Genomic DNA, 56,227 nt, shown 5'->3' on the forward strand with positions numbered 1-56,227 from the left:
GAAATGACACCGTTGGCGGAAAAAAAGTCCAGCACGATTTTGGCAAGCAGCGCATAGCCGAGTGCCAGGGCGGCCAGCCAGGGCACATCGGACCAGCGGTAAATCAGTAATCGGGTCAAGGTGGTGTTACCTGAAAGCAGGTTGTCGACAGCGGCAAGTCGGGCAAATGCCGCGCTAAACTATCAGTGGCAAGCCGGCGAACGGTCAGCATGGGGCGTTTTCCGTGGTGTGGTCACTAATGAGCAGAGCTTCAAACTCATCGGCCGGCACGGGCCTTGAGAACAGATAGCCCTGGCCGTAATCGCAGCCGACGGTGGTCAGCAGGTCGCGCTGCTGCGGCGTTTCCACGCCTTCCGCGATGACTTTGATGCCGAGCTTGTGCGCCATGACGATGATCGCCTCGCACAGCGCCATGTCGTCGGAGCCATAGGCCAGGTTGCTGACAAAGGTCCGGTCGATCTTGAGGTAGTCGATGTCGAATTTTTTCAGGTAGGACAATGACGAGTAACCGGTGCCGAAATCATCGAGGGCGACTTGTATGCCCTCGTCGCGAAACTCGAGCAGCTGGTCGGTGATGGCTATGCCGGCATCGAGCAATAGCCCTTCGGTGATCTCGACGACGATGCTTTGCCCGGGCAGTCCCTGCTGCTGCAGATGCTCGAACCAGGCGGCATGGCTGTTGCCTTCATTATGGAACTGGATGGGCGATTTGTTGATGCTGATCTGGAAATCCGCATGATGCCGTTCTCGCCAGTGTTTGACCTGGCAGGCCGCTTCGCGGAACACCCAGTCGCCGATGTCGATAATCAGGCCGGTTTCCTCGGCGATGGTGATGAACTCGGTCGGACTGACCATGCCGCGGGTCGGGTGCCGCCAGCGGATCAGCGCCTCGGCCTTATGAATCACGCCGGTCGCCATCTCCACGATCGGCTGATAGACCACGCTGAACTGGTCGGCTTCGAGCGCGCCGCGCAAGTCGTTGGCCAGCCGCATGCGGGTCTGGGCAGCTTCCTGCATGGACGGCGTGAAATAGTTGTAGCGGTTGCGGCCCTGGTTTTTGGAGGCGTACATGGCCTGGTCGGCATTCTTGAGCAGCGTGTCGATGCCTTCGCCGTCATCGGGATAAAAGGTGATGCCGATGCTCGCCGAGACATAAGCCACTTCGTGCTTCAAATGGAACGGTTCGGCCAGCTTTTTCAGGATGTCCTGGGCAATCCGTTCGACATTGCCGGGGTTGTCCAGTTCGCTCAGGATAATGGTGAACTCGTCGCCGCCCAGGCGCGCGACGGTGTCGGTTTCGCGCACGCAGCTGATCAGGCGCCGGGCGCCTTCCGTGAGCAGGATGTCGCCCATGTCATGGCCCAGGGTATCATTGACTTCCTTGAAGCGGTCGAGGTCCAGCAGCATCAAGGCCATCGGCAGGCCGGTGCGGTGATTTTTCTTGATGCCCTGTTCCAGCCGGTCCTGGAACAGGCGGCGGTTCGGCAGGCCGGTCAGCGGATCGAAATTGGCCTGCTTCCAGATCGTCTGTTCGGCCAATTTCTGATCAGTGATGTCCGAGAAGATGGCGATGCGTTGCTGGACATTGCCGGTGCTGTCGTAAATCGTGTTGATCATCAGCCATTCGAAATATTCCTCGCCGTTTTTGCGCCGGTTCCAGACTTCCCCCTGCCAGCGCCCGGTTTTTTCCAGCGTATGCCACATGTCCCGATAGAAGGCGATGTCATGGCGGCCGGATTTAAGCAGTTTGGTCGATCGACCGACCGCCTCCTGCTCGGTATAGCCGGTCAGCTGCGTGAATGCCGGATTGATGGCGACGATGCGGTTATTGGTATCGGCTATCATGATCGCTTCACCGATGGCCCGGTAGACGGTGGCCGAAAGCTGTAGTTTCTGCTCGAATTGTTTGCGTTCGGTGATATCGATGACGCAGGCGATGACGGTCATGCGATTATCGAGCTCGACCGGACTCAGGCTGATTTCGACGGGAAATTCGGAGCCATCCTTGCGGACCGCGGCCAACCGGTTATTGTGCCCTATAGGCCGTGGGTGCAGGGTCCGCATGTATTCGGCGCGCTGTCGGCCATGATCAGCCCGGGAGAGCTTCGGCACCAGCGCGTCAACATCAAGGCCGATCAGTTCGGTGATCGGATAGGCGAAGATTCGCGCGGCAACCTGATTGGCGAACAGAATGATGCCGTCATGATCGACCAGCAGCATGCATTCAGGCGATGCTTCCAGGATGGTATGCACCTGTCGCCACTGCAGCTGCTTGCGTTTGCTGATGTCTCTATGCGTGCCGATCATGCGCAACGGCCTGCCGTCTTCGCCGCGGCTGACTACTACGCCGCGCGTGGCCAGCCATTTCCAGTTGTTATTGGGGCAGAGAATGCGGTGCTCATTGATAAAAGCGGCGGTCTGGCCGTCGAGATGGGCTTGCAGATCGGCCATCATGCGCTCATAGTCGGCCGGGTATATGATTGACTGCCAGTCCTTGTCGCTGTTTTTCCCCTCATTCCGGGACAAGCCGAGTATGTCCTTGCAGTATGCGGAAAAGAAGGTTTCATGCGTCTGCAGATTCCAGTCCCATACGCCGTCTCCGGCGCCTTCCAGGGCGCACTTCCAGCGTTCCTCGTTGACGCGCAATTCGTCCTCGGCCTGGGCGCGTGCGGTAATGACCAGCGCTAGCGCCATGCCTACGATCGTCAGTTCGAGGGTGTAGAACCAAAAATTGATCAGGCCGGTTTGCGCGATGTCGTCGGCAAAATAGCCGATGCCGTTTAATGCGCCCAGCAGCGCTTGCAGCGCCGTCATGCCGATGATCAGCAAGACCCCGTGCCGGCCGAAACGCACGGCGCTCCAGACCACAAAGGCGAACATGATGAAGCCGTTGGCAAAATCGCCCAGGTCATCGACAAACCAATCCAGAAAGACAAACTGGCCGGCCAAAAAGGCCAGGCCGAAACAGGCCAGTGCCTCAAGCGCGCGTTGGTGTTTAAACCAGTCGCCGGGCGCTTGCCGCCATACCAGGATCGGCGGCGCCGCCAGGATAATGCCCAGCGTGTTGCCCATCCACCAGTGCAGCAAGCTGTCCGGCAGCATTTGCAGCGTCAGCAGGCCGGCCTGCCAGAATGCCGTGACGCCGATCAGCGCCGCCGCGGCGGCGGCCGTCGCGCCGGCCAGCGCTAGTCGGTAATAGTCGCACGGGTGCATCAATGAAGGGTCGAATCGATGCGGACTTCCGCATTTTCGGGCGAATCCCTGCCTGAGCAGCCAGACGGCGAGCAAGGGTTCGATGGTATTGCTCAAGGCGACGAATAAGGATGGCGGCAGCGCATGCCCGAGCGCAAGGCGGCCGAGCAGGGAGCCGGTCAACAGGGCCGGCCAGTATCGCCGGCCGCCGGACAGTAAGGCGGCCAATCCCACCCCGCTGGGGATCCAGGTGATGGAGATGGTGGTTGAATCGATAGTCAAATAACGCAGTATGATGTAGACCGATAGCGCATATGTCAGCATCAATCCGGCTAATTTGGGCAAATCGGGCCAGCGATAAACCCGCAATAGGTTCGGAATGTTTTTGCCTGTAAATAAGGGCGAAGTAAGAGAGAATTTCACGGATTGCTATCGGGCATAAATGACGGTTACAAAACTTCCAATAGGGTTAGCCCGCCACACGCTTGCCGCGGTGGTCGGCATGCCGATGGTGTGCGCCTTGTTGATTGTGCCTCGCTCCTGACATTGCCCAGGCGGCGTCGAATGTGGAATGAGAGCAAGGAATGATGGATACGGAACGGCAAGAAACCGCTTGTATGGCGTTTCTGATCTGACGGAAGGGTATAACGCGGAGCATGAAATTCAAAGCGGTTTTGATTTGATATACGGTAAAAACTCCGGCGCCGGCCGTTACCCATGGCCTGTTTGCCGCCCGTATTCTCACTGGCAATCTGTGACAACGCAGTTACAAGTTGATATTTAAGCATTATGGCCAAAATGCTGGGCTCCTGAATTGTAAGCTTTCGCGGACGCAGTTTACCAAATATTACCGGTACTTTCTAAATAAAGTGCGTACCCGGAATACCGCCTTGTTACCGCTATCGGCTTTCAGTCGGCGTTTGAAAGATTGGAAAGTTGGAATCGGGCGAGTAATATAGGCAGGCTTTGCAATCGCATTCGGTGAAAGGGATTGTGAGCGGCTGTTCTGTCACTATATTTTACTTATCAGGTACATATAAATGCGCAAATATCTTTTAAACCTCGGTTTTTTAGTCCTGGCTATGCCCGCATTCGCCGTCGGTGCCGCCGTTGTGGCAAAAGAAGCCATTCCCGAAAAAATCATGGCCCGGATTCATGAACAACACCCCAATGCCGCGGACATCGAGGCCGAACGAAAGACACATTTTGGCCAGGCGGTGTATGAAATTCATTTTAAGGACGGCGAGAGCGATCTGATTGAGCTTTATAGGGAAAACGGGCATTTTTATGTCAGCGGCGAAAAAATCGATGCCATGAATCTGATGCCGGAAGCTGTCGATGCCAATTTGAAAGCCGAGTTTACAACGTTTGAAATCAAAGAAGCGATATTAATCGTCAATCCCAACGGCCCGGGGGAAGAGTACGACTTGACGGTCGTCTCGAACAATCAGGAGTGGAGCCTTACCATCGATGGCAAAGGCAATATCATCAAAAAAGAACGCAATTAACGGCTAACTGCAAGACGCCTGACGTTATGCGTTTACTTATTATTGAAGACAACCAGGATCTATGCAGCGAACTGGCCGATTTTCTTGAGCTTCAGGGCGATACGATAGATACCGCGGCCGATGGGGTTACCGGTCTGCATCTGGCCGTGGTCAATGAGTATGATGCGGTTATTCTGGATTTGACGCTGCCGGGCATGGACGGGTTGGAGCTATGCCGGCGCTTGCGCCATGATGCCGGCAACTGGGTGCCGGTGTTGATGCTGACCGCGCGCGATACCTTGGAAGACCGGCTTAGCGGTTTTGAGCACGGTACGGATGATTATCTGGTTAAACCTTTTTCATTGCAGGAATTAAAGTGCCGGCTTGATGCATTGGCGCGCCGCACTGCCGGCCTGCACCAACCGACGTCATTGAGTGTCGGCGATTTGCAGCTGATGCCCGAAACGCGCGAGGTCAGAAGGGCCGGGACGTTGATCGAGCTGACCGCGATTGAATTCCAGATCCTGGAATTGCTGATGAGGCAATCGCCCAAGGTTGTCTCAAGGCCGCATCTTGAATACAGCATCTGGGGCGATAGCCCGCCCGACGGGGAAGCGTTACGCGTACACATTCATCATCTGCGCCAAGCTATCGACAAGCCATTTTCCACTCCATTGCTGCATACCATTCGAGGCGTGGGCTATCAATTGAAGCAAAGTCATGCCGTATCGGCATAAGCTAAGATTCCGGATATTCCTATCCTATCCCTTGCTGGGGCTGTTGTTGAGCGCGTTGATGGTGGCGTTCGTGATTGTGGCCTTTGATTCGCTGGAAAGGCAAATGATAGGCTCTTATCTAATCGGGGAGTTGGATCATTTCATCCAGCAGGCGGAGCGTAATCCGGCGCTGTCGATGCAGGCGTCGAAAAACTGGATTATATATAAAGAGGCAGGCGGCAAGTTGCCGGATGAAATCGGCTTTCTGTCGGGCTATCCGGAAGGCATTCATGACGTCGATCACAATCGGCACAGTTATGATGTCGTGATCAAGGCGTATAACTCGGCCCGATATTATATAGTCCACGACGATACCGGTCTGGAAAGGCTGGAATACAAGCTTATAACGTATCTGTTTGCCGCCGTCGTCATTATTCTGTGGATGTCCGCCTGGTCCGGACTTTGGCTTTCCAAAAAAGTCATTGAGCCGATATCGACGCTGGCTTCGCGTATCCGGACATTGAATCTGGAAAATTCCTCCGATTACATATCAGTGGATTACACCAACGACGAGGTCGGCATGCTGGCTTTGGAATTCGATGTCTATAAGGAACGCCTGCAGGCGTTAATCCAGCGTGAAAGAGAGTTCACCGGCAATGCCAGCCACGAATTAAGGACCCCGCTGGCCATTATCATGGCCGCCGCCGAGGGATTGTTGCTGCGCCCCGATCTGCCCGATGATATCAGACTGCGCGTAGAGCGGATGCAACGTTCGGCCACTGAAATGAAAGCACGCCTGGCGACTTTGCTAAGCCTGGCCCGCGGCCCCGTGTCCATGAATGAAGCAACCGATAAAACCGAACTGGTTGCGATCATTGACCGTTTGACAGAGGAACACAGGAATTTGTTAAGCCCGCAGGTACAAGTCATCAAGAAATTTAACGGATCGCCCCGCATTAACGCTTCGCCGCCGGTTATTTCGATGTTGATGGGTAATCTGATCAGAAACGCGTTTACTTATACCCGCCAGGGCAGCGTGACGATTTCCCTCTACGAAGATGCGTTTGTGGTCGCCGATACGGGGCAGGGTATCGATACGGATGAATTGAACCGGATATTCGAACGGGGCTATCGGGGGCAGGCCAGTCAGGGCAGTGGCCTGGGGTTAGCTATTTCCAGGCGTATTTGTGAATATTACGGTTGGCAGCTGAAAATCGACAGTGTTAAAGACGAAGGCACGCAAGTGCAATGGTTGTTCAGCTCGGATTAAACGGTTTGATGGCTTCGGTTCCCAAACCGAAGGTTTGGGAACCGGTGAAAAGCTTTGTCGCTTTATCGATAGTTGTTCACAGGCCTATCGAAAAATCGAACCTCCTCGGATTATTATAATGCGCTTTCAGCTTTTTTATTGACGTCGTGGCCAACAGCATAAGCAGAGTTATTGGCATCTTCCGCTATTAATCTTTTCGCAGTTTCATATTTTCCACTCTCGGAGCCTTTGACAAAGAATATGACGGCAGCAAAAACAACAACACCAACGCCAATCATCAGCCAGAAATTATCTTTCTCTTGATTTTCAATCATTTTATGTACCTTCAGAATATATGAATATTTAAAAATGCTGTTAAGAAAACCAGCGGGCTAACTATAACATAATAACCATAAAAAAAAAGTGGTTTTTTGTGCGTGCTTACAATTAACGCAAAATTAACACTGCGTTAACTTTTGTTTAACCCTGTCTTTCTTAAACTGTTGCCTTTATTACCGAAGGAAACAGGATTTGCTGGAACCGACCAAGCTAAATTTTGATAAGTTTGTCCTTGTCCATTTCATCATTCCGTTGTTGCTGTTTGTGCTTGTGCTTGCGGTCCTGGAGTATTTCCATGTGGATTTATGGGTCGCCGGGCATTTTTATAATGCCGGCTTGCACCAATGGCCGCATAAGGAAAGCTGGCTGACCGAAAACGTCCTGCATGTCGGCGGCCGCTATTTCACGTACTTGCTGGCAGTCGCGGTTGCGCTCTGTTGGCTGATTTCATTGCGGGCGGATTCAGCCTTTTTTCGTTATCGCCGGCATCTGCTTTTTTTACTGATTTCGGGTATAAGCGGGCCACTGATTATCGTGTTGCTGAAAAATCATACCCATATTTATTGTCCCTGGAGCCTTGAGTTGTTCGGTGGCGATAAACCCTATGTGCGGCTATTCGATTATGCGGGCGGCAATCTGGAAGTGGGACATTGTTTTCCCGCCGCGCATGCCGGCGCGGGATTCACTTTCCTCAATCTGTATTTTTTCCTGTTGCTGGTGAAACCGGACTACAAATTTTACGGGTTATGTTTTGGCCTGGTCCTAGGCATGGTCTATGGCATCGCCCAGCAGATGCGTGGCGCGCATTTTTTAACGCATGACTTGTTCGCGCTGGCCGTGTGCTGGTTTTCTTCATTTGTATTATTCATGCTGTTTTTCAGGAAGCAATTGCAATGGCTGTAGTAGCAAGATTATTTGAGCAATCGCGGTTTTCCGGTATTTTGCTGTTTTTATTGATTAACCTGGGCGGTTCCGCCCTGCTCAGGACCGCGTTGCTGATCAGGCAACTGGCGGACCTGGATGTTTCGTTTTATTCGATAGCCCTGGTTTTTCTGCTGGGCATCGTTAACGACCTGGCTTTTTTCAGTTATCTGATGATTCCTTTCGCGTTGTATTTGCTGGTGCTGCCGAACGCGGCCTATCAGAGCAAACTCAACAGGGTCCTGGTTTTTGCCGGTTTTTTCGTCAGCTTATACGGCCTTTTTTTTGTCGAGATGGCGGAGTGGACGTTCTGGGATGAATTCGGCGTCAGATTTAACTTTATTGCCGTCGACTATCTGATTTACACCCATGAAGTGGTGCGCAATATCATTGAGTCGTATCCGCTGGGCAAGATTCTGTCAGGGATTTTTATCGTGACGGCCGCCTGTTTTCTGGCAATGCGAAAACTGCTGGCGAAGAGTTTCAAAGCCAGCGAACCGTTTCTTTCACGGCTGAAAATCACGGCTGCTTTACTGAGCCTGCCGCTGATCAGCTATGTGGGGGTCGGGCAGTCGGCGCATCAGTTTTCCGCCAATACTTATCTGAATGAACTGGCCGCCAATGGCCCTTACCAGTTTTTCGCGGCTTTTCGGAATAATGAACTGGATTACCGGCATTTTTATAAATTGGGCGATGACCGGCAGTTGTCCGGCGTCATCAGGGCAAAACTGGCCGCGAATGCCCACTCATCCGACAAAGAGCTGTATAACATCAGGCGAACGATCAAACACGCCGGAGAAGAGAAACACCTGAATGTGATTCTGATTACGGTCGAGAGCTTGAGCGCCGAGTTTTTAACGCAGTTTGGCAATACCGAGCACATTACGCCGTTCATGGACGAATGGTTTGAGCAAGGCCTGTTGTTCACCAACTTTTACGCGACCGGCACGCGCACGGTCCGCGGGCTGGAAGCCTTGACGCTGTCGATTCCACCGACGCCGGGGCAATCCATCGTCAAGCGGCCTGACAACGGCAACTTATTCAATCTGGGCCATGTGTTCCAGCAGCGCGGTTACGATACGGCGTTTTTATACGGCGGTCGGGGCTATTTCGACAATATGAACGCGTTTTTTGCCGGCAACGGCTATCGCATCATCGACCAGACTGATTTTACCGACGAGGAAGTGACCTTTTCCAATGCCTGGGGGGTATCGGACGACATTATTCTCAAGCGCACGCTCAAGGAAGCCGACAGGGATTATCAAAACCGCCGGCCGTTTTTCTTTCAGATCATGACCACGAGCAATCATCGGCCTTATACCTATCCCGAGGGCAAAATCGATATCCCGCCGGGCACCGGCCGTACCGGCGGGGTCAAATATACTGATTACGCGCTGCGGGAATTCATCGGTCTGGCCAAAACCAGGCCCTGGTTCGACGATACCCTCTTCGTCGTGGTGGCCGATCATTGCGCGGGCAGCGCGCGCAAGGTGGATCTGCCCGTGGACAGATACCATATCCCGCTGTTCATTTATGCGCCCAAGCAAGTGCCGGCCAAGCGCAACGATATCCTGTCCAGCCAGATTGACGTCGCGCCGACGATTTTGGGGCTTTTGAACTTCAGCTATGAAAGCCAGTTTTACGGCCGCGATCTTATGCGCCTGCCCAAAGACGAGGGCCGGGCGCTGATCAGCAATTACCAGAAACTCGGTCTGGTGAAAAACAATAAGCTGGTGTATTTGTCCCCGCAGCAGAGGATTGATGTGATAGAGGACCCCTTGGGCGCGCATCGGCCCGTCGAGATCGACTCAGCGGTCCGGTTGATCGAGGAAGAAATGGCTTATTATCAATCGGCCGATTATATCTGGTCGCACCGATTAAACCGCTATCAATAGATGAGGCTGTGAAAGTAGGGGATCAGCGTGTCAGAACGATTCTTTACAGAATGCTTTCACAGCCTCTTTTCCGGTCTAGCCTGAATATTTCACCACGAAGGACACGAACGCTATCCAAGGATGGAGGCGGTAGAATTGCGTCTGGAACAGCAATCGAGCACACGAAGGCTTAGCAATTCAATTACTTGCAAATATTTCATAATGAGTTCATGAAGTTATCGGTGAGAATTGGTAATGCCATGATTTTCTTCGTGTTCTTCGTGTTCTCTGTGGTTTTATGAAATATCCGGGCTAGCGAGCGTATTTCAATGAACGAAAGTGGTCCTGAATCTGAGTGTGGTCCGAAGGCAGCAGGCGATCAAACTCCTGCTTGACCACCTTGTAGCATTCGCAGACCCGCTGTTCCAGTCCCGGCCTGTCCTGGATGGTGATATGCCCGCGGCTATACTGGATCAGGCCGGCTTGCTGCAGTTTTCCCGCCGCTTCCGTGACGCCCTCGCGGCGTACGCCGAGCATATTGGCGATCAATTCCTGGGTCATGGTCAGTTCATTCGAGGGCAGCCGGTCCATACTCAGCAATAACCAGCGGCACAGTTGCTGGTCCACCGAATGATGCCGGTTGCAGACCGCCGTTTGCGAGGTCTGCGTCATCAGCGCCTGGGTGTAATGCAGCAGCAATTGGTGCAGCATGCCGTAACGGCGCCCGCCGGAGCGGTTGAATTCCTGTTTGAGTACGCTGCCCTTCATGCGATAGGCGTGTCCGGCGCTTTGCACGACCGCCCGGTTGGGCATGGTTCCGCCGCCCATGAACAAGGCCACTCCAACCATGCCCTCATGGCCGACCACGGCAATTTCGGCCGATGCGCCGTTTTCCAGCACATAAAGCAGGGATACGATGCAAGTTGTCGGGAAGTAAACGTGATACAAAGGATCCCCGGACTCGTACAGTGCTTCGCCGAGCGGCATGGGAACCAGTTCCAGGTGCGGCGACAAGCGTTCGAAGATGAACGGCGGCAGCGCATTAATCAGATAATTTTGTCGTGGGTTATGTAAAGACATAATGTAATTCGGTCTCTGTTAAAATTGCGGGGCATTGTCCGTTAGCTATCAGTTGAGAACAATAAGCAAGAATACTTAATGCTATGATTTATTAAGGATTTTTTAAGGTAACTGCAAAAAATCCAAGCGTAATTCCGGGTGCTCGGACTCAAGTAAAAACCCATTTCAACCTGTAGAGCCTGTTAGAAAACCAAGGTTCAATGAACGATTATCTGTTCGACACCGTACAGACCTCCTTTCAAACTTCAGATATCTTTTTCCGGCTAAAAATTCATTAAAGTTAACAGTCAGGACTTACGCAAACCCGTGGGGGCGACTTCGCCTAAAGCGCCTACTGTTGGCAGTCGCCTCTTGGGTCTGAAATGGGCGACTACCCTAAAGGGCATAAATAAAGTCGCCCCAACAGGTTTTAGAACCGCTTGTCTCGACGGTTGAACAGGCAAGCTGCGTAAGTCCTGACAGTGATTTTTCAAATAGCAGGATGACCATGTTTAAGCCCGGAAAGTTTTTTTATCACGGCTTACAGGCCGTGCTGATCTGCAGTCTGGTATTGTCCGGGTGCGCCAGGGAAGAGACGGACGGCCAAGGCAAAAAAAATCAGGACGCGCCCCGGTCGACCTACCAGGAAGTTGGCGAGGCCTCCTGGTATGGCCCCGGGTTTCATGGCCGGGAGACCGCCAGCGGCGAGATTTTCGATCAGGGAAAAATGACCGCCGCCCACCCCAGCCTGCCGCTGGGGACCGAGGTTGAAGTGACCAATCTCGAGAACAGGAAAAAGGTCGAGGTCGAAATTACCGATCGCGGACCTTATGCGAAGGATCGGGTGATCGATCTGTCCAGGGAGGCGGCGAAAAAGCTCGATATCAAGGAAGACGGCGTCGGCAAGGTCAGGATTGAGGCGACTGAACCGATCAGGCAGAGCCCGTCAAGCAAGGCCGGCAAAGAAACAGGCGAGTAAAGCAGGCAAACAATCCCGCCCGTCAAAATGCTTCTTCCTGGCCCCCACTCCCGCCAGACGAAATAATGAGCGAAAAGTCACTTATGTTCGACACCGTACGGACGTCGGCTGATTTTAAACCTAGATTTATTCTAGGTCATGCATTACAGCCAGTCTTTGCGACAGAGCCTGATTGTCTGCCGAAATAACTGATCTTTTCTGGTATGGCTTTTTTGTCAAGGAACAGGCATGAAATAACCTGAGCATTGTCTGCCTCTACCGCGGCTCCCGGTCACTGTTCCACTGCCTGCGTTCATGCAGGCCCACGGCGGTAAGGGGAACAGAAGGATGAGGTTATTTTGTGATTGTTCCTGGCTGGATGGCATGGGTTAACCGTGTCAGTAACAGCGAGGTCAGCCTGACGCATTGCCGTTTCGCTGCGAGGGTGTGTGCCATCTAATATCCGGGTATCAATCATGATCGAATTGCCCGTCATCACTTTATTATTCATCTGGAGAATTAGCTATGAAACAACTTACCAAATACTGCTCAGCATTTTTTCTAGCGCTGTTGTTGACCTGGGTAACCGGTTGTGCGTCCACGGATGAAGTCTCGGATACCCGGGCCGAATCAAGCCAAACCCCCGGCGCCTACATTGACGACAGTATGATTACCACCAAGGTAAAGGCGGCCATTTTTAACGAGCCCGGCCTGAGTGCTGCTGAAATCAATGTGGAAACCTATCAGGGCGACGTGCAATTAAGCGGTTTTGTGGCATCCGAGGAAGATGTCACCCGGGCGGTTGAGGTGGCTCAACGGGTCGAAGGCGTCAGGTCGGTGCAAAATAATATGCAGGTAAAACAAAGCCGCTATAGATAGGCTTGTCAGACTGCGGGCCACTGCTAAAGCGGTGGCCGCGGATTTTCAACCAACAGACGATTTTGCCTCTCAGGGAGGGCGATATGTCAAAAAAAACTCATTTGACCGATGTCCAAACCTTGCGCGCGCAGGCACGCCAGCATATTGACAACGGTGCCGTAACAGCCGGCTATGCGGCGGATGCCAAGACGGTCATCAAGCTGCTGAATGACGCACTGGCCACGGAACTGGTCTGCGTATTGCGTTACCGCCGCCACTATTTCATGGCCCAGGGCATTCAGTCCAAGGGCATCGCCGACGAGTTCCTGGTGCATGCCAATGAGGAACAGGGCCATGCCGACCAGATTGCGCGGCGTATTGTCCAGTTGGGCGGCGAACCCGACTTTTCGCCGGACAGCCTGTCCGGGCGCAGCCATGCGGAGTACGTGGAGGGCAACTCCCTGGTCGATATGATCAAGGAAGACCTGGTGGCCGAACGCATTGCCATCGACAGTTATCGCGAGATGACTCAATACCTGGGCGACCGCGATCCGACCACGCGCAACATGCTGGAGGACATCCTGGCCGTGGAAGAAGAGCATGCCGACGAACTGGCCGATTTGCTGCAGGGACGCCTGGCGGAAGTCAGTTCATGAAACTGGCGCGCCCGGCAACGCTGTTTGCGCTGTCAGCCGCGTCAGCGCAAGTTGCCGGTTGCGGGTATGTCGAGCTGGTCCGGCTGTATTTCCAGGAGCAGGAATATCAAAAAGATCAGGAACTGATCGCCAGGGTCAAAGGCGCCTTGCTGGCCGATCAGGCAATCGGTGATGCGCCGGTTCAGGTCGAGGCCTATCTCGGCGCGATCCGGCTCAGCGGCGCGGTGCCGTCAGCGGCCGGTAAACGGCAGGCGGAAGCGATCGCCGAACAGGCCTGCGGCGTGGAGTCCGTGGACAACGACCTTATGGTGCAGGCGCCATGATGCGGCATCATGGCGTATACAACAGACGGTCATGGCCTGCCAGGAAGATGGCTTACGCTTGCATGGCCATGGTGCTGGCGTTAATGAATGCCTGCTCCCTGATGCCCGGCACGAAACTGGAGCGCATAGCGCTGCCGGCCGGCTTCTCCATTACCCTCTATGAGGACGACGTGCCCGGCGCGCGGACACTGGCGTTCGGAGACAACGGCACACTTTTTATCGGCACTTACAAGCAGGGGAAGGTCTATGCCATCCCGGTTCGCAGCGGCCGGAAAGGCGAAGTGCGGGTCATTGCCAGGGATCTGCAGGACCCGCATGGCGTCGCCTTCAGGGATGGCTCCCTGTATGTGGCCGAGCGCAGCCGCATATTGCGCTTCGATGATATCGAGAAGCACCTCGACCAGCCGATGCCGCCCGTCGTGATCTATGATCTCGGCCTCAAATATGCGCATCACGGCCTGCGCGTCATGCACTTCGGCCCCGACGGCAAGTTATACGTGTCGATTGGCGTGCCGTGCAATATCTGCATGCCGGAAGCCGACCGGTACGGCGTCATCATCCGCATGGACCGCAACGGCGGAGGCGCCGAAGTGTTCGCGCGCGGCATACGCAACTCGGTCGGTTACGATTGGCATCCGGAAACGCACGAACTGTGGTTTACCGACAACGGCCGCGATCTGTTGGGTAACGATACGCCACCCGACGAGCTCAATCATGCGCCCGTGATGGGGCTGCATTTCGGATATCCCCATTGCCATGCCGGCGAGTTGTCCGACCCGGTTTTCGGCCTTCGCAATCCCTGTTCCGATTTTACTGCGCCGGCGCAAAAGCTCGGGCCTCATGTCGCGGCATTGGGCATGCGCTTTTATACGGGACGCCAGTTTCCCAGTCCGTACCGGAACCGTATTTTTATCGCCGAACACGGTTCCTGGAACCGCAGTCCAAAGCTGGGCTACCGGGTCAGCATGGTCACGCTCGGCGACAATGACGCGGTGACTTACGAACCCTTCGCCGAAGGTTGGCTGCAGGGCAATTCCGCCTGGGGACGGCCGGTTGATGTCATCGTCGCGCCGGACGGCGCCCTGCTGGTTTCAGACGATAAGCGGGGGGCGATTTACCGAATCAGCTACACCGGTCCCTGAGCCGCTGTATTCAGCGCAGGGATTCAGCGGCAGCCGCGCGGTAATGAAGAGGCGCGCTTCATGCTCTTATGTGCGTTATCGTACTGACGGTAGGGCATTTTATTCTTAATATGTTAGTTAACATGCATCACAGAGAAATGACGCAGGAAGCAACGGAAAAAATAGCCTTGATGACAGCTTTTCGTTATGACGTTTTTGTTGATGAGTCGCTGATGGATGCAGTGGACGAAATGCCGGCATTAAGGAGCAACAGTTTAGAGGAGACAGATCATGGGCAAATATGTGCTTGGATGGTTACTCGGTGTACCAGTGTTTGTGCTGGTCATCATTTATTTGATTTTTAATTGAGATGATTACGCCAGAAGGTTTTGAACGCTGAACTTCGGCGATCGGAATCGGGCCAATAGCATGTGTCGCATAGAGGGCACTTTTTCGAGATCGTTGATGATCTTATAACTTTAATCGATATAGGAAACCATTATGGAAACGACAAAATCAGGCGGTACAGGTGAAACGGTTGAACGCGTCAGAGCCGGCGCGCATGAAGCGGTGGAAAGAGCCGCTGAGGTAAGCCACAAGGCCGCGGAAACCATCAGCGAGAAAAGCGAGCAAATGAAAGATGCTCAGGAACGGTTGATGGAGCATGCGCGTGAGTATGTCCGCGAAAACCCGGTAACATCGTTAGGCATAGCCTTGGGCAGCGGCTTCATCTTGAGCCGTCTGATGGGCCATCGCTAGAAAGCCATGCCCGCATGTTTCGAGAAAGAGCGGTAATCCGTAAAACAAAAAGGAAGCGATGAAACCGGGCGATTATGCACCTGATGCTGTCGCTGAGCCATAAGGCCGATTAAGTGGTTCGCGTCCTTTTTGACCAGGGTATCAATTAACAATCATGCCGACAACGCGTCAGGTTATGTTAATGGTGGTGGCGCTGCGCAAACACGCAGTGTCATCACAGGTAATGCCGGTAATGGATCAATGTACGTTGATTCGATTAAGACATCGCCAATGCTTTTTCTCCTGACATCGTACCCGGACCCTTTATTTCAGAGCCGGGAACAGCACGCGGCTCAGCTGATGTGTTAGCGTCAAATGCTATGTTCAGGTGATTGGGTATTGTTCAGTAAAGGGATAAGGTTGGCAAGGAGCGCAGGGTAAGCCTTGAAAATAATTACAATTTTTCTTTAAGGAGAATCACTATGTCAAAACGACTACCATTACTGACCCTGGCGGCGGGCTTAATGCTGATGACCGGTCTAGCCAGCGCCGAAGGAACGACCGAACGCGAAAGAATCGGCAGCCCAGCTGAAAACACCGAACGCAATGTGCGTGATGAGGGCGGTGCGACTTTAACGCCTGAGGACCAGCTCGAAAATGAGAGCGATCTCCAGATCACGGCCAATATCCGCAAAACCATTACCGACGATGAATCGCTGTCCGTCAACGCGCACAATGCCAAGGTGATTACGAGAAACGGCAGGGTATCCTTGCGTGGCCCGGTCGATAGCGCAGCGGAAAAAACCAGGCTGCAAGCCATCGCTCAGCAAACGCCGGGCGTGAGTCAGGTTGATAATCAACTTGAAGTCAAAGCCAAGTAATCGCGGGTTAAGGAGAATGTTATGAACAAATCAGTCTTTTGTATCGCGCAAACGAATGACCAGGTGGAACATATCATCAGCCAGCTGAAAGCGGCTGGTTTTGATAATGACGATATTTCCGTGCTATTGCCGGACAAAACCAGCGAGCATGAATTCGGTCATGAAAAACACACCAAATCGCCGGAAGGCACGGCTATCGGCGGCACAGTCGGCATCGGCACCGGCGCCATCATAGGCTGGCTGGTCGGTATCGGCACGCTGGCAATTCCTGGCCTTGGCCCGTTGATTGCCGCCGGGCCTATCATGGGCGCTTTGAGCGGCGCGGCCGTGGGCGCCGCCACCGGCGGTCTGGCCGGCGCCTTGATCGGCCTGGGGATTCCTGAATATGAGGCCAAACGCTATGAAGGCCGGATTCAGGGCGGCAATGCATTGATTTCCGTCCACACGGAAACCTCAGAGGCACGCTCCCAGGTCAAGGACATTTTCGAGCAAGCCAATGCCGAAGATATCTCGACAACGGGTGAGGTTGAAGCGCCGCATCATTAAAGAGTTTAGTTTTAAAAACCCGAGGAGGTTGGTATGCAAAACATCGATAAAGTCGAGAAATTACTGAAGAATGAATTGTCCGCGGCAGAGACCTATCATCAGGCATTGGAAAAGTTTGAAGAAGAGGCGCAGCGCAAGGAAATTGCCTATTTAGAGCCGATTTATGAAGAACACACCTCTGCCGTCTCCGAACTGCAAGAAAAGATTCAACAAATGGGCGGCACGCCCACCAGTGATTCAGGCATATGGGGTTCATGGTCGGAAACGGTGATGAGCGGTGCCGAAATGCTGGGCAGGGATGCCATGTTGAATGCCTTGCTGGCCGGAGAAAGAAACGGCCTGGAAGATTATGAACAAGCGGCGCAGGATCCTGATATCCCTTCGGATGTCAGTGCGTTGATTGAGACCAAACTGCTGACTTCACAGCAAGAGAATATTCGTGCGCTGAACCGGCTGCTGCAGAGTTAATTGAAGTGTATCGGATTGAGCGCTTTCAGGATTCATGGATAAGCCGGGCATAAAGCGCCAACCCAGCCAGCATGGCGTTTCAATTTGCTTTTGAGTAATCAGGCAATCGCCAGGGGAAAAAACTGACGGTCTTATTTTCGCGGTTTAAACCATCGTTAGAGGTTAATATGAAGATTCTTAATGTTGCTACGAAAAAATTGTGGTTACCGTTCGTTCTCGGCGGCGGCCTGGTCTGGGGCGCCCAGATGGCGCAGGCCGAAGGCATGGGCGGCACGAGCGCTACCGGGGAAGAAGGCGATGTAACGGAATATCCGACTTTTCAGGAAGTCGATAAAAATGGCGATCACTATGTAACCAAGGATGAATTGGCCGATCATCCTGATTTGCTCAAGCATTTCGATATGGTTGATGCCGGCAAAACCGGCAAGCTGGAAGAGCATGAATACGGCAACCTTATTTTGGAGAAGGCGCAGTCAAGAGGTAGATAATCAATCTCGGCACTGTGTTCGCAAAACATCCACTTAAGGTTCCGTTAGGTTCTGTTTTTTTAAAGGTTCTTGCGATCTTAAAACAATCTCAACGAAGGTAACCATTATGGAAACTATAGACAAATTATCAAGCACCGCGGATGAGGCAGCCGAGAAAATCGCCAGCGCCGCAGAAGAGGCGGCCAAGAAAATTGCCAGCGCCACCAGTCAGGCTACCGAGATGCTCGGCGAGAAAGGCGAGCAGTTAAAAGAGCTGGAAGAGAAACTTGTGGAAGATGCCCGCGACTACATCCGCGAGCACCCGATCAGCTCAATGGGCATCGCGCTGGCGGCCGGCTTCATGCTGAGCCAGTTGACGACGCATACTTTAGAGCACAGGAGATGATAGATGGCTATCCGTACCCCAGAGGAAAGGCCGGTATACTCATCCGCCGCTTCCAGCGAGCCGGTTAGCCATCCTGACTTGCTGGAGGATGTCCGGTCGCTTTGGCTCGAGTTGCGCGGGCTGACCCACGATCATTTAAAACTGGTCACGCTGGAGGCCAGGCGCGCGGGCCGGAGCCTGGTAAGCATGATCGCGGCGGGGGTGATCATGGCGGTCATGCTGATCAGCGTCTGGTTCGGGCTCATGGCGGCTGCCGCGCTGGCGCTGATCGAGAGCAATATGGTGGGCGATATAGAGGCCATACTGCTGGTCGCCGCCGCCAATCTGGTGGCCGCGCTGCTGCTGTTCTGGTTTATTCGGCGCAAAAGCCATTATTTACTGTTCCCTGAGACCATCCGCAGTCTTCGGGATAAGGAGATCTCATGAAACCGGATAAAGACATTCATGATGCAACAGAGGATTCTGGCACGTTAGCCGAGCAAATCAAAGAGATTGAACACCGGATTATGAGCCGGCAACAGGGCGTCCATGCCCGCACCGATATTCTGGTCAAGGATTTGCACCGGCAGATGACCTCGCCGGCAACATTGCTGCTGGTGGGCGGTGTCGGATTCATTGTCGGCGAGCTTACCAAGCGCCCGCCCAAAAAAGAGCGCCAAGCCGCCGCCAGGGCGGATGCCGATGTCACGCCTTTAAAAAAGGCGGTGAATCTCATGTCCTTGCTGCATAGCTTCTATCAGGCGTTACCGCTGGTCTGGATCATGGATGTGCTGTTTCCGGAAGATGCATCGAAAGCCGGCGCTTCCGCCAGCGGCGTTAAAAAAAGCCCCAACCAGCCCGTGTAAAGTGGATCGCCGCGCCCACGGCAGGACAAGGGGGGGCGCCTTCGGGCACCTGCGTGTAGCCGTTTATGGACAGCCTGTCTACTTTTTTCCGGTGCGGCCCGCCCCAACAAAGCAGGCCGATTGTCAGCATAAAGCGATCTTCTCTTCACACCGTTATTGTTCTCGATTTTCCGGCCAGGGTTTGCCTGGCATCCATGCCATGGCATCTTTGGATTTATAGACACAGGTGAAACAACCAAAAAAAACCCCGGAACTACGGACCGAGGCCATGTTCACGCCGAGACATGCTTGCGTGACAGGTGGTGGTAGGAGGCACCCCAAAAATATGTTCAGTTTGTCGAACAGCGTAACGCTTGATATGGCGCGGACCATGTGACTGCGTGTCAAATGCACTGTCGGCTGGTCTGCCTTCCCCCTAATGATCATTCCTGTCGAGGTGCCCGCCAAAGTACGCCAAGAACATGGCGCTTTTTGACTACGGATAGTCTCAGGGGGCTACCGGTGAATTCGCACCGGCGCGGGCATTGGCACCAGGGCGCTTTCGCCAAATGAGGCTCAAACGCTCCGGTGCTCAGATGCGGCAAGCGGCGTACACGCGCCCCGCGTTCACATCAGTCAAAATTTCCACCAACAGCGATTCGACATAAGCGCTGCCGTTTACTCTTTTCAAGAAAAAAATGAATAGTAAGTTTATTGGGAGGCCTTAAGGTGTTCTTCCGCTTCTTTAGCGGCTTTTTGGGCCATGTCATCGTGGCCCTGATTGCCATGATCAATGGCTTCTTCCAGGCTTTTCAGACCGGCGTCCAAATGTTCATCGGCGATTTTGGCGTGTTTTTGCGCTTCTTCGGCATGCTGGGCGACTGACTTTCCATCCTTTGCCTTAGCAGCCATCATGACGTGCTTAATGGCTTCCTGCAGATGGTTTTCTCCCGCGTAAGCGGCAACAGAGCCCAGGCTCAGCGCGATGCCCGCCGATAATAGAGTCAATTTTATATTCATATAGATACCCTTCCAGTTGTTTTTTATTTTAAAAAAACTCTCGTTCGGACGAGAGAGGAAACCACGCCGCCGGGACAGCGTGGCATTGAATAACTAATGATGTGTAGGGCCGGATTCGCTTGAATACGGTTGCTGAATAGACTCAGTTGTATACGGCTTTGTTCCATAAAAGGAATGGACTTCTCTAGACCAGGTCTCATCCGCCATATCCGGCCAGCGGTCCTTGTCGAACCCGGGCGCCGATTCCAGGCGTTGTTTGTCGACATCCAATGTGAAACGTTCATTTTTGGTATCCAGCTTTAACGCATCCCAGGGTACCGCAAACAGTTTTTCGCCCAGCGTCAGAATCCCTCCGAATGACAGGACGGCGTAAGCCACTCTGCCAGAAGCCATGTCCAGCATGATCTCCTTGATATCACCCAAATCCTCGCCTTTGGTATTGTAGACATCATTGCCAAGCAGTGTGTCCGCCCCCATCAATCGCGGGCCGGGGCCTGATTTATCCAGTTTGCCCTTGTATATGCCATAGGTATCGCGATCTACATAGCTCATGTTCGTCTCCTCATAATGAATTTCAATATAGCCGGAGCGGTTATTCTCCAGCACTTGCTGTAAGAGGATACCTACAGGTTTGGAAATAATCAGTTCGGTTGCGCACATAAAAAAAGAAACCGTGGCCAGGGCCGATTACCGGTGACTTATGTTCGTCAGCGTACTGACATGAGCGGCATTTGCAACTAAGCTCCAATCATCTGTGGAAGAGGGCATTCAGCTCCAAAGAGTTGCTATCGGACATTGCGCAGTTAGCAGTCGCTAGAGCAGATGCTCGGCAATTTTCATTAACTGGATTCGGAGTACATGGTTATGAGCAATTTATCCTATGAACAAATGCAGGCAAGGTCCGGTATATCGGCTACTCAGAGACCCGGCCGGACGCGATGGATAAAACGGGTGTCCTGGGCGTCGGTCTTTGCCGGCGTGGCTGTCGCCCTGGGTGTTCAGGTACTGTTGAGTATGCTGGGCACCGGCATCGGCATGAGCACGGTCGATCCGTTGTCTGCCGAAGGCACGCCCAGCGCGAGCGCATTCAGCGTCGGCGCCGGGTTATGGTGGGTGGTCTCGAGCTTTATTTCGCTGGTGATCGGCGGCTGGGTTGCGGCTCAGTTTTCCGGCTATCTGCGCCATCTGGACGGTTTATTGCACGGCCTGCTGGTTTGGGCGGTGACCACGCTGTTTACGATTTATTTGCTGGGCAGCGCCATCAGTTCGATCGTGAGCGGCGCCGGCACTGTGTTGAGCGCGGGTGCTCGCGGCATGGCCGAGAGTACCTCTTCAGCGCTTTTACGGGACGATATCCGGGAAGATGCGATGGTGCTGCTGTCCAATCAGCCAGGCGCGGGTTCGCAACAGGCAATCGACCCAATGACCGGCATGCCTATCCCGGCAAGACCTCGCTCCAGCGTGATGGATCCTGAATTCAGCATGGCTCTGGAACGGTTTCTGACGGCGGAAGATGAGGATACCAGGATCAGCAATCGTACGACTTTGATCAATCTGCTTGTGACGCGTACGGGTATGAGCATGGATGAAGCGGCGAATCGGGTAGACACTTGGAGCAGTGCCTATCAACAGGCTGAACAGCGAGCCCGGGAAGCGGCCGATAGCACGGCTAAAGCGGTTTCGTGGTCAGCCTTGTGGGGCTTTATCGTGATTCTGCTGAGTGCCATAGCGGGCGCCTTGGGCGGTATTGCCGGAACGCCGATCCCGGATGAAGAGTACCCGGAGGAGGTTTAATCCTCTATTCAGTGGTGCATGTGCCACATTGACATTTTTACCGCGAAGCGCACGAAGCGACAGTCCGCGGCACGTCTTTACCACGGGCTGTCTTTATCAGCACAAAGCTGCAGGCCTTGCATCCCGCCGGGTTGTCAATGGCCGTAAACAGTATTGCACGACTGGAATCCGTTTGTTTTTTCCAGCGTTAATTTAAGGGGAGACCGTTATGAATCAGGCAAAGAGACAATCGGGAGAGCATGGCGGCGGTGAACAGAACGCGATTGCATTGCTCACCCAGGATCACAATAAAGTAAAAAAGCTGTTCGAGGAATTTGAAATGCTTAAGGAAAGCGAGGAAGCCGAGGACGAAAAGCTGGAGATCGTGCAGGAGATCTGTCTGGAGCTTTCGATCCATGCCCAAATCGAAGAGGAAATTTTCTATCCGGCCGCCATCGACTCGATCGGCCAATTGGATATCATGGATGAGGCGATCGTGGAGCATGCCGCGGCCAAGGATTTGATCGATCAATTGATAACGATGGCACCCGAGGATGAGCATTTTGACGCAAAAGTCACGGTGCTCAGGGAAATGGTGGAGCACCACATTAAGGAGGAAGAAGGCAAGATGTTTCCGCGGGTCAGAAAAGCCAATATGGATTTGGCCGCGCTAGGCGGGGAAATCACTCAATTCAAACAGAATCTGCAGATTGATATGGGCTTACTCAGCAGCGTATCGATGAGCAAGGACAAGCCGGCTAGCGAGCAAATGCAGCGGGGCCAAAACCGCTAGCCTGGAAATCGTGAGGCCCGTTTTTCGTGCCGGAGCCTCGCGCTCAACCGCATTCCGAATTTTCATTATTTTCACTGTCGTGACGCACAGACAGAGGGTTATGCCGTCCGCCGCTCCGGGCAGGCATTGTTCACTGGCCAGTGGGAGCGATGCCCACATCGCGACCGGCCGGGCGATTTTAAATCGAGATGCAGTCATCGCTCTCACGGAAACGGCCTTAACCTGAAGGGATATCAGTGGTTATTTTCAGCCGAATCCGCTCCTACCGGTGCCTGAATCAATTGTCTACGTAATATCAGATCTTCATCTTCGTTGCTTGACATGGGACCTGCCGGTTAGATGCTTATCGAAAAATCCGGCTTACCTATCGCAAAAAATGATTTATGTACGGCAACGCACCGACTGCAAATGCTGTTCGGGTTAAATTAATTATCAGGTTTAAACGTAACGCGCGTGGCGAAACCTGGTGTTCTAGCAAAATAGCGCAGCCCTTTGAGGCTGCGTTTGTCTTTCTAATTTTGGAGAATCGACCATGTATACCAGTCAATCAGAGCAAAGAAAAACCTCAAGCCCATCCTATCAATCCATGCAGTCATGCATCGAAATGTGTACCCGCTGTTCCCAGGTCTGCCGGGAAACCGCCATGAACCAATGCCTGGAAATGGGCGGACAGCATGTTGAGCCGGAACACTTCCGCCTGATGATGAATTGCGCCGAAATTTGCCAAACATCCGCTAATTTCATGCTCAGCAGTTCACGATTCCACAACCGTACCTGCGAAGTCTGCGCCGAAATCTGCGAAGCCTGTGCCATGGACTGCGATAGCATTGGCGATATGGAGGAGTGCGCGTCTACCTGTCGTGAATGCGCCGACAGCTGCAGGCAAATGGCCGGCATGACCACGCAGCACTGAATTTAAACGGCACAGCATGTCTGTTCGGCCCGGGTTGCGTCATCGCATTGGGACCATTAAAAAATATCAGAAACTTAGCCACAAACCGGCTGTGCAAAATTACTCGTGGCCTCAGGGGCAGTTGAGTTAACGGAAGGGCGGTCAAGCGCCCTTCCATCATTTACCCGATCCGTTTGCTTGCCGGTGCTTCCAATCTTCGTTCGATAATCCCATTCTAGTCCGCAAGTCCCGCATGCCGTTTTTCCGCGGCGCATTTGATGAATGTGACGATTGGCTGCTCAATATCGGATCTTGTTATCTATGAAATTGAGCGGTAGTGCCGGAATGAGCGGGGCACATATCGATTTATTGCGATGTTCCCGTTTTTAGCGGACTTGCGTCAGTTATTATGTGATGCGGTTAGCATTTTTAGATGACATTCGCTTCTACAATGTTTTTCATATTAGGAGTGATTATTATGAAAAACATACAAAAAATATCGAATGCATTAGCTATAACGCCGAAGTCAGCCATCGGCACGACTCAGGACGACTTTGCCGGCACCAAGCCGTCTTGGACTATGCTGAAAAGAAAATACGCTGTTGTTTTTCAGGCAAGCCCGTTGTTGCTTTGCCTGTTCTCCAGTCCAGTCCTGGCGCAGAATTATTATGTCTGTGACAATGGATCGGATAGCAATTTCGGTTCCTCACCTTATGAACCTTTAAAAACCTTTGATTACGCCATGACGAAGTTCGGCCGTTTAAATGCCGGTGACGCCATTTTGTTTTGCCGGGGCGGGACCTTCACATCCTCTTACCCTCGATTGTTTAATCAATACTGTACCCCGGACGTGCCTTGTACCCTCGCCGACTATATACCCCCGAATATCTCGCCTATGGATGATCATCCCTCAATTTCCGATCTGCCGGTTATTACAAGTAGCGGCGCCAACGGGGTGTTGAATTTCCAGGATGGCGGTCCGGCCGATCATGACGAAGGCTATGTGGTCAGGAACCTGTCGCTCAAGGGAAACGGCAGCGGTAACGGCATTTTCCTGTTCAACGACGTGGATTACGTAACCGTTGAGAGCGTGACTATCGATGGCTTTTCCCTGGGGATCTATTCCGCGGGCGCCAATGCCCCCAATCCCGGCGCCAACCAGGTTAACGAACATATCGTATTAAAAAACTCCACCATCATTAACAATGCAGGTGGGGGGTGGCTCGGCGGCTGCAATGACTGCGTAATTGATAATAATCAATTCATCAATAACGGCTTTGCCAGAAAACTGAATAACCATAATATAAAATTTGTCGGCCATAATTATTATGGCATTACCATTTCCAATAATTTTCTGAACAAATCAACTCTTGTCAACGGTAAATGCGCGGGCACCTCATTAGCGGTGCATGGGGTTGTACAAGACTTGACGATTGAAAATAATACGATCTATGAAGATATCGGCGCCGCCGAACAATCGTGTTGGGGTATCGGCGTTTATCCTTGGTCTACGGTTGATGAATCCTTTAATAACCTTATGATTGCCGGCAACAGGGTGACCAACGTCGGCAATGTGGGCATCGGTTGCGCTTCCTGCACGGATTTGCAGATCTTGAATAACACCATAACGCATTCCCAGGACTTCGGTTTTGTCGGAATCAAGGTGCCCGTTAGAACGGAGGATACCGTTAAGTCCGACAGGATAATCATTACCGATAATTATATTGAGCTGCTGAACACGAATAAGAAGAGCAAGCAGGGTATTGTCGTGCCTGCCGCCGGCGATGTGAACATAGGCTCGAATGATTTTTTCCTCCGATAAGGAATGGATACCATCCCATATAATTTTACTGCCCTATCGATGCTCGACAGGATGAATCTGGCGTCTTAAAACCCAAGGATGGGTTTTCTCCCTAAAAAACCCGCTATTCGACGCGAGGAATCGACAGAAATAACCGTCGCGGCTGGCTGCATTTTGTCAAACCAGATCAAAATTCTCCGATATTGCTCCTGAAATTCATCAGGACGATATTTTTCAATGGCTTATCGATCATGATGATCCAGTTGAACAGATAGAGCTGATAGTAGATAGATGCGATTTTGAATGTGCGGCAGCGCACGGACTTCCGCATTTTTTGCGTCTTATCTTTGAAGCGCATACTAGCGTTATGGTCTGAGAGAATGTGAAAGCGTGTAGGCTGGGTTGGAGCTTTGCGGAAACCCGGCATAAAGGGCTTCGAAATGCCGGGTTTATCAACCCAGCCTACACCCTGCGTTTTCGACATTCGCCACATCCCTGTGGCTTAGCGCGTAGGCTGGGTTAGCGCTTTGCGGAATCCCGGCATAAGAGGCTAATTCATCCACAGTCTCTAGAGTGCGTATTTTGATTTATTCCCCGATGTATTGGCGGTCTTGCTGTTTTTAACGGACAAACACAAACCGCCCGGCAATCACTATGTGATGCGGTTAGACATTGTTTTTTAGATCACATTTGATTTGTACAATGTTCTCAATTGAGGAAACTATTATGAACGCGACAGACAACGTATCGAAAGCAATCATTGAAAACCCGTTGACGGCTATCGGATTGAATAAGGATGGTCTCGCCGATATCAAACGGTCATGGGATATGACAGAAAAATGTTCCTCTATGCTTAAAGCCGGCCTGTTATTCCTTTGCCTGTTTTCCGGGGCAGTACAGGCACAGAATTATTATGTTTGTAATAATGGCGACAATAGTAATTCCGGCCTATCGCCTTTTGAACCATGGTCAACCTATGATTATGCCATGTCGAAGTTTGGCGCTTTAAATGCCGGCGATGCCATTTTATTTTGCCGGGGCGGGACCTTTACTTCCTCTTATCCCCGGCTGTTTAATCAGCACTGTACTCCGGATGCGCCTTGCACAATAGCTGACTATATACCTCCAAACGGACCTTCCGGGAACAATAATTCTTCAAACAGCAATTCCTGTACCGACATATTGCCTGTAATTTCAAGCAGCGGCGCCAACGGGGTATTGAATTTCCAGGATGGCGGTCCGGCCGATCATGACGAAGGCTATGTGGTCAGGAACCTGTCGCTCAAGGGAAACGGCAGCGGTAACGGCATTTTCCTGTTCAATGACGTGGATTATGTAACCGTTGAGGGCGTGACCATCGATGGCTTTTCTATCGGTATGTATTCCGCGGGCGCCAATGCCCCCAATCCCGGCGCCAATCAGGTTAACGAACACATCGTATTAAGAAACTCAAGCATCATTAATAACAAGGGACAAGGGTGGCTGGGCGGCTGCAATGACTGCCTGATACATAATAATAAGTTCACTAACAATGGGTTCGAGCGGAAAATATTCAATCATAATATCTACATTGGGGGTAAAGATAATTATGGCATTACGGTTTCCAACAATACGTTATATAAAGCCGCTATCGTGGAAGGCAAATGCTATGGGGTTTCCCTGGTGGTTCACGGTGTGGTAACGGATTTGACGATTAAAAACAACACGGTTTATGAAGATCTTGGCGCCGCCCATCAAACCTGCTGGGGCATCAGCGTTGATCCGGGCTATGCTTCAGAGGAATCGTTCAGCAATGTGGTTATCGCTGACAATAAAGTAACCAATGTCGGCAATATAGGCATCGGTTGCGCTTCCTGCACGGATTTGCGGATTATAGACAACACCATAACGCATTCCCAGGATTTCGGTTTTGTCGGAATCAAGGTGCCCGTTAGAACCGAGGATACCGTTAAATCCGACAGGATAGAAATCACCGGCAATTACATTGAGCTGCTGGATACGAATAACAGGGGCAAGGAGGGTATTGTTGTGAATGTTACCGGCGATGTGAACGTGGGATCAAATGAGGTCATTATCCTGGAATGATCCCATAATTGCTGGTCGATATTGCACCGACTATTTATTTATCCCGACGTAAGCTGCGTACCGCGGTTGTTCACGGTCTATGCGTTTTCGTCGGGAGTCGAAAAAAATCGCTTTGATAAACCCTTGAATCCAATACCGGTAGATAACCTGAATTCGGGCTAAGAAAAGAGAGCGGATTGTGTTGTCGCTGATATGGCATGGAAGGCGATCGTATTCCAAGCCGTAAACAAGCGGTGGACTGCGATGAAGGGTTTTATCTTGCTCAAATTCCCGATATCCCGCATTAAGGGAATCAGTCGATAATTTATGTGCGACAGCGCACTGACTTTGGCAAGTTCCGTAACTAAGCTTTTAAAACCTACCCGGGTGAATCTATCGATGAGCTAATTCGTGGCAAGTCCCGATACGAATGGCCATTAAGCCTTAACAATTGAAGGAGAAAGTCTATAAATCCCGATGGATAGTATTCCCGCTGACAGCGGCCAAATCCAGTCCGCTCAGCCATGTTGCGTCAGACACTGTTTTTTTGATCACAGATGGTTCTACAACGTTCTCAAGAGGAAACTATTATGAAAATCATAGACAGAGCATCGAATACAGCAGCTACAAGGCCAGAAACGGTTTTCCGCATGAATACGGCCGAATTTAGCCAAAAAAAGTTCTGGTTGCCTTTGCTCTTAGGCATCGCTCTGATTTATGTGGGCAATCCACTGTACGCCGGGGAATATGAGAGCTCGGGTAATCAGCCCATGCAATCCGAAGGCATTCAAGGTCAAGGCAGTCAACCGGGAAGAACGCAAGGTACTGAAAGACAGGGTGTCGGCAGGGATACCGAGCCGTCTTCCGGTTATACGGACAAACTGCGTGAGCAGGGCAGCGAAACCATGGAGCGGGGCAGGGATAGAATGAGGCAGGGTATGGATCCCAGTCCGGGCACCGAAGAAATGGAGACTCCCGCTCCCGGCAGTGAAAATATCAACAGGGATACCACCGCCCCAGGCGGCGATAACATGATGCGGGACGCCATACCAGGCGGCAGTGGCATCGATAGGGAATGACAAATTGACGGACGGCAACATGGGGGCAGAGGGCAATAGCCAACACAACGATAGACAAGGCCGGGCGGTCTCCTTTCAACGACAGCGCGGCAGCAGCGGCAGCCTCCGGCACAGGCGGCTGTAAAATGAACAGACACGTAGGGGCGAACCTGTGTGTTCGCCCTTGCTCAACGGTTCACCTATGGCCAGCGGTCCTCCGATAACCCGTTGTGCACCTGAAACTCCTACATTTTCTGCATCATTACATTCCCGTTCCTAACCGAGTCCAGCGATCCCGAAAATTTCAATCCCTGAAAAAAACAGTGTTATGTGCGGTATTGTACAGACCGAATTCAATTATAGAGCTAGACTAATTTCGGGTTTACGTAGTGTGATGCAAGTAATTGATTAAATAAGGAGATTTCCATGAGTGCTATGACTATCACGCCTGTTCTGTCCTTGATAATAGGGATATTAATCTTGCTGATACCCAGGTTTTTGAATTATTTCGTGGCTATTTATTTAATTATCGTCGGGATTCTGGGATTGATGCAGCAGTAGGTTTTATGCGTGGATTACATAATGCAGTACCGCGACGATTCATATTGACGTTCACGTTTTAAAGGAGAAACGCCATGACACCCGAAACTATATTATTGATCATTTTAGTCTTGATTATCCTGGGCGTGGTTCCCATTTGGCCTTATAGCCGAAGCTGGGGTTATGGGCCTAGCGGTATACTCGGGGTAATACTGATCGTTCTTTTGATTATGCTCATATTATAGGCGCAGGCCGCCGAACCGATTGGCATAGGCAGTAATCCTCAAGGATTACTGCCGGGCAGGAGCGTGTTTTATAATCTTGACGAATGTACACAAAATAACCCGGGCATTCCCTTTCCTCATCCGGGGGGAAAGGCCCAGGATGCCACGGCTGTTTTGTGCTCTTAAACACATGCCGAGGACTATGCCATGAAAACAAAGAATGCGAACTTATCAAACACAGTCCTTACTGCCGCCTTGTCCATGGCGGCCGGCCTGGCCGGCTGCGCTCAGGACAGAGTCGGAGAGCGGACCGGACGACAGGTTGATCAGGCCGCAACAACAGCGGCCGAGACTATGGACGATACCCGCGAGTCGCTGGACGAACAGACCGAAAAAGCCGGCGGCTATATCAGCGATGCCGCCCTGAGCGTCCGCATCAAGGCCGAACTGCTTAAGGACCCGCACCTGGCCTTGTCCGATATTCGCGTCTCGACTACTGACGGCGTGGTCACGCTTACCGGCACAGTAAGTTCACAAATCGCGGTCACCCGAGCGCTGGAAATAGTGCGCCGCGATCCGAACGTGAAGTCGGTCAAGCACAATCTGGTCGTTAGAGGGCCGGGCAGAGTATAGCCGGTGCGCGCAGCAACCCTGAAAAGAGACCGTTCGGCATCGGAAGAAAAAGGCCGGATTTAATAAAAAACCTTGAGTCGAGCTCGCCAGAAAAACTTATAATGAGTCCATTTTTCCGCACTTGAGCTGCAAAACGGACATTCATTATAGGAATCCATGATCAAACGAATTCTCCTTATCGTTGCGTTATCCGTGCTGATTTTCGGCGGACTGTTCGGCTGGAAATTTTATCAGGACCGGCTGGCGCTAAGCCAAATGCAAGCGCCGCCGCCGGCCGTCGTGGCCGTTACCGAAGTCAAACGGGAACGGTGGCAGCCTTATCTGACCAGCGTCGGCAGCCTGGTTGCCGTTGCCGGCGTTGACGTCAGCAACGAACTGGCCGGCAAGATCACGGCCATTCATTTCGAGTCGGGGCAGTCGGTCAAAAAAGGCCAGTTGCTGCTCGAACTGGATACTTCCACGGATGAGGCGGAACTCAGGGGCTTGCAGGCCGATGCGCAGCTGGCGAAAGTCCGGTTTGAGCGCAGCGAGCGGCTGATCGGCAAAAAATTCATTTCCCAATCCGATTATGATCTTAATCAGGCGCAGCTGGCCCAGGCCCAGTCGGCGGTCAAGGCCAAGCTGACGGTAATCGCCAAAAAACACATCCGTGCGCCTTTCGACGGCAAGCTCGGCATCCGGCTGGTCGATATCGGACAGTATCTGGCCGAAGGTTCGGCGATTGTACCCTTGCAAATGCTCGATCCCATCTATGTCGATTTCACGCTGCCCGAACAGCATCTGGCCGGACTGACAATCGGCCAGCAATTGATCCTGACGGTGCAGGCCTATCCGGGCAAAATCTTCACCGGCACGATCAGCGCCATCAACCCGGCCATCGACATCGAAACCCGGTCGATCAAACTGCGCGCGACAATGGCCAATCCCGACAGCATCCTGCGCCCGGGCATGTTTGCCGACGTACGGGTCCTGTCCAGCCAGGAACAGGAAGTGCTGACGCTGCCCGATACGGCCATTACCTACAACCCTTACGGCGATTCCGTGTTCGTGGTCGAGTCCGGCGAGCAGGGCCTGACGGTACAGCGCCGGCAGATTGAAACCGGCGAGACGCGCGAGGGTCGCGTACAGATTGTCAAAGGGCTGCAGGCCGGCGAACGCGTGGTCAGCGCCGGCCAGGTCAAATTGCGCAACGACATGCCGGTCCGCGTCGATGACAGGCCGGCGCCCGGCGAACGCGAGAACACGCCGTGAAATTCACCGACCTGTTTATCCAGCGGCCGGTACTGGCCAGCGTCATCAGTTTGCTGATTCTGGTGATCGGCCTCAGGTCGATCCTGGTACTGGACGTGCGCCAGTATCCCAAGACCGAGGATACCGTCGTCACCGTCACCACGGTCTATCACGGCGCCAGCAGCGATCTGGTCAAGGGCTTTATCACGACGCCGCTCCAGCAGGCGATCGCCGAGGCCGAAGGCATCGATTACCTGTCCTCGACCAGCCGCCAGGGCAGCTCCACGATCGAAGCGCACATGCGCCTGAATTACGATCCGAACGCGGCGGTGGCCGAAATCCAGGCCAAGGTCGCCAGCCAGCGCAATGTCCTGCCGATAGAATCCGAAGATCCGGTCATCACCTCGCAGACCGGCGACCGGACGGCGTTGATGTACATGGCTTTATACAGCGAAACGCTGGCGCCGGCGCAGATCAGCGATTACATGCTGCGCGTGATACAGCCGAAGATGCAGGCCGTGGCCGGCGTCGGCAAGGCGCAGATGCTGGGCAATAAAACCTTCGCCATGCGCATCTGGCTGGACCCGCAACGCATGGCCGCGTTGGGCGTCACCGCCGACGATGTCGCCGAGGTGCTGCGTACCAACAATTATCTTTCCGGCGCGGGCCAGACCAAGGGCGATTACGTCATGATGGACCTGAGCGCCACCACCGACGTCGCGCGCGAACAGGATTTCCGGCGGCTGGTCGTGGGCAATCGCAACGGCACCCTGGTGCGCCTTGGCGACGTCACCCATACCGAAATGGGCAGCGAGGATTACGATTCGGTCAGCTGGTATAAAGGCAAGGATGCCATCTTCATGGCCATCGAACAGGCACCGGGCGCCAATCCGCTGGTGGTCGCCCAGGATGTGCGAAAAGCACTGGACGAGCTTAAGTCGGAACTGCCGGAAGCGCTTCAGGTGCTGGTGCCTTACGACGCCAGCCAGTTCATTCAGGACTCGATCGATGAAGTGTTTTTTACCCTGATTGCCGCGGTCGTGATCGTGCTGGTGGTTATCTATCTGTCCCTGGGCTCTTTTCGCGCGGCGCTGGTGCCGGCGGTGACCGTGCCGCTGTCATTGATCGGCGGCACGTTTCTGATGCTGCTGATGGGCTTTTCGATCAATCTGCTGACCATGCTGGCGATGGTGCTGGCGATCGGCCTGGTCGTCGACGACGCTATCGTCATCGTCGAAAATGTGCACCGGCATATTGAATTGGGAAGCTCGCGTTTTCAGGCCGCGATCGATGCCATGCGCGAACTGGTGCTGCCGGTCATCGCAACCACGGTCGCCCTGGCCGCGGTCTATTTGCCGATCGGCTTCATGGGCGGCCTGGTCGGGACCTTGTTTACCGAATTTGCGTTTTCACTGGTCGGGGCCGTCATCGTATCGACCGTTGTGGCGATGACGCTGGCCCCCATGCTCAGTTCCAAGGTACTGAAGGAAAAAGGCACGTCCGGCCGCTTCGAGCACATCGTCGAGCGCCTGTTTACCGGCCTTTCCGAGCGTTACCGGCGCCTGCTGCATCCTGTGCTGGAATTCGCGTCCATCCTGCCGGTTTTCGCGCTGGTCGTGATCATTAGCATTTACTTCATGTTCACGCTGTCGCAGAAAGAGTTGGCGCCCACGGAAGACCAGAGCATCCTGTTCTTTATGGCCACGGGACCGCAGACCGCGACCTTGAAATATAACGAGACTTACGCACGGGAACTGCTCAACACCTTCGAGACCATTCCGGAATATTACGAAAGCTTCGTGCTGCTCGGCTTCGGCGGCGACGACAACGTCGTGTTCGGCGGCTTTAAAATGCCGTCGACGACCGAGCGCCAGCGCTCGCAAATGGATATCCAGCCGGAACTGCAGGACAAGGTCAATGACATCGCCGGTTTCCAGACCGCCGTGATTCCGCGCCCGAGCCTGCCCGGATCGGGCGGCGGCCTGCCGCTGCAGTTCGTGATACAGAGCGATGCCGATTATGCGCAGATCGATCAGCTTGCCGATGAGCTGGTAAACTCGGCCATGGGCAGCGGGCAGTTTTCGTTTCTGATGAAGGAAGTCGAATTCACCCGCCCCATGGCCACGCTGGTGATCGATCGCAACCGGGCCGCCGATCTCGGCATCTCGATGGAGGAAATCGGTCGCAATCTGGCGGCATTGCTGGGCGAGAGCTATATCAACCGCTTCAATCTGCAGGGCCGCAGTTACAAAGTCATACCCCAGGTGGACGACTTGTCCCGCTTCGATACCAGCAAGTTCAGGGATTATTACCTGCGCACGGAATCGGGCGGCCAGGTGCCGCTGTCATCGCTGGTTCACATCGAAAAATCGGTGGAACCCAGCAAGCGGACCCAGTTTCAGCAGCTTAACAGCCTGACGGTCTCAGGCTCGCCGCAGCCGGGCATCGCCCTGGGAGACGCCATGGCGTATCTGGAGCGACTGGCCCGCGACGTGTTTCCGCGCGGCTACACCTTTGATTACACAGGCGTCTCGCGCCAGTATGCGCAGCAGGGCAGCGAACTGGTCATCACTTTTTTCATGTCCCTGCTGGTGATTTATCTGATCCTGGCCGCACAGTTCGAAAGCTGGCGCGATCCGCTCATTATCATGACCTCGGTGCCGATGTCCATCGCCAGCGCGCTGGCGTTTCTGATGCTGGGGTTTGCCTCGATCAATATCTACACGCAGATCGGCCTGATCACCCTGATCGGGTTGACGGCGAAAAACGGCATCCTGATCGTTGAATTCGCCAACCAACTGCAGATCCGGGAAGGGCTGTCCAAACACGATGCCGTGGAACAGGCGGCCATGATTCGCATGCGGCCAATTCTTATGACGGCCGTATCGACCATGGTCGGCATGGTGCCGCTGTTGCTGGCGACAGGACCCGGCGCCGCCAGCCGCTTCGATATCGGCCTGGTGGTCATCACCGGCCTCGGCATCGGCGGCACGCTGTTTACCTTATTCATCGTGCCGCCTTTTTATCTGCTGCTGGCGCGCGACCGGCACCAGGGCGAGGCAAGCGCTCAGGCATCATAGGCATTGAAACCGATGGCCTTCTGGTTCCCACGGTCCTGAGACTGTGAAAGTATTCAATTTAAAGGATTTAACCACGAAGGACACGAAGAGCACGAAGTTTTAAGCTATTGATTAACTTAATTTTTTCTTCGTATCCTCGGCAACTGCTCCTGCGTTGCTCTACCTCCTGCATCCCTGCAGTCGTTCGTGATCTTCGTGGTGAATAAGGCTTTTTATGACGTTTTTCACTAATTCTTTCACAGTCTCTCCTCCGTGGGAATCCATACCGGTCGCCCCGAAGCCTCGATATGCATTTCCACGCAGGAACGCGGGAACGAATAGAAACCAGACTGAAGGTTGCGTGTTATCAGGAAAAAGCGTTTTTAATCCTTAAAACCTTCGTGTTCTTCATGGCCTTCGTGGTAAAAATACCTTGACCAGCGTTTAACTAACAAACAAGCTTGATGTATGACCGATGCTAACGAATCTCATCAAAACCCTGCCACGGGCCGCGTTAAATCGGTCAAGGGCAGCATTGTCGACGTCGCTTTCACGACGGCGCTGCCCGGCATCAATCAAATGTTGCTGGCCGGCACGGAGGGCGATATCGTGCTCGAAGTCGCCGGCCATCTGACTGAAACCGATGCGCGCTGCATCGCCTTTCATTCCACCGAAGGGCTGGAGCGCGGCGCGCCCGTGACCGATACCGGCCGCTTTCTGTCCGTGCCGGTCGGCGAGGCGCTGCTGGGCCGCATGATCAACGTGTTCGGCCAGGCCATCGATGGCAAGCCGGCCATAGCCGGCGGACACAACCGCTCCATTTACCAGCCGCCTTTGTCGCTGGCGCAACGCAGCACCGCCTCCGAGGTGTTCGAGACCGGCATCAAAATCATCGACCTGCTGGTGCCGCTGGAGCGGGGCGGCAAGGCCGGGCTGTTCGGCGGGGCCGGCGTCGGCAAGACCGTGGTGATTACTGAACTGATCCATAACATGGTCGGCCATTACCGCGGCGTCAGCGTGTTCTGCGGCATCGGCGAGCGCTGCCGCGAGGCCGAGGAACTCTACCGCACCATGGACGAGGCGAACGTGCTGAAGGATTCGGTGCTGATTTTCGGCCAGATGAACGAACCGCCCGGCGTGCGCTTTCGCGTCGGCCATACGGCGCTGGCCGTGGCCGAGTATTTCCGCGACGAGACGCGGCGCGACGTGCTGCTGCTGATCGATAACATCTTCCGGTTTATTCAGGCCGGCTCCGAGGTTTCGGGGCTCATGGGCCGGATTCCGTCGCGCGTCGGTTACCAGCCGACCTTGGCGACCGAGCTGGCGGAACTGGAAGAACGTATCACCAACACGGCCAACGGCAGCATGACCTCGATCCAGGCCGTTTACGTGCCGGCCGACGATTTTACCGATCCGGCCGCCACCCATGTGTTCGGCCATCTGTCGGCCTCCATCGTGCTGTCGCGCAAGCGTGCCAGCCAGGGCTTTTACCCGGCCGTCGACCCGTTGGCCTCGCGCTCCAAAATGCTCAATGCCGCCGTGGTCGGCGACCGCCATTACGCGATCGCCATCGAAGTGCGCCGGGTGCTGGCCGAATATGACGAATTGCAGGATATTATCGCCATGCTGGGCCTGGAGGAACTGAGCGAAAACGACCGGGCCACGGTCAACCGCGCGCGCCGGCTGGAGCGCTTTCTGACGCAGCCGTTCGCCACGACCGAGCATTTCACCGGGCGCAAGGGCAGCCTGGTCAGTCTGAACGATACGCTGACCGGCTGCGAACGCATACTGAACGATGAATTCGCCCGGACCGACGAACAGGCGTTATACATGATCGGCACGATCGACGAGGTAAACCGTGAGACTAAAACTGCTGCTGCCTAGCCAGATCCTGATCGACGAACCGGTGCGGAAGATCATCGCCGAAGCCGGGAACGGCTCATTCTGCCTGGAGCCTCGCCACGTCGATTTCGTTGCCGCGCTGGTGCCGGGCTTGCTGATGTATGTCCCGGAAACAGGCGGAGAGGTGTTTATCGCGGTCGATGAGGGGATCCTGGTCAAATGCGGCGCCGAGGTGCTGATTTCGACGCCCAACGCGGTGCGCGGCGATGATCTGGCGACCCTGCGCGAAACGGTCGAGGAACGCTTCAAGCAACAGGACGAGGCCGAGCGACTGACCCGCAGCGCGCTGGCCAGGCTGGAAGCCGGCGTATTGCGCCGGTTCACGCAGATGCAGGAATAATGATGAACAAACACAAACCTGAAGCCCCGGGCGATAAAATCAGCCAGTCGGTCGACCGGCAGGCCCAACGCAAGCTCAAGGCACGCCGAGACAAACGCCATAGCGTCTGGTTCGGCCTGGGCATGTTCGGGCTGATCGGCTGGTCGATCGCGATTCCGACCCTGGCCGGCATCGCCCTGGGCTTGTGGATCGACCGGCAGTGGCCCGGCCAGGTGTCGTGGACCTTAACCTTACTGTTCGTCGGCGTGGCGCTGGGCTGCATGAACGCCTGGCGCTGGATCGGCAAGGAGCGCGACCGTGACTGAAAGCGTTTACCTGTATGCCGGTATTATGCTCTGGGGCGTTGTGCTGGGATTTTGTTATTTTGGCGGGCTTTGGTTCACGGTACGCCGTTTGCCAACGGCGAGGCATCCGGCTCTGTGGATGCTGGGCAGTTTTATTCTGCGCAATGCGCTGGTCGCCTCCGGGTTTTATGCGGTCATCAGATGGAGCTGGCAGTCTGTGCTGTTGTGCCTGGTGGGATTTGTCGGCGTCCGGTTGCTATTGATCAGGCGCATTAAAGCGCCTTCTCCTGGTAGTGAGAGTTGGATGGGGAGGAACACTATTGTGGGGGCGACTTCAGTCGCCTGTTCGGAGAAAAAAGGGCGACCGAAGTCGCCCCCACAGGATAGATGACAACTCGACAAGGGCACAAAAATGATTAACAACCCTGACCAGATCATTCTATGGCAATACGGCTTTGTTAAAATCAATGCCACGCTGGCGTTTACCTGGCTGGTCATGGCATTGTTGACGGTAGGCAGTTTCCTTATTACCCGCCGGCTGTCGATCGACGCGCCTATATCAAGATTTCAGAATCTGCTGGAAGTCATCGTGTTTTTTGTCAACAAGCAAATCCACGAAATCGGCCAGCAGAATCCCGCGCGCTATCTGCCGCTGATCGGCACCTTATTCCTGTTTATCTTTCTGTCCAACCTGCTGGCCGTGGTGCCGGGCTATCTGCCGCCGACCGGCTCGCTTTCGACCACGACCGCCCTGGCCATCTGCGTCTTTGTCGCCGTGCCGGCATACGGCATCAGCCAGGTGGGATTATGGCGCTATCTCAAGCAATATGCCCGCCCGAGCGTGTTCATGTTGCCGTTCAATATCATCGGCGAGTTTTCGCGCACGCTGGCCCTGGCGGTCAGGCTGTATGGCAACATCATGAGCGGCACGGTGGTGGCCGGCATCCTGATCAGCCTGACGCCGTTCTTTTTTCCGGTGGTCATGCAGGTGCTGGGTTTGCTGACCGGCTCCATACAGGCGTATATTTTCTCGATCCTGGCCATGGTTTATATCGCCTCGGCAACCTCCGGCGATCAGGCGGATTAATGGCGGGATGTCGCGGTCGCTTTGCTAACTTTAAGGAGTACAACATGAATGAAATCAGTCTGATCGGCATGGTATCGGTTTTTACCGCAGGCTTGACGATGGCCATCGGCGCCATCGGACCCGCGCTCGGCGAAGGGCGCGCCGTCGCCCAGGCACTGAGCGCCATCGCCCAGCAGCCCGACGAAGCCAATACGATCACGCGCACGCTGTTCGTCGGCCTGGCGATGGTTGAATCCACGGGCATTTACTGTTTCGTCATCTCGATGATCCTGATTTTCGCCAATCCGTTCTGGGACTACGTCATCGCCAGGGCAGGGGGCTGATTCATGGAGATAGACTGGTTTACGACCGGCGCCCAGATCGTCAATTTTCTGATTCTGATCGGCTTGCTGAAGAAGTTCCTGTACCGGCCTATCATCAATGCCATGGCGGCCCGCGAGCGGAATCTGGTTGAGCAGCGCCAAGCGGTGATGGACCAGCGGGCGCAAGCCGAAAGCCTGAAACAACAGTATGAGGCCAGCCTGCAAGGCCTTCATCGCGAACGGGAAAAAGTCCTGTCCGAGGCCAGGGCGCGGGCCGAAGCCGAAAAAACCGAGCGGCTGCAACATCTGGACGATGAAATCCGGCAGAAAAAAAATCGCTTCTCGGAACAAATGCGCCAGGAGCAACAGGAACTCGGCACGGCAGTCGGGCGGGCCATCGCCGATAAAGCCCTGCGGCTGGGCGGTAAAATCCTGGCAGGGCTGGCCGATCAGACCCTGGAGCAGCGCATCGTCGAGCAGTTTCTGCGGCAATTGTCGAACCTGCCCGGTCCCGAGCGGGCGGCGCTCGGGCAAAGCCGTACGGTCACGGTCATTACCAGTTTCCCGGTCGACGAAACCTTGCGCCAGCGCATCAAGGACAGGCTGAACAATGCCGCCGACGCCATACAGTTTGAGCAGGATGCGCGGTTGATCTGCGGCATCGCCCTGGAAGCCGGCGGCAGAAGCTGGGAATGGAATATCGAGCGCTATCTGGCCGAACTTGACGCCGATCTGCTGACACCGGCCGATCATGAACAACTTACTTGAACAATTTATCCGGCAGGCGCTGGAGCACATCGATACGGCCATCGCCGGACATGACTTCGCCCTGCAAGAGCGTGAAATCGGCCGGCTGATGCAGGTCGGCACCGGCGTGGCGCGCGTGGCAGGCTTGCCGGGCACCAAAGCCATGGAACTGCTGCGCTTTGAAAACGGCGTCATGGGTATGGCCTTCAATCTGGACCCCGCCGAAATCGGCGCGGTGCTACTGGGCGAGGAATCCGACCTCAGCGCCGGCAGCCGCGTCGAACGCACCGGCCGCGTCGTCGACATACCGGTCGGCCGGGAATTGCTGGGACGCGTGCTCGATCCATTGGGGCGTCCGCTGGATAATGCCGGCACGGTACGGACCGGCCGGCGCTGGCCGATCGAGCGCGAGGCCCGGCCGATCATCGAGCGCGCGCCGGTATCGGTGCCGCTGCAGACCGGCATCAAAGTCATCGACGCCCTGATCCCGATCGGCCGCGGCCAGCGTCAGCTGATCCTGGGCGATCGCCAGACCGGCAAGACCGCGGTCGCGGTCGACACGATACTGAACCAGACCAATAAAAACGTCATTTGCGTCTATTGCGCGATCGGCCAGCGCGGCTCGGCCGTGGCCAAGGTCATCGAGCGATTGCGCGCGCAGGATGCACTGAAAAACTGCATCGTGCTGGTGGCGCCGGGCGAGACCACGCCGGGCGTGCAGTATATCGCCCCTTATGCCGCCGCCAGCATTGCCGAATGGTTCATGACCCAGGGCGAGGACGTGCTGGTGGTCTACGACGATTTGACCCGCCATGCCCACGCCTACCGCGAACTGTCGCTGCTGCTGCGCAGGCCGCCGGGCCGCGAAGCCTATCCGGGCGATATCTTTTACCTGCATTCGCGCCTGCTGGAACGCGCCACCCGGCTGAAACCCGAACACGGCGGCGGCAGCCTGACGGCCCTGCCGATCATTGAAACCCAGGCGCAAAACCTGTCCGCCTACATACCGACCAACCTGATTTCGATTACCGACGGCCAGGTTTATCTGTCGCCGATACTGTTCCAGAAAGGCGACCTGCCGGCCGTCGATGTCGGCAAATCGGTCTCGCGCGTCGGCGGCAAGGCCCAGTTGCCGGGTTATCTGGACGTATCCGGACAACTGCGGCTGGCCTATTCGCAGTTTGAGGAATTGGAAACCTTCGCGCGTTTCGGCACGCGCCTGGACGAAGCCACGCGCCGCAATATCGAACGGGGCCGGCGCGTGCGGGAAGTATTGAAGCAACCGGAAAGCCGGCCGCTGACGGCGTTTGAGCAGATCGTCATCCTGCAGGCCCTGAACGAAGGCTTGTTCGATGCCATCCCTATCACCGGGATCAACGCGGCCGGCGACAGGCTGACCCGCGCCCTGGCCGGTCAACTGGAGCCACAGCGGCAAAAAATCCATGCCGGCGAGAAGTTAAGCAATGAAGACAAAACCGTATTGCTGGATTTCGCGCGCGGCGTATTGGATGCATTGTAGGGGCGGACCTACGTGTCCGCCCTGTTTCGGGTGCACAATGGGCTATCGGAGAACCGTTAGCCAAAGGCGAACCTTTTGCCTGAATATTTCACCACGAAGGACACGAACGCCTCCAAGGATGGAGGCGGTAGAATTGCGTCTGGAACAGCAATCGAGTACACGAAGGCTTTTCAATTCAAATACTTAGAAATATTTCATGATGAGCTTATGAAGTTATCGGTGGTAAATGATAACGCCATGATTTTCTTCGTGTTCTTCGTGTTCTCTGTGGTTTCATGAAATATCCGGGTTAGGCAAGGACGGACACACAGGTTCGCCCCTACGTATGACGGTATCAGGGCATCAATCCGTGGGAATTGCCCGATTAAAACGCCTGGGAATCAAGGAAAATGAACAGCCCGATTAACAATCGATACTGAAATAATGCTGATTGGGTCAAATTTTGCCGCATAATGCAGGTTTCAAGTAACGGCTGATTGCTATCGCCTCCCGAACAGCCCTCCGAACGATTTTGGATCGGTATTGGCCCGGTAGGAAAATGCGACGGTTTTGGCCAGGCAATAAACGCTGTCGCCTTCGTTCAGGTTCATATCCTGGCAGGCCTTCAGCGAAATGCCGGCTATCCAGACGTTGCCGCAATCGATTTGAACCAATATGCCGTTTTCGGCGGGAATAAGCGCGCAAATCCGGCCCTTGATTTGATTCTGCATCGAAATGCCCGCTATGTAGCCGCGCGATAGCGCGATTTCGTTCGAGGATAGGGTGACCGCGATCGAAGTGCCCGGCGCCAAGTCGCTGCGCAAAGGCAGTATCAATTCGGTGCCGTAGGTTTCCGCGAGCGTGCAGCCATTCGGAATGTCGTGCGCGATGATCGTCGCCCGCATCTTATTCTCGAATTGGCTCAAGCCGATTTTCTGAATCATGCCAACCTCTCTCAACAGATCGTTCAGCAAGCCGAGCCGGACCACGCGTCCCTGGTCCATGACCGCGACTTTTTCGCTGAATTCGAGCATGTCTCCCAGCGTTTGACTGGCATAAACCAGCGGTAGCCGCAGTTCGCTGGCCACGCGTTTCAGAAAAGGTGTCAGCACATTCGATACATCATGCCCCATCGTTGCAAGCGGGTCGTCGAGCAACAATAACCTGGGCGATTTCAACAAGGCATTTGCCAGCAAGACCCGTTGGCGTTCACCGGTGGACAGGCTGGCAATCGGTCGATTCAGTAAATGGCCGATGTGCAGGAAATCAATCAGATGATCCGGTTGGAATCCGCGCCGTTGCTTGAGGGTGCGTTCATAAGCCGAAGACAAACATTCCTTGACTGTTGCGCCCGAGTGCAACGTGTCGTTCTGGAGCACGGCGCCGACGGGGCGCTGCTCGCGCGGAATAAAAATGCCTTTACGGCTATCGAAAAGCGTTTTTCCGTCCAGGACTATCCGTCCCGATTCGGGCCGCATTGTGCCGGTCAGCAAGCCCAGCATGGTGCTTTTGCCTGCGCCGGAGCGCCCTAGCAGTCCAATGTTCTCATCCTGTACCGATAAATCGGCGGTTAGATCGAAATTGCCGCGTCGCAACGAGACGTTCATTTCCAGTAACATAATTTCCCTCTTCGTTATGTAGTTGAGTTCATAATGATTGACGGCTAGCAGAAACCGCGCCAAATTTTTGCCGGTTGTCGCGGCATTTTGATCGCGAGCGAACAGGACTGGAAGGCGTTATTTCGATTCGCGGGTACTTATGGCTTACATATTGCTGTGCATGAGCATAACTTAACGTTATATACTATAGTACATAACGTTAAGTTAGGATTTCCACCGGCTCCTGGTGTTGCGTTTCCGACAATTCAACATAATTTGTCGGAAACAAGCCATGACTGGAGTCGGGTGTGACCAGCGTTATATAGATGAACTGATGTTACGCAGCCAGTTGAAGTTAGATCGATTTAATAAAGTGTCGCTATCGCGACGGTTTTATTTAATCGGGTTTATCGCACCCGAAGGCGAGTTACTTTCTTTTGCGCGGCCAAAAGAAAGTAACCAAAGAAAAGGCCGCCCGTTGCCGCTTTTTCCTTGCGCTCCTCGCTTTCGCCGAGGGTTGCCAAAAGGGACTCCTGTCCCTTTGGCAACGCGCTTCATCCATGAAGCGCCCCTTCGGGCTATTCTCGGCGAAAGCTGCGGTGCTCGGCGCGGCAAACGGGATGAAACCGCCCGTGCGTAACATCAGTAGATTAAGTACAAACCAATAAAAAAGGTTCACCATGCATCCAGCTGTTTTATTACTGTCAATGGCCGCGTTTTCACAGGCTACATTGGCTAATCCGGACATATTTGATTTGGGGGTGATTGAAATCAACGGTGTAGCCGGACAAGAGAAATTTTCCGACAAGGAAACGATTACGGCCGAGGAAATAGCCCGCCATAACCGCAACGATGTCGCTTCGGCGCTGAACTTACTGCCCGGTGTTTCGATTCAGAATCTGGGCGCGCGTAACGAACGCCTGGTTTTTATCCGCGGTTTCGATTCCCGCCAGGTGCCGCTGTTTATGGACGGCATTCCCGTGTATGTGCCTTACGACGGCAATGTCGATTTAAACCGTTTTACGACTTTTGATATCGGCCAAATCGATGTCAGTAAAGGCAATGCCTCGGTGCTGTATGGTCCTAATACCCTCGGCGGCAGCGTCAATCTGGTCAGTCGGCAGCCCACGGAAGAATTAGAGGGCAATTTCACCGTCGGCATGGGCATGGATTCCCGGTTCGACGCAAACTATTACCAAACCGCTTTGAATTTTGGCTCCAATCAGGGATGGTGGTATATCCAGGGCGGCGCCTCGTTTCTGGACCGGCAGTTCTGGCGGCTGTCCGAGGATTTTTCCAGCGCGGCGTCAGAAGATGGCGGCATTCGTGAAAACTCGGGCAATACCGATTATAAAGGCAACATCAAACTGGGTTTGACGCCGAACGAAACCGACGAATATGCGATCGGCTATAACAGCCAGAGCGGGCGCAAGGATAGCCCGCCTTATGCCGGCACTGACAAAACCTTTGCTACTCGCTATTGGCGTTGGCCTTACTGGGACAAGGACAGCGTTTATTTTCTGTCCCGAACCCAGTTCGGCGACGATCACACCGTCAAACTGCGCGCCTACCACGATACCTTTCAGAACAGCCTGCAGTCATTCGACGACGCCGGATATCGCTCAATGCGCAAGGCTTATGCTTTCGATAGCCGATACGACGATTACACCTTCGGCGCCGGTCTTGACTATGGCACGACCTGGTTCGACAAGCATGAACTCAAACTGGGATTCAACTACAAACAAGACGTACACCGCGAAATCGGCGATACCGGTCAGCCGTGGCAACGCTTTGCCGATGAATACCATTCCTATGCGATCGAGGACAGCTACACGCCGACCGATGCGCTCAGGTTCGTGGTCGGCGCCAGCTACGATCGGCAAAAACGCCTGCAGGCGCAGGACCTGATCAATCATCAAATCGTCTCGTTTCCGCTCGGAAAAACCAAGGATGCCTACAATATTCAAGGCAGTGCATTCTATGAATTGTCCGAGGATTTTGTGGTGCATGCGAGCCTGGCGCGTAAGACCCGGTTTCCGACGATCAAGGATCGGTATTCCTATCGGTTGGGCAGCGCCTTGCCCAGTCCCGATCTGCAAGCGGAAAAAGCCCTGAATTACGAGTTCGGCCTGGACGGCAAGGCGTTCGAAATGCTTGATTACGGCGCGGCGGTATTTTTCAGTCAAATCGACAGCACCATCGAAAGCGTGACGCTGCCTGACTCCATCTGCACCCGGCCCCCCTGTTTTCAACTGCAAAACATCGGCGAGCAGGAGAATCTCGGTATTGAATGGTACGCAACCGCCAAGATCAGCGATCAATGGCGCATGCATGTCAATTACACGTGGCTGGATCGCAACAATATTACCCATCCGCAGATCAAGCCGCTCCGCACACCCAGGCACAAGGTTTTCTCGTATCTCGAATATCAGCCTATTCGCTATCTGCGATTGCTCGCCAGCGCCGAATACAACGACAAGCGCTTCAGCGATACCGATGGAACCCGGATAGCGGATGCCTTTGTTGTCGGCAACCTCAAAGCCACTTTCATCGCGAATAAGCATTTGAATGCCGAGTTCGGCGTCAATAACGTCGCCGATCAAAATTATGCCTATGAGGAAGGCTTTCCCGAACCGGGCCGGAATTACTTCGCCAATATCAACTATCGCTATTGAACCTTTGGAGACAATGTCATGACAAGTTTAGTCCGTGTTTTAATCTGCCTGATCGCAGGGCTCAGCATCGATCCGGCCGGGGCCAAAGAAAAATTGACGGTATTGACCGCGTACCCCGAACACGTGGTCTCCCATTACGAAACGGCATTCGAACGCGATAATCCGGATATCGACCTGGTGGTGTTATGGCGCATGCCGCACGATGCCCTGCTGTATTTAAGAAAACCCGGGCAAGGCGGAGTCGATGTTTACTGGTCCGTCGCGCACCGTAAATCAGCCGCGCATCATAATTTTCTGATGCTGAAACAGGAAAATGCCTGGCAGAAACTGGCCATCGACCGCAGCGGCCTGGCGGATCGGCTCGGCGCCTTGCCGCTAACGGACCCGGACGGTTATTACAGGGTCACGGAAATGGCCGGCTACGGTTTCGCGGTCAATCCCGGTTATCTGCAAAAACACGGCCTGCCGTTTCCGAAAACCTGGCAGGACTTGAGCGATGCCCGCTACAACGGGCATCTGGTCATGCCCATTCCTGCCAAGGTCGGTTTCGCGCCGATGATGGTAGACAGCATATTGCGGCAATACGGCTGGAAACAAGGCTGGGCTCTGCTGGCGGGTATGGTGGCCAATGCGCGCCTGGTCGAACCTGGCGCGGCATTTATCAGCGAACTTATCGGCTCCGGCGAACGCGGCATTGCACCGAGCATCGACTTTTTTATTGCCTCGGCCGCGGCCAACGGCGCCCCCATACAGATGATTTATCCGGCACCGATCGCCTATTCGCCGGCGCATATTGCGATCACCGCAGTCAGCCGACATGCCGACGCGGCCAGGCGTTTCGTCAGTTTCGTACTGTCGGATGCGGGCCAAAAACTGCTGTTCCATCCCGACATCGGAAAACTGCCGGTCCGGCCGGCGGTATACGCGGATAAGCCCGAGCAGTATTTCGACCCGTTTGCGGCAGCCAGACGGCATCCGCCTGTTTTCGATCCCGGTGTTTCGTTGCCGCGCCTGGCATTGAATAGCGCATTGTTCGATCTGATGTTTACCGAACAACATGAAACCGTGCAACGTCTTTGGCGGCAGCTGCGTGCACAGGAGGCGATTGCTGAAACCGATAAAGGCGAGGCGTTGGCGGAAATACGGCGATTATTGACGGCATTGCCTGTCGATGCCTCAATGTCCGATGATGCCGGGCTGCAACAAATATTCATGAAGCGCATCGAGGACCCGGATGCCGACAGGCAGGCGCGGGAATTGGAGCAGGCCTGGCGTCTGGAGATCGAAAGCCGGTACAAAGAAGCCGAACGGCTGCTGCGGCAACAGGAGTCATGATGATGCGTTGGCTGAATATTTTCTCGGGATTGTTCCTATGCTGGATGGCTATGCAGCCAGTGCAGGCGAAAAGTGCTTTTGAAGCGGCTGATGCCGGGCGGGAGGCGTTTACCCGTATCTATTCCCCTATTAACGAGGAACAATTGACTCAAGCGTGGCATGGACGTCGATTGTTCCGGCACAGTTGGGTGATTCCGCCGGCAACGGACATTGAAAACGAAGGGCGCGGACCGCTTTTCAGCCAGGTAGGGCTTGGCCCCCTGTATAACCAGTTGGCTTGTGTTTCCTGCCATCCGAAGAACGGGCGCGGACGCCCGCCGGAAACGCCCGGGCAGGCCATGCGTTCGATGCTGGTACGGCTCAGTCTGCCGGGCCAAAATGAACAAGGCGGTCCGCTCGCGCATCCGGTTTACGGCGATCAGTTGAGCGAGCAAGGCATTCCCGGCGTGCCGGGCGAAGGCCGTGTGCAAGTCGAGTATAAAGAGCATGTCGTGACCTTGCCGGACGGCGAAAAAGTCAGCCTGAGAATGCCGGTTTACCGATTCGTCGAGTTGCAATACGGCCCGTTGGAGCCGGAAATATTGTTTTCTCCGCGCGTCGCCCCTCCGGTATTCGGTTTGGGTCTGCTGGAAGCGGTGTCCGGGCGGACGATCTTGGATCTGGCCGAGCAGGGCAAAAAGCAGGGCGTCAGCGGTCGGCCGAATTACGTTTGGGACGCCGAGCGGCAGCGCCGCGTGATTGGCCGCTTCGGACTGAAAGCCAATGTGGCCACGCTCAGACAGCAAATTGCCGGCGCCTTTATCGGCGATATGGGCGTGACTTCTTCTTTATACCGAAAAGAAAATTGCTCGCCAGCGCAAACAGCTTGTCAAAAAGCGCCATCGGACCGCCAGCCGGAATTGGCCGATGAGCAACTCGACGCAATACTGCTGTATCTGCGTTTACTGCAGGTTCCGGCGCGGCGTGATACGGATGATTCGAGGATGAGGCAGGGAGAAAGGATTTTCGCCCGGATCGGCTGCAGCGCCTGTCACACACCGACCTTGACGACCGGCGAATTTCCAGAATTACCGGTACTGTCCAGGCAAACATTCCATCCTTATACCGATTTGTTGCTGCACGATATGGGTGAAGGCTTAACCGACGGGCGCCCCGATTTCGAGGCGGCCGGTCCCGAATGGCGGACGCCGCCGTTATGGGGAATCGGTCTGATCGAGCGGATCAATGAGCACCAGACATTTTTACATGACGGACGGGCGCGTAATTTAACCGAAGCGGTGCTATGGCATGGCGGCGAGGCGCTGGCTGCCCGGCAGCGTTTTCAGAACTTGCCCGTGGCGGAAAGACAGTCGGTCATTCGGTTTCTGGCGTCTTTGTGAGGATTTTCGGCAGGGTTCGATCTTGCTTAACGGCTCGGACTAAAATGATGTTAAGGTACGGGAATGAAATAGGATCCGCGACCGAGGCAGGATTTCAGTACCTGTTCAAAGCGCTCCAGGCGACGCAGTGAGGCGCATCGCTCGCGAACGATGCGCACCCTGTGTTACAGCGGGTAGGCTGGGTTGGAGCTTTGCGGAAACCCAGCATAAGGGGCTAGCTCAAGTCGCGATGAGGGCATCGCTCCCACCAGCTCTTGAGCGATGCGTACCCTATGTTACAGGATCATTATTGAGGACCAAATCCTTAAGGGATGGCCGTCTGACTCAACCGCCTGCAATTCGTCTGGAACTGGTCGGCGGCCTGTCAGTCAATTTAACGTCACGAGGCTATTGCGCCGTGGCAATTCCGATGAGCCTATGAACTCGAGCGCCGTATGAATAACGAGTCCGATGCCGAAAAAGCAGCTCCCCCCGATCCCGGGCTTCGCGGCTATGTGTTGATCATCGGCGGCGTGTCCGGGGCCGGGAAGACGACCGTGGGCAAAGCCCTGGCCGATCGTTTGAACTGGCGCTTTATCGAGGGCGACGATTTTCATCCCGCGGCGAATGTCGCAAAAATGCAGCGCGGCGAACCTTTGGATGATGCCGACAGGGCACCCTGGCTGAACCGTCTGCGGGAAGAAATCAGAACCTGCCTGGATAAAGGAGACCGGGCCGTCCTGGCTTGCTCGGCGTTAAAGAAAAACTACCGCGCACTGCTGCGTCCGGATCACGAACGCGTGCAATTCGTCTTTCTCACCGGGGATTATGAAACCCTGCGCAAGCGGCTCATGCAGCGGCGCGATCATTTCATGGGGGCGGACTTGCTGGCCAGTCAGTTGGAAACCCTCGATTTACCCGATCATGGCTTGCTCGTTAATATCAACCAGCCGGTAGCCGCGATTGTGGATTTAATATTGGATCGCCTGTCTTTGCTGAACAAGGGCGGGTAATCCGTGCGCTACAGTTTTTTATTGGATCGATAATGTCTGCCCAATTGAGTTTAAATTTAAAAACTGATGTCAATAAGACCTAAAGAGCCAGGAGAATCACGATGGACGATACCGAAGTGCTTGTAACAGGCCTTGTCTTTCCCGAAGCGCCGCGCTGGAGGCAGGATCGTTTATGGTTCACCGACCAGCACGCCAGGCGGATAATGACCGTCACGCCGGACGGGCAGGCGGAATGCCGGCTGGAAATGGATGATCCGCCGGGCGGCCTGGGCTGGCTGCCCGATGGCACGCCGCTGGTCGTCGCCATGGCCAGGCGGGCGGTTTATCGCCTCATCGGCCACAGGCTCGTCCTGCATGCCGACCTGTCCGGTTTGGCCCCGTTCCATTGCAATGACATGGTCGTCACGGCCGAAGGCCGCGCTTATGTCGGCAATTTCGGTTATGACCTGCATGGCGGCGCGCCGCCGGCCGCAACGCATCTGATTGCGGTTGAGCCCGACGGCCGATGCCGGATAGCGGCGGAAGGGCTGGTTTTCCCCAACGGCAGCGTCATTACCCCGGACGGCACCACGCTCATCGTCGCGGAAACCTTTGCCTCCCGCCTGACGGCTTTTCTGATCGGCGATGACGGCCTGCTGCATTCGCCTCATCTCTGGGCACATCTCGGGGACGCGACGCCGGACGGCATCTGTCTCGATAAGGAAGGCGCGATATGGGTGGCCAGTCCGGCGACGCGTTCGGTGCTCCGGGTCAGTCAGGGCGGCGATGTGTTAGCGCTGATCCGTCCGGCAGGCATCCCTTACGCCTGCATGCTCGGCGGACCGGAGCGGCGGACCCTGTTCGTGCTGAGCTCGGAAACGGATGATCCGTACCAGGCCGTGGTCATGGAATCGGGGCGCATAGAGATTGCCGAGGTGGCAATACCGGGGGCGGGGCTGCCGTAAGCATCCCGCCGCAATCCTCCATTAACCGAAGCGAGAACCTGAACATGCCTTTACTCACCGAAAAGACACTGGCGGGGCAGCGCGCATTAGTCACCGGCGGCAGTTCCGGCATCGGCGCGGCGGTCGCCCGCGCATTGGCCGAAGCCGGCGCGCGCGTGGTGGTCAATTACCTGTCCGATGCCGAAGCCGCGCAAAAAATGGTCGACGAGATACACGCCTGCGGCGGCGAAGCGCTGGCCGTTCAAGCCGACGTCAGCCAGGAGCAGGAGGTCAAGTTGATGTTTGGAATCCTCATGGAACGCTGGGGCAGCCTCGATATCCTGGTCGCCAATGCCGGTATCCAGCTGGACGCGCCTTTTTCCGAAATGACCCTGGCGCAATGGAACACGGTATTGGCCGTCAATCTGACCGGCCAGTTTCTTTGCGCGCGGGAAGCCGTCAAGGAATTCACGCGGCGCGGTCTGGTACCGGAATTATCCAGCGCCGCCGGCAAAATCATTTGCATGTCCTCCGTGCATGACGTGATTCCCTGGGCCGGGCATGTCAATTACGCGGCCTCAAAGGGCGGGGTGCTCATGTTCATGAAAAGTCTGGCGCAAGAGGTGGCGCATCAGAAGATCCGGGTCAATGCCATTTCGCCGGGGGCGATCCGCACGCCGATCAACCGTGCCGCCTGGGAAACGCAAGAAGCGGAGGCCGAGCTGAACAAACTGATTCCCTACGAACGCATAGGCGAACCGATGGATATCGGCCATGCAGCGGTCTGGCTCGCTTCCGATGCCTCCGACTATGTGGTCGGCACCACGCTTTACGTCGATGGCGGCATGACCTTATACCCCGGGTTTCAGGAGGGCGGTTGAGATGGGCCGTCAAATCAGGCCGGAGCGTCAAGCATGAAAACCCTTGAAGCCCTGCAGCGGGACATGGATACCGCCACCGACTTGCAGTCCATCGTCAGAACCATGAAGGTGCTGGCGGCGGTCAGCATCCGACAGTACGAAAAGGCGCTGGCTTCGCTGACCGACTATAACCGTACCGTGGAAATGGGTCTGCAGGCCGTATTGCGCAACCACCGGTCCGCCGCGTCGGGCCGCGTCCAGACGCCGCGGCGGACCGGCGCCATTGTGTTCGGCTCCGATCACGGCCTTTGCGGACGCTACAATGAAAGCATCGCCGCCTTTGCCATCGAAGCGCTGGAGAATGCCGACGACCGGCGCATCCTGGCGGTCGGCAGCCGTATCGAGGCGGCGTTGCGGGCAAGGGGGGAGGATGTCGAACAGCTTTTTTTCGTGCCCGGTTCGGTTACCGGCATCACCTCGACGGTCCAGAACCTGCTGCTGCGGATCGATGACTGGCGGCAGGCCGGCGTGGAGCGCGTGCTGTTGTTCAATAATGTGCACGAACAAAAAACCGCGTACCGGGCCCAACGCCGCGAGTTGCTGCCGATCGATCCAAGCCGATTCAACTCCAGCCGCGACCGGCCGTGGCCGTCCCGCTCGTTGCCTGTGTTCACGATGGACAGCGGGGAGCTGCTTCGCGCCCTGATCCGCCAGCACCTGTTCATCGTGCTGTTCAGCGCCTGCGCTGAATCGCTGGCCGGCGAACATGCCAGCCGCCTGATTTCGATGCAGGTGGCCGAAAAAAACATCCAGCAGCGACTTGAAACACTGACTTCCACCTATCGCCAGCAGCGCCAAAACCAGATTACCGAGGAACTGCTCGATGTCGTGTCCGGATTTGAAGCGCTGGGCGGCGAGTTGTAAGGATTGGGTCGTCAGTATAACGAACCGGTGGGAGCGATGCCCTCATCGCGACTTGAGGACTGTTTTTAACCGCGATGAAGGCATCGCTGCCGCAAGCATTGTAAAACAAAGCAGCTGTGTATTCGCCGGACCGCGGGCTATGTCAAGCGACTGCAATTACTTGCCGATCTTCTACTTTTCCTTGCCGCCGGCGAGAAGGTTGGGCGGCGGGCCGACCGGTTCGAAGTTCTTCAGCAAGGGAATGTCATCCTTGTTGATCCACCTGAGCTCAAGATCGTAAGAGCCCTGCGGCCCCCAGCCTCCGGTGAATTTCTTGCCATCGGGCGTGAAGCTCCAGCACATATCCTCGCCGGCGGTATTGATGGTATCGCCGAGATTCAACGGTTCCTGCCATTCGCCCTTCGGATTCTGGTATGCGATCCACTCATCATGCCCGCCCCGCGAGCCGAGATCAGTTCGCGTGCTGGTCACGATGATGCTCTTGCCGTCCTTTGACAGTCCGGTCCAGTGCAGATGGTCACGGTGCGGCGAATTGATTCTTGAACCGAGGCTCTGCGGTTTCTGCCAGACGCCATCCTTCTTCTCGACCTTCCAGATATCGCTGTCCTGCGTGACTCCCGGCTGCTGGTAGCTGAAGTAAATCAGGCTGTCGGAGGCGATGATCGGGCAGTGCTCCTCGCCGGTCGGCGTGTTGAGATTCGGCAGTTCGGGAACCTCGTTCCAGCTTTTTGCCGGTTGCCAGACACCGTCAACTTTCTGCGTGACGTAGAGGTCGCCGGTTGACAGATTGCCGGGTTCGTAGCGGGTGAAGTAAATGATATTGCCGTCATCGGAAAGGCTCGGCTCCAGTTCCCAGGCGGATGTGTTGATGCTCGGTCCCTTGGCAGGGTCAATGTCCGGTCCCAAATGCACCGGAGTCTGCCAGGCGCCGTTGGCATAATGGGACATCCAGATGTCGAAGTTGTAGGGTCCGGGCGATTCGATGCTGCCCGGGCGGGTCGAGGTGAAGATGGCGGTTTTGCCATCGGCGCTGTAGGTGATCTCGAAGTTGGAACCGGCTGAGTTGAGCGGCTCGCCCATACTGTTCGACGGGGGCGGAGCCGCGTTATCATCAACGCTATCGGATTTGGACATGCCGGGCATCGCGTTAGCAACCCCGTGCGCCAGGATGAGTGCGGGCACCACGGAACAAAGCCTTGAAATAAGGCGTTTTTCTTTCATATACCGAACCTTCTTTTTAGATGAATAATACGTTTGTCTCTTTCATCGCAATTTTTTCGATAAGCCTTTTCTTATCTACCGTTGCGGCTTCAGATTGTGTTGGCAATGGTTGATAGTGTCAAGAAGAAATCCCTAATATTTTAATGTTCGGCAGGGCAAGCAAAAAGCCAGGCAGGTGCGCATCGCGTATCATTTTTTAAAATGTTCAGATCAAAGGGGGCGTCTGTATCGTATGGATGCATTGTAGGGGCGGACCTATGTGTCCGCCCTGTTTCGGGTGCACAACGGGTTATCGGAGAACCGCCAGCCAAAGGCGAACCGTTGGGCAAGCCAGGTAGGGTACGCATCGCGTGCCATTTTTTAAAATATTCAGATGAATTAAATCCAAAAGGTACGAGACTGTGAAAGTATTCAATTTAAAAGATTTAACCACGAAGGACACGAAGCACACGAAGTTTTAAGTTATTGATTAATTTTATTTTTTCTTCGTGTCCTTCGTGATCTTCGTGGTGAATAAGGCTTTTTATGACGCTTTTCACTAATTCTTTCACAGTCTGGTACGCAGTGCGTACCCTAGTGTGCCCAGCATGGGCCAAAACTAGTTACCTGAAAGGAGGTAACCGGAAGTAGTAACGACAACCGTAGCGAAACCGCAAGGGGGAAGCCGCGAGGCCAGCCTGAAAGAAGCGGATAGCAAATGCACGACCGTAGGAACACGAACAAGCAGAGAGGCCGGATGTGGGCGATGAGTGTGCTAGGAAACACGAAATCCAACCGTTACCGAAAGACACATCAAGTAGAGCTTGGCGGCACGGGCAGACAGTTTAGGCACCTTACCTGGGGAGATCTCCTAAATGAGAGTTTGGGAGAAGTCAGCAGAGGCCGTAGTAGTGAGGAAGTGCCTGTAATGGGCATGGAGCGAAGGGCTGAAGAATCAAGTTCATTAAACCCAACGAGGCTAATCGGACGCGCATAGTATTCTGAAACAAGCGGGCGTTGCAACTGCGGCAACCACCCCCTTGGCGGGAAATCAACTAGTAAAGTGGATTCTTTAACGAACAAGATCGCGTGGGATGCAAGCTACGATTAGCGGTAAAAGGCGAAAGAGAAAATGACAGAAGAGTTACTGATGGATGCCATGTTCAACTGGCTAACCCTGCAAGAAGCGTTTGACGCGGTAAAGCGCAATAAAGGCGCAGCAGGAATAGACGGGCGAAGCATTGCAGAGACTGAGCAGCATTTAGAGCAGCACTGGGAAGCAATAGAAGCCAAGTTAAGAAAGGGAAGTTATGTCCCGAGTCCCGTGAAAGCGGTGACCATTCCAAAACCGAATGGAGGCGAGCGCGTGCTGGGGATACCGACGGTGCAAGATCGAGTCATACAGCAAGCGATGCAACAAATCTTAACGATAAAGTTCGACAGCGGGTTTAGTCAATATAGCTATGGCTATCGCCCTTATCGCAGCGCGCAGGATGCCGTGAAACAAGCTCGAAATTTTGTTCAGCAGGGTAAAAGTTGGGTAGTGGACATCGACATCAAGGCGTTCTTCGATGAAGTGAATCACGATATTTTACTGCATCAAATCAGCCGGAAAATATCAGACCGCCAAGTGTTAGGCCTGATAAGAGCGTATCTGAAAGCGGGTGTAGTGAAAGACGGAAAAGTAGAACGACGGTATAAAGGAGTTCCGCAAGGTAGCCCGTTGAGTCCCTTGCTTGCAAATATTTACCTGGACAAATTGGACAAAGAACTGGAAAAGCGAGAACTGAGTTTTTGCCGCTACGCAGACGATATTACCCTCTATGTGAGTAGCGAACGCAGTGCGCAACGAGTCTTGAAAAGTCTGACGTTATGGGTAGAAAAGCACTTAAGCCTGACCGTCAACCAAAACAAAAGCGGAACGGGGCGACCTTGGGATAGTCAGTTTCTTGGTTTTAGAATAACGGAAACATACGAAATCGCGACTAGCCCAAAAAGTATCGACCGCTATAAAGCCAAAGTACGCGAACTCTGGGATGCTCGGCAAAGCTTGACCAGTAACGAGTTGGTTGAGCAGTGGCGGCAATACGTTGTAGGTTGGTGGAATTATTTCAAACTCACTACCGACCGCCAACATCTCCTGAAATGGGAAGGCTGGACGCGCCGTCATATGCGAAAATGTTTCTGGTTACGCTGGCATAACAAAAAGGGGCGACTGAAGGCTTTGCGCCGATTAGGTGCGACACCAAGGCAACAAGAAACCGCGAACAGTACACGCGGAGCTTGGCGAATAGCGAAAAGCCCAGCACTACACAGAGCGTTGAGTAATGCCACGTTGAGACAATATGGGTTATGTGTACCATCAGAACTATCAACGGCCTAAGCCGTTGGATTCAACCGCCGGATGCGGAAAACCGCATGTCCGGTGGTGTGGCAGAGGTGACGGGCGCAATCCCGTCACCCCGAGCCGATCCGGACTGAGCCCCCCCGGCTGAGCCGGGAGTTACCAATTATTAATTATCTGTCCATGCAGCCGACTATTCCGAGGAGCCGTACAGATACGCCACCATGTCACGGGCATCGTTTTCCGGCACGTTCAGGAAGGGCATGATGGTGTCGGGATTGATCCGTTGCGGATTCATGATCCAGGCGACCATATTGTCCGGTGTATTGGGAATCATCCCTGCCAGGTACCAGCGCTGCGCGACGCCGGTCAGGTGCGGGCCGACCCGGCCATGGGCGCCGGCCACCCCGGAAATGGTATGACAGGCGCCGCAGCCGTAGCGGTAGAGCGCCGCCTTGCCGCGTTCGGGATCGCCGCCGATCATCCGGGAGCGGAGCGTGTCCCGCCGGTCCGGTCCGCAGGCGGTAAGCCCGGCCAGAAAAAGGATCAGTACGCCTGAAAAGAGGATGTTTGTCCGCATGGTTGCTCTCCCGTGCTTATTCCCGTTTCGCCAGGATCAGATCCCGGTCTTGCCGCGAACCCTGTTCCGCTTCCTGAAAGTAGCGCATCAGCGACAAGAGGCCCACGACGATGAAGACAGCGCCTCCCGGCACCCACATGATCAGGCCGCCCAGTTGCTGATCCTCGATGGGCGTGAAACCCCAGTCGGGCGCCGTCGCGGCATAGGCGGGATACCAGGGACTGGCGGTAAAGGTCAGCAGGGCGCCGAGAATGCCGGTGTGAACGGCGGTGGTGAAAATGTAGAAAACACCCAACAGCCGGTTGGAAACACCCTGCTGTCGATCCACCATGGCCCACCAGAACAGCAGCGCCGAAAGCAGAAAGCCCAGATGCTGCAGGGTATGCACCAGGTTGTTGCCGATCGCCGACTGGAAAAGCAACGGAATGTGCCACAGCCACAGGACCAGGGCGTGGATGCCCCACGCGCTCAGCGGGCGGCGGCAGAATCGCCAGAGGCCGGCCAGCGGGCGGCACCTCCATGCCGCGACGGTACGACGCCGCCAGCACGTCGGCATGCCCCACAGAAAAGCCGCGACCGGCCTGCTGAGTACGAGTAAGGGCGCCGCCACCAGCATCATGATCTCGTGCTGGGCCATATGGGCCGAGAACAGTTCATTACCCAGTGCATCCAGCGGCGACACCAGGGCGATAAACAGCGCCAGCCAGCCGGCGGCAAAGGCCGCCGCCTCCCGCGCCCGGATGCCGGAGCCCATCCGAACGCGGCGCCGGAGGCGGTACAGTCCGGCCGCGTACAGGCCGCCGGCCAGTGCCAGGGGCGCCAGCACGGTCAGGTCGGTGTTCCAGACCGTCCACAGGCCGTCTCGGGCGATAGCCGCCGCGCCATGGGCATGCGCGGCGACCGGCACGCCTAAGGCCGCCAGGCTCGGCAAACGGACTGAATGCGGGATGCCTTTCATTTCGAGCAAGGGTCCAGAAACAGGGCCGGAAGCCATTGGGCAATGATGACGAGCGTGAAAAAGCCCGATAGCATCAGGCCGCTCAGGGCCATGAAGCGGCTGCGCGAGACCGGATCGCCGCCGCTGTCG

58 protein-coding genes (2 of these 58 only partly in view) are annotated in these 56,227 nt (G+C 54.7%); 46 read left to right on the plus strand and 12 right to left on the minus strand.

Annotation, left to right across the window (positions count from 1 at the left end):
- Together EK22_RS11670 and EK22_RS23665 are read right to left on the minus strand one after the other, a co-directional pair.
- Window positions 1-119, minus strand: the 5' end (the start) of a protein-coding gene (locus EK22_RS11670) for an EAL domain-containing protein (protein WP_051961865.1). Its footprint begins 3,367 nt before the window's first position; the window shows 119 of its 3,486 coding nt (coding positions 1-119); its start codon is at window positions 117-119; its stop codon lies beyond the left edge, outside the window.
- An 85-nt stretch (window positions 120-204) separates the two neighbouring features.
- Window positions 205-3,516 carry a bifunctional diguanylate cyclase/phosphodiesterase gene (locus EK22_RS23665; RefSeq protein ID WP_235209309.1) on the minus strand — a complete coding sequence of 1,104 codons (3,312 nt, stop codon included), beginning with the start codon at window positions 3,514-3,516 and terminating at the stop codon, window positions 205-207.
- Between the two features lie 716 nt (window positions 3,517-4,232).
- Between EK22_RS23665 and EK22_RS11680 the strand changes: the two genes are divergently transcribed.
- The 3 genes from EK22_RS11680 to EK22_RS11690 are packed head-to-tail and all read left to right on the plus strand — an operon-like array spanning window position 4,233 to window position 6,665.
- Entirely contained in the window at window positions 4,233-4,700 is a 468-nt protein-coding gene (locus EK22_RS11680; RefSeq protein WP_020161406.1) for a PepSY-like domain-containing protein, read from the plus strand.
- 26 nt (window positions 4,701-4,726) lie between these two features.
- Window positions 4,727-5,416, plus strand: a complete 690-nt coding sequence (locus EK22_RS11685; protein ID WP_020161405.1) for a response regulator transcription factor — start codon at window positions 4,727-4,729, stop codon at window positions 5,414-5,416.
- Entirely contained in the window at window positions 5,400-6,665 is a 1,266-nt protein-coding gene (locus tag EK22_RS11690; protein WP_051961866.1) for a sensor histidine kinase, read from the plus strand. The genes EK22_RS11685 and EK22_RS11690 overlap by 17 nt, the downstream gene beginning before the upstream one ends.
- Before the next feature lie 113 nt (window positions 6,666-6,778).
- Here the strand turns inward: EK22_RS11690 and EK22_RS11695 are convergent, their stop codons facing one another.
- Window positions 6,779-6,979 carry a hypothetical protein gene (locus EK22_RS11695; RefSeq protein WP_020161403.1) on the minus strand — a complete coding sequence of 67 codons (201 nt, stop codon included), beginning with the start codon at window positions 6,977-6,979 and terminating at the stop codon, window positions 6,779-6,781.
- A 196-nt stretch (window positions 6,980-7,175) separates the two neighbouring features.
- Between EK22_RS11695 and EK22_RS11700 the strand changes: the two genes are divergently transcribed.
- Together EK22_RS11700 and EK22_RS11705 are read left to right on the plus strand one after the other, a co-directional pair.
- Entirely contained in the window at window positions 7,176-7,886 is a 711-nt protein-coding gene (locus tag EK22_RS11700; protein ID WP_051961867.1) for a phosphatase PAP2 family protein, read from the plus strand.
- On the plus strand, window positions 7,877-9,799 hold the full coding sequence (locus EK22_RS11705; protein ID WP_036251123.1) for an LTA synthase family protein: 1,923 nt from the start codon (window positions 7,877-7,879) through the stop codon (window positions 9,797-9,799). The genes EK22_RS11700 and EK22_RS11705 overlap by 10 nt, the downstream gene beginning before the upstream one ends.
- Before the next feature lie 291 nt (window positions 9,800-10,090).
- On the opposite strand, the gene EK22_RS11710 is transcribed toward EK22_RS11705, so the two are convergent.
- Entirely contained in the window at window positions 10,091-10,858 is a 768-nt protein-coding gene (locus EK22_RS11710) for a Crp/Fnr family transcriptional regulator (protein ID WP_020161400.1), read from the minus strand.
- 487 nt (window positions 10,859-11,345) lie between these two features.
- Here EK22_RS11710 and EK22_RS11715 point away from each other — a divergent pair, with 487 nt between their 5' ends.
- The 14 genes from EK22_RS11715 (at window position 11,346) to EK22_RS11780 (ending at window position 19,104) form a co-directional block, all read left to right on the plus strand.
- On the plus strand, window positions 11,346-11,816 hold the full coding sequence (locus EK22_RS11715; RefSeq protein WP_036251126.1) for a septal ring lytic transglycosylase RlpA family protein: 471 nt from the start codon (window positions 11,346-11,348) through the stop codon (window positions 11,814-11,816).
- A gap of 504 nt (window positions 11,817-12,320) precedes the next feature.
- Entirely contained in the window at window positions 12,321-12,674 is a 354-nt protein-coding gene (locus EK22_RS11720; protein ID WP_036251128.1) for a BON domain-containing protein, read from the plus strand.
- An 83-nt stretch (window positions 12,675-12,757) separates the two neighbouring features.
- The gene (locus EK22_RS11725; RefSeq protein ID WP_020161397.1) at window positions 12,758-13,309 is read left to right on the plus strand and encodes a ferritin-like domain-containing protein; all 552 of its coding nucleotides are present in this window, start codon (window positions 12,758-12,760) and stop codon (window positions 13,307-13,309) included.
- Window positions 13,306-13,632: a BON domain-containing protein gene (locus EK22_RS11730; RefSeq protein ID WP_036251131.1), complete on the plus strand. Its 327-nt coding sequence runs from the start codon at window positions 13,306-13,308 to the stop codon at window positions 13,630-13,632. Before EK22_RS11725 ends, EK22_RS11730 begins: the two co-directional genes overlap by 4 nt.
- On the plus strand, window positions 13,629-14,774 hold the full coding sequence (locus EK22_RS11735) for a PQQ-dependent sugar dehydrogenase (protein WP_235209315.1): 1,146 nt from the start codon (window positions 13,629-13,631) through the stop codon (window positions 14,772-14,774). Before EK22_RS11730 ends, EK22_RS11735 begins: the two co-directional genes overlap by 4 nt.
- 137 nt (window positions 14,775-14,911) lie before the next feature.
- Window positions 14,912-15,118: a hypothetical protein gene (locus tag EK22_RS11740; RefSeq protein ID WP_152565086.1), complete on the plus strand. Its 207-nt coding sequence runs from the start codon at window positions 14,912-14,914 to the stop codon at window positions 15,116-15,118.
- Window positions 15,119-15,254: 136 nt separating this feature from the next.
- Entirely contained in the window at window positions 15,255-15,512 is a 258-nt protein-coding gene (locus EK22_RS11745) for an ElaB/YgaM/YqjD family protein (protein WP_020161393.1), read from the plus strand.
- A 461-nt stretch (window positions 15,513-15,973) separates the two neighbouring features.
- Window positions 15,974-16,372, plus strand: a complete 399-nt coding sequence (locus EK22_RS11750) for a BON domain-containing protein (RefSeq protein WP_020161392.1) — start codon at window positions 15,974-15,976, stop codon at window positions 16,370-16,372.
- Window positions 16,373-16,393: 21 nt separating this feature from the next.
- On the plus strand, window positions 16,394-16,918 hold the full coding sequence (locus EK22_RS11755; protein ID WP_036251133.1) for a hypothetical protein: 525 nt from the start codon (window positions 16,394-16,396) through the stop codon (window positions 16,916-16,918).
- Window positions 16,919-16,951: 33 nt separating this feature from the next.
- Window positions 16,952-17,386 (plus strand): DUF2383 domain-containing protein, encoded by a 435-nt coding sequence (locus tag EK22_RS11760; protein ID WP_020161390.1) that lies wholly within the window; start codon window positions 16,952-16,954, stop codon window positions 17,384-17,386.
- 167 nt (window positions 17,387-17,553) lie between these two features.
- Window positions 17,554-17,874, plus strand: a complete 321-nt coding sequence (locus tag EK22_RS24930) for a hypothetical protein (protein WP_020161389.1) — start codon at window positions 17,554-17,556, stop codon at window positions 17,872-17,874.
- Window positions 17,875-17,980: 106 nt separating this feature from the next.
- Entirely contained in the window at window positions 17,981-18,259 is a 279-nt protein-coding gene (locus EK22_RS11770; protein WP_020161388.1) for a DUF883 C-terminal domain-containing protein, read from the plus strand.
- A 3-nt stretch (window positions 18,260-18,262) separates the two neighbouring features.
- The gene (locus EK22_RS11775) at window positions 18,263-18,685 is read left to right on the plus strand and encodes a phage holin family protein (protein WP_036251136.1); all 423 of its coding nucleotides are present in this window, start codon (window positions 18,263-18,265) and stop codon (window positions 18,683-18,685) included.
- Entirely contained in the window at window positions 18,682-19,104 is a 423-nt protein-coding gene (locus EK22_RS11780) for a hypothetical protein (protein ID WP_020161386.1), read from the plus strand. The genes EK22_RS11775 and EK22_RS11780 overlap by 4 nt, the downstream gene beginning before the upstream one ends.
- Window positions 19,105-19,794: 690 nt before the next feature.
- Here the strand turns inward: EK22_RS11780 and smbP are convergent.
- Window positions 19,795-20,103, minus strand: coding sequence for a small metal-binding protein SmbP (gene smbP / locus EK22_RS11785; protein ID WP_036251138.1), 309 nt, complete (start codon window positions 20,101-20,103; stop codon window positions 19,795-19,797).
- Window positions 20,104-20,196: 93 nt separating this feature from the next.
- Window positions 20,197-20,655 (minus strand): PRC-barrel domain-containing protein, encoded by a 459-nt coding sequence (locus EK22_RS11790; protein ID WP_036251234.1) that lies wholly within the window; start codon window positions 20,653-20,655, stop codon window positions 20,197-20,199.
- Window positions 20,656-20,967: 312 nt separating this feature from the next.
- Here EK22_RS11790 and EK22_RS11795 point away from each other — a divergent pair, with 312 nt between their 5' ends.
- The 4 genes from EK22_RS11795 to EK22_RS11810 all read left to right on the plus strand — a co-directional run bounded on the left by EK22_RS11795 (window position 20,968) and on the right by EK22_RS11810 (window position 25,383).
- A complete protein-coding gene (locus EK22_RS11795) occupies window positions 20,968-21,897 on the plus strand; it encodes a hypothetical protein (protein ID WP_027147550.1) in 930 nt (309 codons plus the stop codon).
- Window positions 21,898-22,105: 208 nt separating this feature from the next.
- Window positions 22,106-22,669, plus strand: a complete 564-nt coding sequence (locus tag EK22_RS11800) for a hemerythrin domain-containing protein (RefSeq protein WP_020161381.1) — start codon at window positions 22,106-22,108, stop codon at window positions 22,667-22,669.
- A 532-nt stretch (window positions 22,670-23,201) separates the two neighbouring features.
- Complete coding sequence (locus EK22_RS11805) at window positions 23,202-23,582, plus strand: four-helix bundle copper-binding protein (RefSeq protein WP_051114377.1); 381 nt, start codon at window positions 23,202-23,204, stop codon at window positions 23,580-23,582.
- Window positions 23,583-24,039: 457 nt separating this feature from the next.
- Window positions 24,040-25,383 (plus strand): right-handed parallel beta-helix repeat-containing protein, encoded by a 1,344-nt coding sequence (locus EK22_RS11810; protein ID WP_235209317.1) that lies wholly within the window; start codon window positions 24,040-24,042, stop codon window positions 25,381-25,383.
- 166 nt (window positions 25,384-25,549) lie between these two features.
- Here EK22_RS11810 and EK22_RS24265 read toward each other — a convergent pair whose 3' ends face one another.
- The gene (locus EK22_RS24265; RefSeq protein ID WP_036294834.1) at window positions 25,550-25,846 is read right to left on the minus strand and encodes a hypothetical protein; all 297 of its coding nucleotides are present in this window, start codon (window positions 25,844-25,846) and stop codon (window positions 25,550-25,552) included.
- A 242-nt stretch (window positions 25,847-26,088) separates the two neighbouring features.
- On the opposite strand from EK22_RS24265, the gene EK22_RS11815 reads away from it, so the two are divergent.
- From EK22_RS11815 to EK22_RS11875, 15 genes are all read left to right on the plus strand, one after another.
- Window positions 26,089-27,447 carry a right-handed parallel beta-helix repeat-containing protein gene (locus EK22_RS11815; RefSeq protein WP_051961869.1) on the plus strand — a complete coding sequence of 453 codons (1,359 nt, stop codon included), beginning with the start codon at window positions 26,089-26,091 and terminating at the stop codon, window positions 27,445-27,447.
- Between the two features lie 569 nt (window positions 27,448-28,016).
- Window positions 28,017-28,505, plus strand: coding sequence for a hypothetical protein (locus EK22_RS11820; RefSeq protein WP_152565087.1), 489 nt, complete (start codon window positions 28,017-28,019; stop codon window positions 28,503-28,505).
- A 405-nt stretch (window positions 28,506-28,910) separates the two neighbouring features.
- The gene (locus EK22_RS23670; protein WP_020161375.1) at window positions 28,911-29,045 is read left to right on the plus strand and encodes a DUF3096 domain-containing protein; all 135 of its coding nucleotides are present in this window, start codon (window positions 28,911-28,913) and stop codon (window positions 29,043-29,045) included.
- A gap of 74 nt (window positions 29,046-29,119) precedes the next feature.
- The gene (locus EK22_RS23675) at window positions 29,120-29,269 is read left to right on the plus strand and encodes a DUF3309 family protein (RefSeq protein WP_020161374.1); all 150 of its coding nucleotides are present in this window, start codon (window positions 29,120-29,122) and stop codon (window positions 29,267-29,269) included.
- Window positions 29,270-29,455: 186 nt separating this feature from the next.
- Window positions 29,456-29,881, plus strand: coding sequence for a BON domain-containing protein (locus EK22_RS11825; RefSeq protein WP_036251142.1), 426 nt, complete (start codon window positions 29,456-29,458; stop codon window positions 29,879-29,881).
- 156 nt (window positions 29,882-30,037) lie between these two features.
- Window positions 30,038-31,132: an efflux RND transporter periplasmic adaptor subunit gene (locus EK22_RS11830; RefSeq protein ID WP_036251145.1), complete on the plus strand. Its 1,095-nt coding sequence runs from the start codon at window positions 30,038-30,040 to the stop codon at window positions 31,130-31,132.
- Window positions 31,129-34,191, plus strand: a complete 3,063-nt coding sequence (locus EK22_RS11835; protein WP_036251148.1) for an efflux RND transporter permease subunit — start codon at window positions 31,129-31,131, stop codon at window positions 34,189-34,191. Before EK22_RS11830 ends, EK22_RS11835 begins: the two co-directional genes overlap by 4 nt.
- A gap of 447 nt (window positions 34,192-34,638) precedes the next feature.
- Window positions 34,639-36,054, plus strand: coding sequence for a F0F1 ATP synthase subunit beta (gene atpD, locus EK22_RS11840; RefSeq protein WP_020161370.1), 1,416 nt, complete (start codon window positions 34,639-34,641; stop codon window positions 36,052-36,054).
- Window positions 36,029-36,412: a F0F1 ATP synthase subunit epsilon gene (locus EK22_RS11845; RefSeq protein ID WP_020161369.1), complete on the plus strand. Its 384-nt coding sequence runs from the start codon at window positions 36,029-36,031 to the stop codon at window positions 36,410-36,412. The genes atpD and EK22_RS11845 overlap by 26 nt, the downstream gene beginning before the upstream one ends.
- Entirely contained in the window at window positions 36,412-36,717 is a 306-nt protein-coding gene (locus EK22_RS11850) for an AtpZ/AtpI family protein (protein WP_020161368.1), read from the plus strand. The genes EK22_RS11845 and EK22_RS11850 overlap by 1 nt, the downstream gene beginning before the upstream one ends.
- Entirely contained in the window at window positions 36,710-37,087 is a 378-nt protein-coding gene (locus EK22_RS23190) for an ATP synthase subunit I (protein WP_020161367.1), read from the plus strand. The genes EK22_RS11850 and EK22_RS23190 overlap by 8 nt, the downstream gene beginning before the upstream one ends.
- A gap of 21 nt (window positions 37,088-37,108) precedes the next feature.
- On the plus strand, window positions 37,109-37,783 hold the full coding sequence (locus EK22_RS11860) for a F0F1 ATP synthase subunit A (RefSeq protein WP_020161366.1): 675 nt from the start codon (window positions 37,109-37,111) through the stop codon (window positions 37,781-37,783).
- A 44-nt stretch (window positions 37,784-37,827) separates the two neighbouring features.
- Window positions 37,828-38,106, plus strand: a complete 279-nt coding sequence (locus EK22_RS11865) for a F0F1 ATP synthase subunit C (protein WP_020161365.1) — start codon at window positions 37,828-37,830, stop codon at window positions 38,104-38,106.
- Between the two features lie 3 nt (window positions 38,107-38,109).
- Entirely contained in the window at window positions 38,110-38,853 is a 744-nt protein-coding gene (locus EK22_RS11870) for a F0F1 ATP synthase subunit B family protein (protein WP_020161364.1), read from the plus strand.
- Complete coding sequence (locus EK22_RS11875; RefSeq protein WP_036251151.1) at window positions 38,837-40,351, plus strand: alternate F1F0 ATPase, F1 subunit alpha; 1,515 nt, start codon at window positions 38,837-38,839, stop codon at window positions 40,349-40,351. Before EK22_RS11870 ends, EK22_RS11875 begins: the two co-directional genes overlap by 17 nt.
- 479 nt (window positions 40,352-40,830) lie before the next feature.
- Here the strand turns inward: EK22_RS11875 and EK22_RS11885 are convergent, their stop codons facing one another.
- Window positions 40,831-41,949 (minus strand): ATP-binding cassette domain-containing protein, encoded by a 1,119-nt coding sequence (locus tag EK22_RS11885; protein ID WP_036251246.1) that lies wholly within the window; start codon window positions 41,947-41,949, stop codon window positions 40,831-40,833.
- Between the two features lie 710 nt (window positions 41,950-42,659).
- On the opposite strand from EK22_RS11885, the gene EK22_RS11895 reads away from it, so the two are divergent.
- The 7 genes from EK22_RS11895 (at window position 42,660) to EK22_RS11925 (ending at window position 51,016) form a co-directional block, all read left to right on the plus strand.
- Window positions 42,660-44,603 carry a TonB-dependent receptor plug domain-containing protein gene (locus EK22_RS11895; RefSeq protein ID WP_235209318.1) on the plus strand — a complete coding sequence of 648 codons (1,944 nt, stop codon included), beginning with the start codon at window positions 42,660-42,662 and terminating at the stop codon, window positions 44,601-44,603.
- A gap of 18 nt (window positions 44,604-44,621) precedes the next feature.
- Complete coding sequence (locus EK22_RS11900) at window positions 44,622-45,938, plus strand: extracellular solute-binding protein (RefSeq protein ID WP_020161358.1); 1,317 nt, start codon at window positions 44,622-44,624, stop codon at window positions 45,936-45,938.
- Window positions 45,935-47,317 (plus strand): di-heme oxidoreductase family protein, encoded by a 1,383-nt coding sequence (locus EK22_RS11905; protein WP_152565088.1) that lies wholly within the window; start codon window positions 45,935-45,937, stop codon window positions 47,315-47,317. The genes EK22_RS11900 and EK22_RS11905 overlap by 4 nt, the downstream gene beginning before the upstream one ends.
- Window positions 47,318-47,751: 434 nt before the next feature.
- Window positions 47,752-48,309, plus strand: coding sequence for a gluconokinase (locus tag EK22_RS11910; protein WP_020161356.1), 558 nt, complete (start codon window positions 47,752-47,754; stop codon window positions 48,307-48,309).
- A 101-nt stretch (window positions 48,310-48,410) separates the two neighbouring features.
- Window positions 48,411-49,253, plus strand: a complete 843-nt coding sequence (locus EK22_RS11915; RefSeq protein ID WP_036251155.1) for an SMP-30/gluconolactonase/LRE family protein — start codon at window positions 48,411-48,413, stop codon at window positions 49,251-49,253.
- Window positions 49,254-49,297: 44 nt separating this feature from the next.
- On the plus strand, window positions 49,298-50,113 hold the full coding sequence (locus tag EK22_RS11920) for an SDR family oxidoreductase (protein ID WP_036251157.1): 816 nt from the start codon (window positions 49,298-49,300) through the stop codon (window positions 50,111-50,113).
- A gap of 33 nt (window positions 50,114-50,146) precedes the next feature.
- The gene (locus EK22_RS11925; protein WP_036251160.1) at window positions 50,147-51,016 is read left to right on the plus strand and encodes a F0F1 ATP synthase subunit gamma; all 870 of its coding nucleotides are present in this window, start codon (window positions 50,147-50,149) and stop codon (window positions 51,014-51,016) included.
- A gap of 171 nt (window positions 51,017-51,187) precedes the next feature.
- On the opposite strand, the gene EK22_RS11930 is transcribed toward EK22_RS11925, so the two are convergent.
- Window positions 51,188-52,237: a PD40 domain-containing protein gene (locus EK22_RS11930; protein WP_036251163.1), complete on the minus strand. Its 1,050-nt coding sequence runs from the start codon at window positions 52,235-52,237 to the stop codon at window positions 51,188-51,190.
- A 1,111-nt stretch (window positions 52,238-53,348) separates the two neighbouring features.
- Here EK22_RS11930 and ltrA point away from each other — a divergent pair.
- The gene (gene ltrA, locus EK22_RS11935) at window positions 53,349-54,599 is read left to right on the plus strand and encodes a group II intron reverse transcriptase/maturase (protein ID WP_036251165.1); all 1,251 of its coding nucleotides are present in this window, start codon (window positions 53,349-53,351) and stop codon (window positions 54,597-54,599) included.
- A 154-nt stretch (window positions 54,600-54,753) separates the two neighbouring features.
- Here the strand turns inward: ltrA and EK22_RS11940 are convergent, their stop codons facing one another.
- The 3 genes in view from EK22_RS11940 to EK22_RS23195 are tightly spaced (at most 16 nt apart) and all read right to left on the minus strand, a layout consistent with a single transcriptional unit that may run on beyond the window.
- Window positions 54,754-55,140, minus strand: coding sequence for a c-type cytochrome (locus EK22_RS11940; RefSeq protein ID WP_036251168.1), 387 nt, complete (start codon window positions 55,138-55,140; stop codon window positions 54,754-54,756).
- A gap of 16 nt (window positions 55,141-55,156) precedes the next feature.
- Entirely contained in the window at window positions 55,157-56,098 is a 942-nt protein-coding gene (locus EK22_RS11945; RefSeq protein WP_161786429.1) for a cytochrome c oxidase assembly protein, read from the minus strand.
- Window positions 56,095-56,227: the end of a hypothetical protein gene (locus EK22_RS23195; RefSeq protein ID WP_051961872.1), read on the minus strand. It continues 254 nt past the right edge of the window; 133 of the gene's 387 nt are visible here — the last part of the coding sequence; the start codon falls outside the window, past its right edge — the gene reads right to left on this strand; it ends in the stop codon at window positions 56,095-56,097. The genes EK22_RS11945 and EK22_RS23195 overlap by 4 nt, the downstream gene beginning before the upstream one ends.

The sequence above is a fragment of the Methylobacter sp. BBA5.1 genome (genome assembly GCF_000746145.1).
Classification (GTDB): Bacteria; Pseudomonadota; Gammaproteobacteria; order Methylococcales; family Methylomonadaceae; genus Methylobacter; species Methylobacter marinus.

What these genes read in the sequence shown, in the direction of transcription:
- EK22_RS23665 (WP_235209309.1), bottom strand. Translation starts at nt 3,516, where the DNA reads ATGCTGACATATGCGCTATCGGTCTACATCATACTGCGTTATTTGACT.
- EK22_RS11680 (WP_020161406.1), top strand. Translation starts at nt 4,233, where the DNA reads ATGCGCAAATATCTTTTAAACCTCGGTTTTTTAGTCCTGGCTATGCCC.
- EK22_RS11685 (WP_020161405.1), top strand. Translation starts at nt 4,727, where the DNA reads ATGCGTTTACTTATTATTGAAGACAACCAGGATCTATGCAGCGAACTG.
- EK22_RS11690 (WP_051961866.1), top strand. Translation starts at nt 5,400, where the DNA reads ATGCCGTATCGGCATAAGCTAAGATTCCGGATATTCCTATCCTATCCC.
- EK22_RS11695 (WP_020161403.1), bottom strand. Translation starts at nt 6,979, where the DNA reads ATGATTGAAAATCAAGAGAAAGATAATTTCTGGCTGATGATTGGCGTT.
- EK22_RS11705 (WP_036251123.1), top strand. Translation starts at nt 7,877, where the DNA reads ATGGCTGTAGTAGCAAGATTATTTGAGCAATCGCGGTTTTCCGGTATT.
- EK22_RS11710 (WP_020161400.1), bottom strand. Translation starts at nt 10,858, where the DNA reads ATGTCTTTACATAACCCACGACAAAATTATCTGATTAATGCGCTGCCG.
- EK22_RS11715 (WP_036251126.1), top strand. Translation starts at nt 11,346, where the DNA reads ATGTTTAAGCCCGGAAAGTTTTTTTATCACGGCTTACAGGCCGTGCTG.
- EK22_RS11720 (WP_036251128.1), top strand. Translation starts at nt 12,321, where the DNA reads ATGAAACAACTTACCAAATACTGCTCAGCATTTTTTCTAGCGCTGTTG.
- EK22_RS11725 (WP_020161397.1), top strand. Translation starts at nt 12,758, where the DNA reads ATGTCAAAAAAAACTCATTTGACCGATGTCCAAACCTTGCGCGCGCAG.
- EK22_RS11730 (WP_036251131.1), top strand. Translation starts at nt 13,306, where the DNA reads ATGAAACTGGCGCGCCCGGCAACGCTGTTTGCGCTGTCAGCCGCGTCA.
- EK22_RS11735 (WP_235209315.1), top strand. Translation starts at nt 13,629, where the DNA reads ATGATGCGGCATCATGGCGTATACAACAGACGGTCATGGCCTGCCAGG.
- EK22_RS11740 (WP_152565086.1), top strand. Translation starts at nt 14,912, where the DNA reads ATGACGCAGGAAGCAACGGAAAAAATAGCCTTGATGACAGCTTTTCGT.
- EK22_RS11745 (WP_020161393.1), top strand. Translation starts at nt 15,255, where the DNA reads ATGGAAACGACAAAATCAGGCGGTACAGGTGAAACGGTTGAACGCGTC.
- EK22_RS11750 (WP_020161392.1), top strand. Translation starts at nt 15,974, where the DNA reads ATGTCAAAACGACTACCATTACTGACCCTGGCGGCGGGCTTAATGCTG.
- EK22_RS11755 (WP_036251133.1), top strand. Translation starts at nt 16,394, where the DNA reads ATGAACAAATCAGTCTTTTGTATCGCGCAAACGAATGACCAGGTGGAA.
- EK22_RS11760 (WP_020161390.1), top strand. Translation starts at nt 16,952, where the DNA reads ATGCAAAACATCGATAAAGTCGAGAAATTACTGAAGAATGAATTGTCC.
- EK22_RS24930 (WP_020161389.1), top strand. Translation starts at nt 17,554, where the DNA reads ATGAAGATTCTTAATGTTGCTACGAAAAAATTGTGGTTACCGTTCGTT.
- EK22_RS11770 (WP_020161388.1), top strand. Translation starts at nt 17,981, where the DNA reads ATGGAAACTATAGACAAATTATCAAGCACCGCGGATGAGGCAGCCGAG.
- EK22_RS11775 (WP_036251136.1), top strand. Translation starts at nt 18,263, where the DNA reads ATGGCTATCCGTACCCCAGAGGAAAGGCCGGTATACTCATCCGCCGCT.
- EK22_RS11780 (WP_020161386.1), top strand. Translation starts at nt 18,682, where the DNA reads ATGAAACCGGATAAAGACATTCATGATGCAACAGAGGATTCTGGCACG.
- smbP (WP_036251138.1), bottom strand. Translation starts at nt 20,103, where the DNA reads ATGAATATAAAATTGACTCTATTATCGGCGGGCATCGCGCTGAGCCTG.
- EK22_RS11790 (WP_036251234.1), bottom strand. Translation starts at nt 20,655, where the DNA reads ATGAGCTATGTAGATCGCGATACCTATGGCATATACAAGGGCAAACTG.
- EK22_RS11795 (WP_027147550.1), top strand. Translation starts at nt 20,968, where the DNA reads ATGAGCAATTTATCCTATGAACAAATGCAGGCAAGGTCCGGTATATCG.
- EK22_RS11800 (WP_020161381.1), top strand. Translation starts at nt 22,106, where the DNA reads ATGAATCAGGCAAAGAGACAATCGGGAGAGCATGGCGGCGGTGAACAG.
- EK22_RS11805 (WP_051114377.1), top strand. Translation starts at nt 23,202, where the DNA reads ATGTATACCAGTCAATCAGAGCAAAGAAAAACCTCAAGCCCATCCTAT.
- EK22_RS11810 (WP_235209317.1), top strand. Translation starts at nt 24,040, where the DNA reads ATGAAAAACATACAAAAAATATCGAATGCATTAGCTATAACGCCGAAG.
- EK22_RS24265 (WP_036294834.1), bottom strand. Translation starts at nt 25,846, where the DNA reads ATGTCGAAAACGCAGGGTGTAGGCTGGGTTGATAAACCCGGCATTTCG.
- EK22_RS11815 (WP_051961869.1), top strand. Translation starts at nt 26,089, where the DNA reads ATGAACGCGACAGACAACGTATCGAAAGCAATCATTGAAAACCCGTTG.
- EK22_RS11820 (WP_152565087.1), top strand. Translation starts at nt 28,017, where the DNA reads ATGAAAATCATAGACAGAGCATCGAATACAGCAGCTACAAGGCCAGAA.
- EK22_RS23670 (WP_020161375.1), top strand. Translation starts at nt 28,911, where the DNA reads ATGAGTGCTATGACTATCACGCCTGTTCTGTCCTTGATAATAGGGATA.
- EK22_RS23675 (WP_020161374.1), top strand. Translation starts at nt 29,120, where the DNA reads ATGACACCCGAAACTATATTATTGATCATTTTAGTCTTGATTATCCTG.
- EK22_RS11825 (WP_036251142.1), top strand. Translation starts at nt 29,456, where the DNA reads ATGAAAACAAAGAATGCGAACTTATCAAACACAGTCCTTACTGCCGCC.
- EK22_RS11830 (WP_036251145.1), top strand. Translation starts at nt 30,038, where the DNA reads ATGATCAAACGAATTCTCCTTATCGTTGCGTTATCCGTGCTGATTTTC.
- atpD (WP_020161370.1), top strand. Translation starts at nt 34,639, where the DNA reads ATGACCGATGCTAACGAATCTCATCAAAACCCTGCCACGGGCCGCGTT.
- EK22_RS11850 (WP_020161368.1), top strand. Translation starts at nt 36,412, where the DNA reads ATGATGAACAAACACAAACCTGAAGCCCCGGGCGATAAAATCAGCCAG.
- EK22_RS11860 (WP_020161366.1), top strand. Translation starts at nt 37,109, where the DNA reads ATGATTAACAACCCTGACCAGATCATTCTATGGCAATACGGCTTTGTT.
- EK22_RS11865 (WP_020161365.1), top strand. Translation starts at nt 37,828, where the DNA reads ATGAATGAAATCAGTCTGATCGGCATGGTATCGGTTTTTACCGCAGGC.
- EK22_RS11870 (WP_020161364.1), top strand. Translation starts at nt 38,110, where the DNA reads ATGGAGATAGACTGGTTTACGACCGGCGCCCAGATCGTCAATTTTCTG.
- EK22_RS11875 (WP_036251151.1), top strand. Translation starts at nt 38,837, where the DNA reads ATGAACAACTTACTTGAACAATTTATCCGGCAGGCGCTGGAGCACATC.
- EK22_RS11885 (WP_036251246.1), bottom strand. Translation starts at nt 41,949, where the DNA reads ATGTTACTGGAAATGAACGTCTCGTTGCGACGCGGCAATTTCGATCTA.
- EK22_RS11900 (WP_020161358.1), top strand. Translation starts at nt 44,622, where the DNA reads ATGACAAGTTTAGTCCGTGTTTTAATCTGCCTGATCGCAGGGCTCAGC.
- EK22_RS11905 (WP_152565088.1), top strand. Translation starts at nt 45,935, where the DNA reads ATGATGATGCGTTGGCTGAATATTTTCTCGGGATTGTTCCTATGCTGG.
- EK22_RS11910 (WP_020161356.1), top strand. Translation starts at nt 47,752, where the DNA reads ATGAATAACGAGTCCGATGCCGAAAAAGCAGCTCCCCCCGATCCCGGG.
- EK22_RS11915 (WP_036251155.1), top strand. Translation starts at nt 48,411, where the DNA reads ATGGACGATACCGAAGTGCTTGTAACAGGCCTTGTCTTTCCCGAAGCG.
- EK22_RS11920 (WP_036251157.1), top strand. Translation starts at nt 49,298, where the DNA reads ATGCCTTTACTCACCGAAAAGACACTGGCGGGGCAGCGCGCATTAGTC.
- EK22_RS11925 (WP_036251160.1), top strand. Translation starts at nt 50,147, where the DNA reads ATGAAAACCCTTGAAGCCCTGCAGCGGGACATGGATACCGCCACCGAC.
- EK22_RS11930 (WP_036251163.1), bottom strand. Translation starts at nt 52,237, where the DNA reads ATGAAAGAAAAACGCCTTATTTCAAGGCTTTGTTCCGTGGTGCCCGCA.
- ltrA (WP_036251165.1), top strand. Translation starts at nt 53,349, where the DNA reads ATGACAGAAGAGTTACTGATGGATGCCATGTTCAACTGGCTAACCCTG.
- EK22_RS11940 (WP_036251168.1), bottom strand. Translation starts at nt 55,140, where the DNA reads ATGCGGACAAACATCCTCTTTTCAGGCGTACTGATCCTTTTTCTGGCC.
- EK22_RS11945 (WP_161786429.1), bottom strand. Translation starts at nt 56,098, where the DNA reads ATGAAAGGCATCCCGCATTCAGTCCGTTTGCCGAGCCTGGCGGCCTTA.